This window comes from Paenibacillus thermotolerans (genome assembly GCF_028745515.1).
In the GTDB taxonomy this organism is placed as follows: Bacteria; Bacillota; Bacilli; order Paenibacillales; family YIM-B00363; genus Paenibacillus_AE; species Paenibacillus_AE thermotolerans.
Genome location: NZ_JAQZSG010000036.1, coordinates 1 through 43,188 on the forward strand (window position 1 = coordinate 1; position 43,188 = coordinate 43,188).

At 53.2% G+C, this 43,188-nt stretch carries 40 protein-coding genes, 2 pseudogenes, 1 riboswitch and 1 other annotated feature; of the genes and pseudogenes, 32 read left to right on the forward strand and 10 right to left on the reverse strand.

Annotation, left to right across the window (positions count from 1 at the left end; all coding sequences use genetic code 11):
- A partial coding sequence (locus PT964_RS21990) for a sigma-70 family RNA polymerase sigma factor (protein WP_274365510.1) occupies positions 1–279 on the forward strand: 279 nt, incomplete at its 5' end.
- Positions 280–349: 70 nt separating this feature from the next.
- Here the strand turns inward: PT964_RS21990 and PT964_RS21995 are convergent.
- The 7 genes from PT964_RS21995 to PT964_RS22025 all read right to left on the reverse strand — a co-directional run bounded on the left by PT964_RS21995 (position 350) and on the right by PT964_RS22025 (position 7,049).
- Positions 350–2,116 carry a copper amine oxidase N-terminal domain-containing protein gene (locus PT964_RS21995; RefSeq protein ID WP_274365511.1) on the reverse strand — a complete coding sequence of 589 codons (1,767 nt, stop codon included), beginning with the start codon at positions 2,114–2,116 and terminating at the stop codon, positions 350–352.
- Positions 2,117–2,172: 56 nt separating this feature from the next.
- Positions 2,173–2,517 (reverse strand): EamA family transporter, encoded by a 345-nt coding sequence (locus tag PT964_RS22000; protein ID WP_274365512.1) that lies wholly within the window; start codon positions 2,515–2,517, stop codon positions 2,173–2,175.
- On the reverse strand, positions 2,417–2,887 hold the full coding sequence (locus tag PT964_RS22005; RefSeq protein WP_274365513.1) for a DUF2304 domain-containing protein: 471 nt from the start codon (positions 2,885–2,887) through the stop codon (positions 2,417–2,419). The genes PT964_RS22000 and PT964_RS22005 overlap by 101 nt, the downstream gene beginning before the upstream one ends.
- Entirely contained in the window at positions 2,877–3,629 is a 753-nt protein-coding gene (locus PT964_RS22010) for a glycosyltransferase family 2 protein (RefSeq protein ID WP_274365514.1), read from the reverse strand. The genes PT964_RS22005 and PT964_RS22010 overlap by 11 nt, the downstream gene beginning before the upstream one ends.
- Positions 3,604–4,884 carry an ArnT family glycosyltransferase gene (locus tag PT964_RS22015; RefSeq protein WP_274365515.1) on the reverse strand — a complete coding sequence of 427 codons (1,281 nt, stop codon included), beginning with the start codon at positions 4,882–4,884 and terminating at the stop codon, positions 3,604–3,606. The genes PT964_RS22010 and PT964_RS22015 overlap by 26 nt, the downstream gene beginning before the upstream one ends.
- 225 nt (positions 4,885–5,109) lie before the next feature.
- Entirely contained in the window at positions 5,110–6,336 is a 1,227-nt protein-coding gene (locus PT964_RS22020; RefSeq protein WP_274365516.1) for a sensor histidine kinase, read from the reverse strand.
- Positions 6,333–7,049, reverse strand: a complete 717-nt coding sequence (locus PT964_RS22025; RefSeq protein WP_274365517.1) for a response regulator transcription factor — start codon at positions 7,047–7,049, stop codon at positions 6,333–6,335. The genes PT964_RS22020 and PT964_RS22025 overlap by 4 nt, the downstream gene beginning before the upstream one ends.
- 197 nt (positions 7,050–7,246) lie before the next feature.
- On the opposite strand from PT964_RS22025, the gene PT964_RS22030 reads away from it, so the two are divergent.
- From PT964_RS22030 to leuS, 19 genes are all read left to right on the forward strand, one after another.
- Complete coding sequence (locus PT964_RS22030; protein ID WP_274365518.1) at positions 7,247–8,332, forward strand: GerAB/ArcD/ProY family transporter; 1,086 nt, start codon at positions 7,247–7,249, stop codon at positions 8,330–8,332.
- Positions 8,329–9,750 carry a spore germination protein gene (locus tag PT964_RS22035; RefSeq protein ID WP_274365519.1) on the forward strand — a complete coding sequence of 474 codons (1,422 nt, stop codon included), beginning with the start codon at positions 8,329–8,331 and terminating at the stop codon, positions 9,748–9,750. The genes PT964_RS22030 and PT964_RS22035 overlap by 4 nt, the downstream gene beginning before the upstream one ends.
- A 34-nt stretch (positions 9,751–9,784) precedes the next feature.
- A complete protein-coding gene (locus PT964_RS22040; protein ID WP_274365520.1) occupies positions 9,785–10,684 on the forward strand; it encodes a Ger(x)C family spore germination protein in 900 nt (299 codons plus the stop codon).
- A 62-nt stretch (positions 10,685–10,746) separates the two neighbouring features.
- Complete coding sequence (locus PT964_RS22045) at positions 10,747–10,950, forward strand: hypothetical protein (protein ID WP_274365521.1); 204 nt, start codon at positions 10,747–10,749, stop codon at positions 10,948–10,950.
- Between the two features lie 93 nt (positions 10,951–11,043).
- On the forward strand, positions 11,044–11,526 hold the full coding sequence (gene spoVAC / locus PT964_RS22050; protein ID WP_274365522.1) for a stage V sporulation protein AC: 483 nt from the start codon (positions 11,044–11,046) through the stop codon (positions 11,524–11,526).
- Positions 11,523–12,539 (forward strand): stage V sporulation protein AD, encoded by a 1,017-nt coding sequence (gene spoVAD / locus PT964_RS22055; protein ID WP_274365523.1) that lies wholly within the window; start codon positions 11,523–11,525, stop codon positions 12,537–12,539. The genes spoVAC and spoVAD overlap by 4 nt, the downstream gene beginning before the upstream one ends.
- Positions 12,539–12,901 (forward strand): stage V sporulation protein AE, encoded by a 363-nt coding sequence (spoVAE, locus tag PT964_RS22060; protein ID WP_274365524.1) that lies wholly within the window; start codon positions 12,539–12,541, stop codon positions 12,899–12,901. Before spoVAD ends, spoVAE begins: the two co-directional genes overlap by 1 nt.
- A gap of 143 nt (positions 12,902–13,044) precedes the next feature.
- Positions 13,045–14,004, forward strand: coding sequence for an AAA family ATPase (locus tag PT964_RS22065; RefSeq protein ID WP_274365525.1), 960 nt, complete (start codon positions 13,045–13,047; stop codon positions 14,002–14,004).
- A gap of 3 nt (positions 14,005–14,007) precedes the next feature.
- Entirely contained in the window at positions 14,008–15,243 is a 1,236-nt protein-coding gene (locus PT964_RS22070) for a DUF58 domain-containing protein (protein ID WP_274365526.1), read from the forward strand.
- On the forward strand, positions 15,240–17,462 hold the full coding sequence (locus PT964_RS22075; RefSeq protein WP_274365527.1) for a transglutaminase TgpA family protein: 2,223 nt from the start codon (positions 15,240–15,242) through the stop codon (positions 17,460–17,462). Before PT964_RS22070 ends, PT964_RS22075 begins: the two co-directional genes overlap by 4 nt.
- A gap of 92 nt (positions 17,463–17,554) precedes the next feature.
- On the forward strand, positions 17,555–18,067 hold the full coding sequence (locus PT964_RS22080; protein ID WP_274365528.1) for a YqeG family HAD IIIA-type phosphatase: 513 nt from the start codon (positions 17,555–17,557) through the stop codon (positions 18,065–18,067).
- A 13-nt stretch (positions 18,068–18,080) separates the two neighbouring features.
- On the forward strand, positions 18,081–19,190 hold the full coding sequence (gene yqeH / locus PT964_RS22085) for a ribosome biogenesis GTPase YqeH (RefSeq protein ID WP_274365549.1): 1,110 nt from the start codon (positions 18,081–18,083) through the stop codon (positions 19,188–19,190).
- 26 nt (positions 19,191–19,216) lie between these two features.
- Entirely contained in the window at positions 19,217–20,119 is a 903-nt protein-coding gene (aroE, locus tag PT964_RS22090; RefSeq protein ID WP_274365529.1) for a shikimate dehydrogenase, read from the forward strand.
- On the forward strand, positions 20,116–20,709 hold the full coding sequence (locus PT964_RS22095) for a nicotinate-nucleotide adenylyltransferase (protein WP_274365530.1): 594 nt from the start codon (positions 20,116–20,118) through the stop codon (positions 20,707–20,709). The genes aroE and PT964_RS22095 overlap by 4 nt, the downstream gene beginning before the upstream one ends.
- Positions 20,699–21,283, forward strand: coding sequence for a bis(5'-nucleosyl)-tetraphosphatase (symmetrical) YqeK (gene yqeK, locus PT964_RS22100; protein ID WP_274365531.1), 585 nt, complete (start codon positions 20,699–20,701; stop codon positions 21,281–21,283). The genes PT964_RS22095 and yqeK overlap by 11 nt, the downstream gene beginning before the upstream one ends.
- Positions 21,284–21,287: 4 nt before the next feature.
- Positions 21,288–21,635, forward strand: coding sequence for a ribosome silencing factor (gene rsfS, locus PT964_RS22105; protein ID WP_274365532.1), 348 nt, complete (start codon positions 21,288–21,290; stop codon positions 21,633–21,635).
- Positions 21,632–22,579 (forward strand): CvfB family protein, encoded by a 948-nt coding sequence (locus PT964_RS22110; protein WP_274365533.1) that lies wholly within the window; start codon positions 21,632–21,634, stop codon positions 22,577–22,579. Before rsfS ends, PT964_RS22110 begins: the two co-directional genes overlap by 4 nt.
- Complete coding sequence (locus PT964_RS22115) at positions 22,576–23,352, forward strand: class I SAM-dependent DNA methyltransferase (protein ID WP_274365534.1); 777 nt, start codon at positions 22,576–22,578, stop codon at positions 23,350–23,352. The genes PT964_RS22110 and PT964_RS22115 overlap by 4 nt, the downstream gene beginning before the upstream one ends.
- A gap of 156 nt (positions 23,353–23,508) precedes the next feature.
- Positions 23,509–23,748: a binding site (T-box leader), on the forward strand.
- A 55-nt stretch (positions 23,749–23,803) separates the two neighbouring features.
- Positions 23,804–26,251: a leucine--tRNA ligase gene (gene leuS / locus PT964_RS22120; protein ID WP_274365535.1), complete on the forward strand. Its 2,448-nt coding sequence runs from the start codon at positions 23,804–23,806 to the stop codon at positions 26,249–26,251.
- Here the strand turns inward: leuS and comER are convergent, their stop codons facing one another.
- Complete coding sequence (gene comER / locus PT964_RS22125; protein WP_274365536.1) at positions 26,252–27,082, reverse strand: late competence protein ComER; 831 nt, start codon at positions 27,080–27,082, stop codon at positions 26,252–26,254.
- Positions 27,083–27,229: 147 nt separating this feature from the next.
- On the opposite strand from comER, the gene PT964_RS22130 reads away from it, so the two are divergent.
- The 9 genes from PT964_RS22130 to PT964_RS22170 all read left to right on the forward strand — a co-directional run bounded on the left by PT964_RS22130 (position 27,230) and on the right by PT964_RS22170 (position 38,049).
- Positions 27,230–27,760 carry a ComEA family DNA-binding protein gene (locus PT964_RS22130; protein WP_274365537.1) on the forward strand — a complete coding sequence of 177 codons (531 nt, stop codon included), beginning with the start codon at positions 27,230–27,232 and terminating at the stop codon, positions 27,758–27,760.
- A gap of 73 nt (positions 27,761–27,833) precedes the next feature.
- Positions 27,834–29,126, forward strand: a complete 1,293-nt coding sequence (locus PT964_RS22135; RefSeq protein WP_274365538.1) for a homocysteine synthase — start codon at positions 27,834–27,836, stop codon at positions 29,124–29,126.
- 27 nt (positions 29,127–29,153) lie between these two features.
- Positions 29,154–29,663 (forward strand): deoxycytidylate deaminase, encoded by a 510-nt coding sequence (locus PT964_RS22140; RefSeq protein WP_274365539.1) that lies wholly within the window; start codon positions 29,154–29,156, stop codon positions 29,661–29,663.
- An 83-nt stretch (positions 29,664–29,746) separates the two neighbouring features.
- Positions 29,747–32,254 carry a DNA internalization-related competence protein ComEC/Rec2 gene (locus tag PT964_RS22145; protein WP_274365540.1) on the forward strand — a complete coding sequence of 836 codons (2,508 nt, stop codon included), beginning with the start codon at positions 29,747–29,749 and terminating at the stop codon, positions 32,252–32,254.
- A gap of 211 nt (positions 32,255–32,465) precedes the next feature.
- Positions 32,466–32,912 carry a MarR family winged helix-turn-helix transcriptional regulator gene (locus PT964_RS22150; RefSeq protein ID WP_274365541.1) on the forward strand — a complete coding sequence of 149 codons (447 nt, stop codon included), beginning with the start codon at positions 32,466–32,468 and terminating at the stop codon, positions 32,910–32,912.
- A gap of 320 nt (positions 32,913–33,232) precedes the next feature.
- Positions 33,233–33,703, forward strand: a complete 471-nt coding sequence (locus PT964_RS22155) for an ArsI/CadI family heavy metal resistance metalloenzyme (protein ID WP_274365542.1) — start codon at positions 33,233–33,235, stop codon at positions 33,701–33,703.
- A gap of 141 nt (positions 33,704–33,844) precedes the next feature.
- Positions 33,845–33,954: riboswitch (purine riboswitch) on the forward strand.
- 122 nt (positions 33,955–34,076) lie between these two features.
- Positions 34,077–35,030: an EamA family transporter gene (locus PT964_RS22160; protein WP_274365543.1), complete on the forward strand. Its 954-nt coding sequence runs from the start codon at positions 34,077–34,079 to the stop codon at positions 35,028–35,030.
- Between the two features lie 164 nt (positions 35,031–35,194).
- Positions 35,195–37,468, forward strand: coding sequence for a glycoside hydrolase family 3 N-terminal domain-containing protein (locus PT964_RS22165; RefSeq protein ID WP_274365544.1), 2,274 nt, complete (start codon positions 35,195–35,197; stop codon positions 37,466–37,468).
- A gap of 68 nt (positions 37,469–37,536) precedes the next feature.
- Entirely contained in the window at positions 37,537–38,049 is a 513-nt protein-coding gene (locus PT964_RS22170) for a hypothetical protein (protein WP_274365545.1), read from the forward strand.
- Positions 38,050–38,061: 12 nt separating this feature from the next.
- On the opposite strand, the gene PT964_RS22175 is transcribed toward PT964_RS22170, so the two are convergent.
- Positions 38,062–38,853 (reverse strand): AraC family transcriptional regulator, encoded by a 792-nt coding sequence (locus PT964_RS22175; protein ID WP_274365546.1) that lies wholly within the window; start codon positions 38,851–38,853, stop codon positions 38,062–38,064.
- Positions 38,854–38,965: 112 nt separating this feature from the next.
- Here PT964_RS22175 and pyk point away from each other — a divergent pair.
- Both pyk and PT964_RS22185 read left to right on the forward strand, forming a co-directional pair.
- A pseudogene (gene pyk, locus PT964_RS22180) lies at positions 38,966–40,386 on the forward strand (pyruvate kinase).
- A 90-nt stretch (positions 40,387–40,476) separates the two neighbouring features.
- Positions 40,477–40,962, forward strand: coding sequence for a metal-dependent hydrolase (locus tag PT964_RS22185; protein ID WP_274365547.1), 486 nt, complete (start codon positions 40,477–40,479; stop codon positions 40,960–40,962).
- Positions 40,963–40,978: 16 nt separating this feature from the next.
- Here the strand turns inward: PT964_RS22185 and PT964_RS22190 are convergent, their stop codons facing one another.
- Positions 40,979–41,815: a DUF92 domain-containing protein gene (locus PT964_RS22190; protein WP_274365548.1), complete on the reverse strand. Its 837-nt coding sequence runs from the start codon at positions 41,813–41,815 to the stop codon at positions 40,979–40,981.
- A 201-nt stretch (positions 41,816–42,016) separates the two neighbouring features.
- Here PT964_RS22190 and PT964_RS22195 point away from each other — a divergent pair.
- Positions 42,017–42,913, forward strand: a pseudogene (locus PT964_RS22195) (aldo/keto reductase).
- Positions 42,914–43,188 lie beyond the last annotated feature (275 nt).

The window sequence follows — 43,188 nt, forward strand, 5'->3', positions numbered from 1 at the left end:
GAAATTACGTTGATCGATATTCTCGGCACCGAGTCGGATGAGGTGCTTGAGAAGGTACAGTTCAAAATTGAGAAAAGTAAAATTTACCAAAACCTAGATATTTTGGACGAAAGAGAGCAAGAGGTCATTAAAGGACGGTTCGGGCTCGATCAGGGCGGCGAGGAGCGTACGCAGCGCGAAATCGCCAAGGAGCTCGGCATCAGCCGCTCCTACGTGTCGCGCATCGAGAAGCGGGCGCTCATGAAGCTGTACCATGAGTTTTATAAGGCGAAGCGGTGAAACATAAATTCATCTAATGCAGGCATACTGGTGATGCCCGTCAAAGCGAAACCGCTTTGACGGGCTCTTTCTATTCCTCTGAGATGGGCAGAAAAAGCAGGGTAAACGGCAAATTGCTGCCGGAGGCGGGGGATAACCAAATTTCGACTTTCTCCTCCTGATCTTTGGTCCGGTACAAAACCGTGGCACTTTGCTGGGATCCGCTAGACTTAATATCGACGACTTGCCGGTTGACCCTTGCCGAACCAAAGTATCTTCCCCCTCGAGGGTTAAAGGCGATCAGCGTACCTGGCGAGACGCGATTCAAGGTGATTTTGTACAGCACGCCATAATTGCCGGAGTTTATAGCGACGCTGTTAAGTATCCCGTCCATCCCCTCCTGAAAAGGATCACTAGTGTTATCGGTGAGCGGCAGGCGTTCCGGTTTTTGTCCAACGATACCGTCATATGTGAACACACGGGTTGAATCTGCAAACGTTCCGCGGACGATCGACTCGAATGGGTTCAAGTCAGGCAGGAAGGGCAGAGCCGCGATCGGGTCTTGATCAGCCCGGACCATCAACATGGTGTATTCGATCGGCCCGTCACTGGTCAGATCGGCGTTCAGCGATACGACATCTCCGGGAGCAGCAACGGCGGCATTCAGTTGAGGGAAGAGAGCAACGCTCTCGCCAGGCGCAATTTGCCCGCTCGGCAGCTCATTCCCGGTTAAGGTAGACTGCAAATACCTTGCTCCAGCCATCCGTCCGGTCAACTCGGGAAATGGAGACGGTCCGGCGAAACCTGCATTTTCATACTGAATCGAAACGGCCGTGTCATTCCGATTGGTCGCAATCAAGTAAAATCGAGCCTTGGTATTGAGGCTGTTTTTGTGATGAATCATCAGGCGGGTTGGCCCGGAAATGGTGTCCCGATACAAAATTCCTTCCTCATTGACTGATTCAGGTCCGCTGGTGCGGAATAAAACATATGGCTCGGTCGCGTAAGTATACGGCAGTGACGCATAGGATAAAACCATGTCATTGATATCGATAGAGCTTCCCGGCGGAGCGATGCGCATGCCATATTCTTCCTTGCTGTACATCACGTCGGATGTAATCTCGATTTGCTTGCTGTAAGTCGAGGTTAGCCCGTGCTTGTCTTTCACCGTAAGCTTGATTTCGACCAAACCGGCTTCGAAAAAGACGGGTTCGTTGTTCCCCCACTCCCGGCCGGTGATCGCATTTTCGTCATCGGTACTCTCGTCATAGATCGTCACCGTTTCACCGATCCGGTATTGATCCTTATCCGTTCTAAAATAAGCTTTTGGAGGTTCATTCTGCGGCTCTTCCGTAACGGTTCCGGAACCCAAGCCACCGGGGGACAGCGTGATTCGATCTCCATCGAGCGTATAAGGGATCCGAAAGGCGGCCGTCAGCGAGGTGATCGGGACCATAAGGACGCCTTTGTCTACGTAGGCTTCGCCTCTCATCATTTGTTGGCTTTCGTTGACTTCGTACGTCTTCGTATGTACCCGGTACCGGGCCACAGTATTGTTTGAGGCTGCGCTGATTTCTTTGGCAACCGCATCGTAGGTAACCGTATAACCCAGGAAGCCGGCGAGGGAACGGAGACTGACATAGGTAACTCCTTGCCTCACCACCGTGGTGCCGCTTAAGGTATGGGCGGCTCCGTTACTCTGGATCCGGTTGCTGTTTAAATAGAGGATCGTTTTTGCGGAGCTTTGGTCTGTCTGTGAACCGGACTCTATCTGTGAGGTTTCTGCGAATGCAGAAGGTACTTCATAAGAGGCCAACAGAATCGAGGCGATGAGCAGAATTGCTTTTTGCATTTTCATGTAAGTGTCTAACTCCTTAATGGATTGTAATAATGGATTGTTATACGGCGCTTAGGTCATTTTGCGGCAATGATGGCCGCGCCCAGAACGATGACGGCGGCCCCGATCCAGCGGTTCAGCGGGACGCTCTCGCCGAAGACATACCATGCGGCAAAAATTCCGACCGCATAAGCCAGGCTTTGTAAAGGGTAGGCAAGACTCAAAGGCAATCGGGAGAGCACGATGAACCACAGTCCGGTGGCCAGGGCATATAGCGCAATCCCGAGCAGGATCAATGGCGAGAACAGGACCGGAAAGAGATTACCGATGCGAATGCCCCCTTGCTGCTGCAGACCGATTTTCCAAGAGATCTGCCCGGCAACAAGGAGAATGATATTGAGCAGAAGCATCAAGTACGCCATGACAGCGAATCACCTCCGTAATCTGGGCGTCGAGCTCTTTCATGCGCTGTTCCTGGAGGCCCAGTGTTTGGGTCAAAATAATGACCCGGTGCGTGAGAGATGAGACGGCCATCGTCAGATGGAGCAGAATGAACAACACGGCAACCACGCTTAGAAAATAAAGCAGGGATGGAGGATAATAAATATGAATCCACCGTGCGACTTCGTCGAGAAAAGACGGAAACAGGGACAGCGCCATCATGACCGAGCTCAACAGGAGCCAGAGAAGCGCATATTGCTCCCGCAGTTTGCGCTTACGGATCAAAACCAAGATCGTGCAGGCGAACGCTAGGCTGATGCAAAAACTGATGAGGTAAATATTAAGATTCATAGCGATTTTCCCACGCTTTTCTTTTCATCGTTTTCATTAGCAGGACGGATAGGATGACTTTGGACATGTAGTACACAGACTTTAGCGCCGATATGCTCGACACGCCGCCCTGACGCTCATTCATGACGACCGGGATTTCGGTAAAAGACAACTCCCGGTTGTAGAGCAGCATCAGTGCCTCTACTTCGGGATAATCGGCCGGGTACTCCCGGGCAAACAGGGAGATGGCTCGTCTTCCGCACAAACGGTAGCCAGAAGTAGGGTCGGTAACAGTCCTTCCGGTCAATCGGCTCAGGAGGGCCGACAGCAGACCGATACCCATTTTACGGGCAAAGGTGGACTGAAAGCCTTGCTTGGTGATAAACCGGGAGCCGATCACCATGTCGGCTTTGGTATCGAACATGGCGAACAGAAGCCGGCCCAGATCGGACGGATTATGCTGTCCGTCGCCGTCAATTTGCACGGCATAATCGTAATGATGCTCCGCCGCATAGCGGTAACCGGTCTGAACGGCACCGCCGATACCCAAATTGCAGGTGAGGTCGATGACGTTGACCCCGGCTGCCCTCGCAATTGGGCCGGTCGCGTCATTGGACCCGTCGTTGATGACAAGAACGTCTGCGTAAGGCGTTTCCCGGCGGAGCCGGTGAATGACCTGCGCAATACCCTCGGCTTCGTTATAGGCAGGCACGATGACGAGAACCTTGAAGGGTTGTTTACGGATTTCCGCTCGGCTCGGCATGAGAAACGTCTCCTTTCTGTGAACGGGATGACGGTTTGGTTAATTTAATCCATACCCAACGGAGGATAGCCACACTAGTCACCGCATCCATCATAATGATCAGCGGCATGGCGGTGTAGTTATAGCGGTACTCGGGCACGAAAGCCAGGCGGGTGACCGTCATGACTGCCACGATCAGCGCAAGCAGCGCCAGAGGCTGCTTCCACCTCCGAAACGTTGCGATTAAGGCTATCGGGCAGAACCATACAAGCGCCATATGCAGCAGGCTGCCCAGCGGACTCGGAAGCACCCGGTATAGCGGGCCGTGGCCGGCGCCGAAAAACATATTCGTATAAATGTACTTGAGCTTTCCGACGGTGTACCATTTGATGAATACCCAGGTATGCTGCGTAAAGCCGATTTTCAGCCGCTCTTTGGCGACTTCCATCTGGGTTTTGCCATGCCGGTCCACCAGGCCGTCTTCGTAGTTTTTGTCCGGGTAGGTGCCCGCCGCAAACGGATTAACCTGGGTCGAAGCGACAACCACCTCATGCAGAGAAACGATATTACGGATCACCCACGGCGAGAGGACAATGCCCGTTCCGATGCAGGCGAGCAGCAGCAGCTTTAGCGTAAGGCGAAGTTCCTTTATCCGGAGAAGATGGAATACGTACACCGGCACGATCAAAATCAGAAACTCCGGCCGGGTCAGAATTAACAGGCCCATGACGCTTCCGCTTAGCAAAGCGACAGTCCGCGTCTTGTTCTCAAAGGCAGCCAATTGCAAACGAATATAGAGAATCAGGAAGAAGCAGGCCAGAGTTTCCGTGAGAACGGCTCCGTTGCTCCAAATAAAAGGCGGATATACGCTGCTGATCAGCAAAACAACCATGGCTGCCTTCGTTCCGCCCAGCTTCCGTGCGATCGTGTACATCAGCCATAGAGTGACCAGACTAAGACCGAACTGGATATAGCGAATGTACGGGAACGGGTCATGGTTCCGGTAATCTGCCAGCTTGTACACAGCCGCCATAAACAGAGGGTATCCCGGGGTAACCTGAGCGTTCGGCTGAGTGTCCTTGTAGGCGTAAATGCCTTTTTCCAGCAGCTGTCGGACCATAACATCGTAATGTAAGGTGTCGTGCGGGGTATGGTGTTTCACCGAGACTAGGAAATCGAGCCGCAAATAAGTTGCAAGTGTGAAGATCAGAAAGATCAACATGATGAGCATCGGCTTCTTATAAGCGGGTGAAACTTTGGAAATGATCGCGTTCATTCGAGATTCGTACTCCTTCCTCTATCTATAGACATGCAAAGTCTCGGACGATACGACCGATGACAGATGTCCTTATGTTGAATCCAAGAGTACCGGAGACTTCTTAACGGAGGACTACTCAAATGCTTAACAAATGCTTAAGTATTTTAGCGGATATTGGTGATTTTTACCGAATGAATGGCGGAATGTGAGCGCAAAAAAGCTCCCGCCTAGCGGCGGGAGCTGTCATGACGGAACCGCGGCGGGAAGCCGGGTTTCAAATACCGTCCGTTCGGTAGAACTCTCTACGGAGATTTGTCCTCCGTGTACCTCGATGATGCTCTTTGTGATCGCCAGTCCGAGCCCGGTGCCGCCGGTAGCTTTGGAACGAGATTTTTCGACGCGGTAGAAGCGTTCGAATATATACGGAAGGTCCTGCTTCGGAATCGGTTCTCCGTAATTGCAAATGCGCACGCGGGCATGCCCTTCCTCCCGAGCAATATAGATGTCGATATACTTGCCGCTGCTTCCGTATTTGATCGCATTGGAAATCAGATTTTCATACGCGCGCACCAGATGATCCCCGTCGGCACGTATCGTCACCGGCCGTTCCGGGGCGTGAATTTGAAGTGCCATGCTTGCCTTCTCCAGGCTGGGAACGAATTCTTCGGCCAGCTGCTGAAAGAACCCGCCCACATCCAGCTCTTGCAAATGAAGGGGCATGCCGTTGTTAATCCGGGTGTACTCGAAGAGATCTTCGACGAGCTTTTTGAGGGCGAGTGATTTTTCGTAGGCGATATTCATGTAATAGCGGAGCTCCACCTCATCGGTATAACGATCCTTATCGATGATTTCCAGGAAACCGAGAATGGTGGTCAGCGGGGTCCGCAGGTCGTGGGAAACGCCTGTAATCAATTCGTTCTTCGTTCTCTCGGCGTTTCGCTCTTCCTGAATGGAACGGTTTAGTTGTTCGCTCATCGCGTTGATGCTGTCTGCAATCCGGCCGAGCTCGTGGTTCTCCCTCACCGGGATTTGGTAATCAAAATGTCCCTTGGCAATTTCGGTCAACCCATGATGGATTTCTTCAAGATAAGAGTGTATCTGTTCGGATAAGCCGTTGATGTTCCCTGCGATGGTACCAAGCTCATCGGCGGTTTTTACATCAGCGGAAACGTGAAGCCTGCCGCTCGCCATATCCTCCAGAACAGCGGCAAGTTCCTTGGCATTCCGAACGAACGGCCGGGTGGCGGATATGTAGAGAAACACAAAAAAGCCTGCTCCCAATACTACGGCGGTAGGCTGGGAACCGATATGGTTGATCACCCATCTGAGGGGCGCGTTATAAGGCTGATACACGATCAAATAGGAGGCCAGCAGCCAACCGAGCAGAACGAACAACAGCGTTAGCCCGATACAACCGACGAATACCGCAAGGAACTTCCACCGTATGCCGATGTATACCTTGCTCTTCATGGCTGCTGCACCTCCTTCGTCGATTTCATTTTGTAACCGATGCCCCAGACGGTTTTAATGAAAGCGGGGTTCTGGGCGTCTTTCTCGATTTTTTCGCGGAGTTTGCGAATATGGACCATGACCGTGTTTTTCGATTCCATGAATGGCTCGTTCCATACTTCCTCGTAAATTTTGTCCATACTGAGCACGATTCCTTGGTTGAATGCAAGCAGTTTCAAAATTTCAAACTCACGGGGCGTCAGCTTCACCTCTTGGTCGTCAACCGTCACGGTATGCGTTGCGGTGTTTATCACCAAGTCGTCGATTACGATCTCATTTTCGGCGGGAACGCTGCGGTAGTTTAACAGCTTGTACCGCCGGATCTGAGATTTGACCCGGGCGACCAGTTCCAGAGGATTGAACGGCTTAGTGACATAGTCGTCGGCACCGATACTGAGGCCTGAAATTTTATCGATATCCTGGCTTTTCGCCGACAGCATAATAATCGGGGTATTGTTCTCCTCGCGGATTTTCATGCATGCTTGGATCCCGTCCATTTCGGGCATCATGACATCGAGAATGATCAGATCCACCGGATGGCTGCGCAGGATGTCCAAGGCTTCCAGGCCGTTAGCGGCTTTATACAGAACGTATCCTTCATTCTTAAGATAAATTTCGATCAGCTTAATGATTTCTTTCTCATCATCAACGAGAAGAACGGCTTCTCTGGACATGCGGGATTTGCACCTCTTTGAGTAATATAAAACTAAGAGCAAGTCATTAAATAAGATCATACACCAAAACTCTTAACATAAAGGTCATGAATTTCTTAACATTCGCTTAAGATCCTGATTTTTTCGGGGTTACATATTTAACCAAGCGGCGGACAAAATACCTTGTACATTACTTGCGGTCACGAAAGGTAAGAAACATGAACAACTCGTCCATCTCGTTCGTGCAATTGGTTATGATCATGATGTTGAGCACCGGATTGATGAACCATGTCATCATAATTCCCATTCTGGTGGATACGGCCAAGCGCGATGCATGGATTTCCGTTTTAGCGGCCGGGGGATTGGCGTTTGTTTGGATCGGACTTTTGTATCTGGCGATAGCCAAAATGGTTAAGCAGCATGTTTTTCAGTGGATAACGCGTACGTATCACCCGGTCGCCGGACATATATTGGCGATTATCGCTTGCATTTACATGCTTGTCTTATGCGGGATCACGACGAGAGATACCGTAACGTGGATTCGCCTTACGTTCTCGCCGCAAACCCCGAATGTAATTATTGCGATCATACTCGTCATCGTATGTGCGGCCAACGCCTATATGGGGCTCCGATCGCTTGCCAATACGGCCGGAATATTGCTGCCGTTTGTCGTCCTACTCGGTTTTTTCGTTATGCTGGCTAACGTTCCTCATAAAAATTACACGCTGCTAAGGCCGTTCCTGGAGCACGGCATGCAGCCGGTTTGGGACGGAGCGGTTTATGCGGGCGCCGGATTTGTAGAAGTTATCATGATTCTCTTTGTATATCATAGGATTCGTTCCAAAATTTCGTTCGCTTCGTTAATGCTGCTTATGTTTATTCTGATCGGTCTGACGCTCGGGCCGTTAATGGGAGCCATCATCGAGTTCGGCCCCGACCAAGCAGCCAAGCTCAGGTATCCCGCTTATGAAGAGTGGAGGCTCGTCATTATCGGCCAATACATAGAGCATGTAGATTTTTTCAGTATATATCAATGGTTTTGCGGCGCGTTTTTAAGAATTTCTCTGACGATGTATTTGATACTCGAGATCTTTAGATGGAACGGCAAATTCAAAGTTTGGGCGCTTGCGTTCATCACCTCCGCCATGGTTTACCTTTCGGTAATGCCCGTCAGCGACCCGTTATTTTTAGATGCGTTAGCCCATTATGTGCTGCCGTGGATCGTTTGGACGATGATCGGATATTCGCTCGTTATTGTGATACTCATATATGTTCCGCACTTGAGGAGAGACGCCAAATCATGATCATGACCGATAGCGCGCAGCGCTTCCCGATCAGCGAAGAAGACGTCCGGCGATTGTTTCAGAATAGCTCCGATATCGAAATGATAAAAATCGTCTTGCCGCAGGGGGATGCGGAATTAAGCGTGCTGCTTGTATATTGCGCGGGACTTTGCGATACCTCCGGGTTGTACAAGCAATTTGTGCCGATCCTGAAAAAAGCGGCCGAGCGCTTTTCTTTATCCGATCCTGACGAATTGGAGAAACATGTGCCGTATCTTATGGCCCCTCTCTCAACGGAAAATTTGAAATCCGAATTGACGAACAAAGTATTGGAGGGCGATTTGATCTTACTATTCGAGACGTCCGACCAAGTATACGCGGTTAAAATGGGGGATCCGCCGAAGCGGAATCCTGACGAACCGAATACCGAAGTATCGACGAGAGGGCCGAAAGACGGATTTACGGAAGAAACGATGACGAATATCGGATTGATCAGAAAGAGACTGAAGACAAATCAGCTCGCGGTTGAAGAGCATATCATCGGCAGCCAAACGTCAACGAAAGTGAGTCTTTTATATTTACAGCACGTCATTGATCAAGCGGTACTGCGGGAAATACAGACTAAAATCAAGAGCATCCGGGCGGACGGAATAATCAGCAGCACACAATTGGAAGAATTATTGACGGGCTTTTCGTTGTTTCCGAAGTATTCCTATACCGGAAGACCGGATTTTGCCGTGAACTCGCTCATGAACGGAAGATTCGTACTTTTTGCGGAAGGATCCCCGACCGCGATCATAGCGCCTGTCAATTTCAGCTTCCTGCTCAATACTTCCGAAGATGCGCACATGGTTAACAGCTTTGTCATGTTTATCAGACTGTTAAGAATCCTCGGGATAATCATATCGCTGTTTTTGCCCGGTTTTTTCATAGCGCTGCTTACATTTCACCAGGACCAGCTGCCCTTCACCTTATTGGCTACCTTGGTTACGGCAAGGCAGGGGGTTCCGTTTCCTGTCCCCTTGGAAGCTCTTATCATGCTGATCCTGTTTGAAATATTTCGGGAAGCGGGAATGCGCCTTCCGTCGGCGTTCGGCCAAACGCTGTCCGTAGTCGGCGGCCTCATTATCGGACAAGCCGCCATAAGCGCCGGCATTGCCGCACCGGGAACAACCGTAGTCATTGCCATTTCCGTGCTTTCCACCTTCTCGCTGGTCAATCAGTCGCTGGTGGGGGTTGTGAGCCTCATACGCATTTTTGTATTGATCGTCGGCGGCATTTTCGGCTTGTTCGGCGTACTGGTTTGTCTCATGGCCGTAGTTCTGTACATGGTCAACCTGCGTTCCTTCGGCACGTATTATTTGTCCCCCATATCGCCGCCGTCGGCGCGCGATCTTTACAAAGTCATCGCGAGGATGCCGTGGGGGAAGAAAAACTGATTTCTTTCGTATCGGCGAGAGGAGTGTAACGAAAATGAAGCAACTCCGAAACGCGTTACTATTTCCGCTGTTAGCTTTTATGCTTTCCGGCTGCTGGGGAGCTAAAGAAATCGAGCACATGATCTATGCCAATTCGATCGGATTCGATTACGAAGGCGGTAAAGTCGTTCTTTACATACAAATGATCAGTTTCAGCGGGATTGCAAAAAGGGAGCAGGGATCGGAGTCGGAGGAACAAAAAATTTACATCGGCAAAGCGCAAGGAGATACGGTCGACGGCGCATTTTTCAACTTGTACGCCTCGAGCCAGCAAAGAATCGCATGGAGCCACGTCAGGTCTCTCGTGTTCAGCGAGGCTGCTTTAAAAAAAGGGATCGTAAACGAAGCGCTTGATGTGTTCGATCGTTATTACGAGTTCAGATATACCGTATGGACATGGGCTGCCAAAGATCCGATCGAAGAAATATTTGCGACCCCGTCGAACGTGCAGCTGTCCGTGCTTTATTCGAAACTGAACAATCCGAGCAACGCTTATGAGCAAAGCTCCGTCGCCGCCCCTTTGTATTTGTACAAATTTATTTGGCAATGGAAAGAAAAAGCGGATACGACTTTATTGCCCTATCTCCAGATTGTACATGACAACTGGATGGATAACAAAGAACGTTCCCCCAAATTGCGTACGGGCGGAGTATGCTTCTTGCAAAGCAAGGAACTGAAGGGATGCTTGCCGCGCCGGCATATATTAGGGCTGCGATGGCTTAACGAGAAGACGGTCCGGGCCCATGTGAGCCTAAAGAACGGCGACTCTAAAGGCGGTTCGTTGGTGGCGATGTTTACAATGGAAGAAGTTAAGCCCGAAATTATACCCGAGCTCGAGGGCGGGAGAGTTCGATTTAAAATAAAAGTGTCTGCAAGCGGAAGCCTGCCCAGTTAAGCCAATCCGTATCCGATCGAAAGCTCGAGAGAATGGCGGCTGCGCAAATCAAGAAGGAGATTATGTCGACATATCTCAAAGGGCTGGAAATCGGCGCGGATGTGTACCGCCTCTCCGACGAGCTGTACAGATCGGATGCCGCCGGATGGAAAAAATTCGAGCGGAGCGGTCATGTTCCTCTGGACAAGGACAGTATTTCGATTGATGTGAAAGTGAAGCTCGAAAGCGGGGGAATCTCCAAAGTAAGAAGCACAAAACGGGACTGAGTTACATGAATTTACAAAACATACAAGTCCGAGCCGCAGGTCATAATGAATGTAGCGGTATGTTATGACAACGGTTCAAGGAGGCTTGTAAGCATGGCAACAGCGGCAAAGAAAAAATTCGGCTTAACCCCCAAAGAATACCAATCGATCGCAAAAAAGAACGAGCCTGCCCGCCCTCTGTTAAAAAATATAACCCGCGCCTTCGTGGCGGGGGGAATCATCTGCGTCATCGGACAAGTTATTTCTACGTTGTTCGTAAAGTATGCGGATATGACGAAGGAGCAAGCGGGGCTTCCTACGGTCGTCATCTTGATATTGCTTTCGGTCATTGCAACCAGCTTTGGGGTTTACGATAAGCTCGGGCAATGGGCCGGCGCCGGATCGGCCGTTCCCGTCACCGGCTTTGCGAACTCGATGTGCTCCGCGGCCATCGAACATCGAAGCGAAGGCATCGTGCTCGGCGTATCGACCAAAATGTTTAAGCTTGCAGGCTCGGTCGTCGTGTTCGGGACCGTCGCCGCATTCGTAGTGGCCGTTATTCATTGGATGATCGGCACGGGGGGGCAGCAGGGATGAAGCTCGGCGAACAAACCTGGTTGTTCGAGAACGCCCCGATCATTCAAACGAGCGCTTCCGTCGTCGGTCCGGACGAAGGAGCCGGACCGCTGGCGAACGATTTCGACATTGTTCATAGCGATTTGTATATCGGCGAAAAATCATGGGAATGCGCGGAACGGAAGCTGCTGGAGCAAGCCGCCATGCTGACGGTCCAAAAGGCGGGCCTTGCGATTGATGACGTAGACTTTTTTGTCGGCGGAGATTTAATGAACCAGATCGTGAGCGCTACGTTCTCCGCGCGTTCGTTCGGCATTCCGTACTTAGGCGTATTCGGTGCATGCTCGACGTCGATGGAAAGCTTGGCCATCGCGTCGCTGCTCGTCAACACGGGCAACGCGGACCGGGTTATCGCGGGGACGACCAGCCACAACTGCTCCGTCGAAAGACAGTTCCGCTATCCGACCGAATACGGCGGGCAGAAGGTGGAGACGGCGCAAAATACGGTTACGGCCGCAGGCGCGGCGCTTGTGTCGAAAACCGGGAACGGACCGAAAATCACCGCCGCGACCATCGGGAAGGTGGTCGATATGGGTCTGAAGGATCCGAACAATATGGGCGCCGCCATGGCTCCTGCCGCCGTAGACACGATTATGGCCCATTTGAGGGACCGGGGCGTATCGCCCGGATATTACGATTTGATCGTAACCGGAGATTTGGCGGCGTACGGCTCTCAAATCGCCCGGGAATTGTTCCAAAAATTCGGGGTTCCGATCGAAGAAACCGTGTATGACGACTGCGGACTCATGATATACGACCGGGAAAAGCAGCAAATGTTTGCCGGGGCGAGCGGGTGCGGCTGCTCCGCGGCCGTTACGTACGGGCATCTGCTGAAGCGCATGGAGCGCGGGGAGTTGAAACGGATGCTCGTCGTCGCCACCGGCTCTCTCCATTCTCCGGTAACGTATCAGCAGAAGGAAAGCATTCCTTGCATCGCTCATGCGGTAGCCTTTGAAAGCGGGGAGGTGCAATGATGAACGCGGTTCTTCCTTTTGTATGGGCGTTTCTTGTCGGAGGGGCCATATGCGTCGTGGGGCAGCTCATGTTCGATGTGCTGAAACTGACGCCGGCGCACACGATGGTAACCCTTGTCGTCATCGGAGCCATATTGGACGGCGTAGGCTTGTACGATCCGCTGATCGAATTCGCCGGAGCGGGCGCTACCGTGCCGATCACCTCGTTCGGCAATCAGCTCACTCACGGTGCCTTGACGGAGCTTGGGCAGACGGGCTGGGCCGGGTTGTTCGGAGGGGTGTACCACTATACTAGCGCCGGAATTACGGCCGCAATCGTATTTTCCTTCTTCGCCGCCCTGCTGGCAAGGCCGAAGGGCTAACGCAAGCTGCAAAACCTCGCGATGCTTCGCGAGGTTTTTTTGCACTTGCAGGAAAAAATGTAGCGCATATGGGTATACGGCGACCTTTTCCTTCTAGTAATATGGACATGAGGACGTTTTATTTACAGGGGAGGCAACCGGAAATGGAAGCGCTTTTTCAAGAGGATGTTCTAATGTTGAATGAACTGAAACGCAATTTGGAATCGTGCATATACGGCAAAAGCGCGGAAATCGAGCTTCTTGTAACGGCGCTCATCGCAGGCGGGCACGTGCTGCTGGAGGACGTGCCGGGCACCGGAAAGACCGTACTGATCAAAGCGCTCGCCAAATCCGTCAATACGGAGTTTCGCCGCATTCAATGCAACCCTGACTTACTGCCTACCGACATTACGGGTGTGGCCATATATCATCCGAAGAATGAACGGTTCGAATACCGGCCCGGTCCGATTATGACGAACATTTTATTAATCGACGAAATCAATCGCGCGACGACTAAGACGCAATCCGCGCTGCTGGAGGCGATGGAGGAGCATCACGTCACGGTCGACGGCGAGCCGCACCCGCTGCCGCAGCCGTTCCTGCTGCTCGCAACCCAAAATCCGATCGATTTCGAAGGGACGTATGTGCTGCCGGAAGCGCAGATGGACCGGTTTATGTTCAAGTTTTCGCTCGGCTATCCCGATGAGGGCACCGAACGCCGTATGGCCCAAGTGCAATCCAAGGCGCGTCCGCTCGACGCGCTGGAGCCCGTGACGGATACGCAGCGGCTGCTTCAAGTGCAGCAGCGCGTCCGGGACATCCATGTCGACGAGAACGTGACCCATTATGCGGTGAACATCGTCAGGAGCACGAGAGAAAACCGGCACCTGCTGCTTGGCGCAAGCCCGCGGGCGACGCTTGCGCTGATTACGGCCGCCAAAGCCTGCGCCTTGATTCAGGGCCGGGATTACGTCATTCCGGACGATATCAAAAAGCTGGTGCCTTACGTGCTTGGACACAGGCTGGTGCTGGAAACCGAAGCGAGAATGGAAGGAGTTACCGTCTCCTCCGTATTGGACGCCGTATTGCGCGAATCCAGAGCGCCTGTCAGGCTGGAGCGTTAACGCATGCTTCGCGCCGCAAAGACGCCGCGATGGCCGCTGAAGGCATGGGTGCTCCTGCTGTGTCTTGTTTCTTCGATCTTTTTTGTCTTGTTCCAAGGCGGCAAGCTGTCGCTGATGCTCCTCATCATTGTTTCCACATTAACGGTTTATTTATCGCTCGGCCGCTGGAGCGGGATCGCTTCAACGCGCGGCAAGCGCGATATTTACGGCGTGACGGGCGGAGCGGCGCTTCAGTCCGGCACGGCGCTGAAGGTAGCGATTCGAGTGGCGATTCCCGGGATCTGGCCGATTCCTTACGTCACCGTTAAGGATCGTTTGATTCGCAGAGACGGCAATATTCAATTGTTCGAGGGCACCTTCGTTCCCGACTGGCGAAGAAACGGAATGCTCGAATACGTGACGCCGCCGCTTGCGAGAGGGTTTTACCGGTTTGAAGAGGTGGAGTGCGTCACCGCCGATATTTTCGGCTTGTTCGAGCATAAAGGCATGGTTCCCATGCCGCTGGCCTTCAGCGTGCTGCCACGCACGATCGCCATTCCGGAATGGCGGCATCTGCATCAGCTGTTCAAAGGCAGCCACCAGCAGTCCGCTTCGGGAGGAAGCCAAAGAGAGACTACGCAAATCAACGGCGTCCGGGAATACATTTATGGAGACCGTCTTGCCAAAATACACTGGAATGCGACGGCCCGAACGGGAACGTGGAAATCGAAGGAGTTCGAGCGGGAATCGCTGCCTAAGCTGATGATCGTTCTCGACCGGAATCCTTCCGGATACCGTTCGAAGGACGGGTTTGAGCTCGCCGTGTCGACAGCTGCGTCTTTAGCCGATTTTGCGATTTCGCGCGGCATGTCCGTCGGATTGTTGTCGGCCGGCGGAGGGAAGACGTTCTGGGAGCCGCCCGGCGGGTATGAGGCTAAGAAGCGAATCGAGCAGCACTTGATTGAAGTGCAGCCCGACGCCAGCCAAGACGTCATGAAGCTGATCTCGGACCGGACGAAGCTTCCTTCGGGCGGCTGCGTCGTCGCGGTCGTTTCGCCGCTGCGCAACGATTCGATGCTGCGGACGTTTCAATGGCTTCACGCATACGGCACCGGAGCGGCGCACATGTGGGTGAACGCCGAGCAGGCCGTGAAGGTTCGCGAGGACTGGACGCGCTTGCTGCGGGGAATCGGAACGCCTGCATACAGTATTCAAAGGCTGGAGGATTTGCCTTCGGCGCTGAGGGGGCGGGAAGCATGAGCCAAGGCGAACTGAGCATCCGCCGCTTGTTGTTTACGAACTGGCATGAGAAAGGAATCAATCTGTTTCTCGGCATTTTTCTATATCAGCTTATCATTTGGTTTGACGCGTATTGGGTCAATGAAACGAAGCCGGTGGTCGTCGGGGCGTTGACCGTTTCTTATGTTGTCGAATGCTTCACGAAACGGCCGGCATGGCTTCGAAGGCTCGCGGGAATCGCCGCGGTGATTGCGGTGACCGGCTATGTCGTACGGCCCGAACCGGCGGCGGGGGAGCTTGAAGGCGTACCCCTCGGTTTCCTGTTGAGCGTCTTGGAGTATGTTTTGAGGCTCCATCCGTTCATTTGGTTTGCTGCCGGGACATGGGCGCTTTTCATCATGCTTTCGGGATATTTAACGTCGAGATGGCGGATTTTTGCGTTGATGGTGTTCGGCATCGTGCTGCTCAGCGTCGTCGATTCGTTCAGCTCCTTCGTGTTTTGGGATCAAGTGGCCATAATGATCGGCTGCGGATTAACGATGCTCGTCATACACCATCTGCAGCAGCTTCGCCTTAGAGATCCTGAAGGGTACGATAATTTGATGAGCTACCCCGTTCCGATCTTCGTCATGGTCGTTACGATCATAACCGCTTCCTTGGCGCTCGGTATGCTGGCGCCGAACATTCGCCCGGTCATTATGGATCCGTACACCGCTTGGAAGACGTATCAGGGCGAGGCGGTTCCGGCTTTCGGCAAAAGCGGGGGCTGGTTCGGGGAATCGACGACGCGCAACGCATCCTCGGGCTACAGCCGGAACGATACGCATCTCGGCGCCGCCTTCGATTTCGACTATTCGCCGGTATTTTCCGTCGATACGTCGCGGCGGAGCTATTGGCGGGGGGAGACGAGATCGTACTACAACGGAAACGGCTGGGAGCCGACCTCCAGGGAAATGAATCACCGCTTGCTGCCGGTAGGTTCGTCCGCCGAAGCGCCGAAGAGGGATTATGAAACGAATATGCTTGAGACGGTGGAAATTACGCAGACGTTCCGCATGGCGGACGGGAGGTCCTACCCGGTGCTCTTCGCGGCGCCGTACGCCCAAACCGTTGAGGCGGGTCCCGAAGTTTCGGAAGAAGCCAAGATGCGAATGTATTGGCAAGGGGAGCAGAACGGCATTCTTTGGTTCGAATCAAGCGGAATCGACTATCCTTCCGTTTATACGGTAACGTCGCAAATGCCGGTCATCGATGAGGAAAAGCTGCGTCAGTCGGCGCCCGTAACGGACACCGAGCTGCTTCAAGATTATTTGCAGCTTCCGAACATTCCGGACCGCGTCCGGCTGCTGGCGCAGAAGGTGACGGAGGAGGCAGACAACCCGTACGACAAGGCGAAAGCGCTCAAAACGTATTTAAGCACAAGCTTTCCTTATACGAACACGCCGGACGTTTCCAAAGGGACGAGCGCGGATTTCGTGGACCGGTTCCTGTTTGAAATTCAAGAAGGCTATTGCGATTACTACTCTACGGCGATGGTTGTTATGGCCCGTTCCATCGGGCTGCCTGCACGCTGGGTGAAGGGCTATATTCCCGGACAATCGGATATGGAGTTTATTTATCGGCAATATTTGCCGGGAGAAGAGCGGGATTACGACGGTCCGGGGACATATACCGTCCGAAATTCGGACGCCCACTCCTGGGTAGAGGTGTTCTTCGAAGGCTTCGGCTGGATTCCGTTCGAGCCGACGGCCGGCTTCTCGCTGCCGATCGTTCAGACGGAAAATGAGACCGAGGTTGCTCTTCCGGCGGATTTGGGAGAGACGACGGAGGCGCTTGTGGCCGAAAAGGGAACAAGCGGTACGAACCATCAGGTTTGGATTGCGGCTTTGAGTGCGGTTGTGGCGATTGCAGGCATCGTTTGGATGTCGGTTCGTTTTCAATGGATTGCGCTGCTGCGCACCCGCGGTTTCCGCAAATCGCCCAATTACAACTTGAAGTTTCTTGGAGAAATGGAGCGGCTTCTTTACAGGATGCGGCGCAAAGGGCTTCATTGGACCGATAACGAGACGGTTCGCGAAATGATGCAGCGCTGGATGAAGGAGCACGCCTTCCTCCAAAATGATTTAAACTCGCTTATGCTTACGTTCGAAAAGGCGAAATACAGCAAAAACGGCTTGAGCGAGCAGGAGTATTGGAATGCGGAAACATTGATGCGAAAGCTACGGGAAAGCTTGAGATAATCGTGCTCTTCCCGTCGCTCGTTGCGGCTGTTTTTCATCCGGTGCGAAAATATGGTATCATTTTGCCATGACTTCTGCGCGGGGTGAACGGTTTGCTGCAATTGATGGTCCCCAAAGTAAGAGTAAGCACGATTTACGATATCGACTTGACCGACTTGAAGCGGCAAGGCATCCGGGGCATAATTACCGATTTGGACAATACGCTTGTCGGCGCGAAGGTGCCATATGCGACTCCGGAGCTTGCGGATTGGCTCGAGCTTGTTCGCAGCCGCGGGTTTCAGGTCGTCATCGTATCCAACAACGGAAGAGACCGCGTCAGCGCGTTCGCCGAGCCGCTGGCGCTGCCTTATGTATATCGAGCACGGAAGCCGCTGCATGCGGCTTTTGTGCGTGCGCTGGAAATGATGTCCTTGCGCGCCTCGGAGGCCGCGGTCGTCGGAGATCAAATGATGACGGACATTCTCGGCGGAAACCGCATCGGGCTGTACACCATCTTGGTGGATCCGATCGCGGCGCATGACGAAAGCTGGTATACGCGCCTTATCAACCGTAACCTGGAGCGTGCGTTCGTCTCCAAATTGAAACAGAAAGGGCTGCTTCCTTAACGTGAATTCCAATATGGGAACGGGGGCCGGCTGCTCCGGCTGCGGCGTCCGTTTGCAATCCGAACATAAAGAAGCATTAGGCTTTATACCGCGCTCGGCCGCGGAGCGCACCCCGCTTTTATGCCAGCGCTGCTTCCGGATCAAACATTACAATGAGGCTTCCTCCGTTACGCCGGACCAAGGCGAGTTTCTTCGCTTGCTGGGCGGCATCGCCGACACGGACAGCCTCGTTGTCCATATTATCGACCTGTTTGATTTTGAAGGAAGTATTATTAGCGGCTTACAGCGGTTCATCGGCGCGAACCCGGTGCTGCTTGTCGTGAACAAGATCGATTTGATTCCTGCGGACATTAATCCGAACCGGATTCGGAACTGGGTCCAGCGCCGCGCCAAGGAAGAAGGCCTTAAGGTTGCCGATGTCGTACTCGTAAGCGCGAAGCGGAACATCGGCTTTGACCGGCTGGTTGAGACGATGGAAAGCCTGCGGAGGGGAAGAGACATCTATGTGGTCGGCGCGACGAATGTCGGGAAGTCTTCCTTCGTGAACCGTCTGATTTCCGACTATAGTCCGCTCGACGCGGAGCTTACCGTTTCCGCATATCCCGGCACGACGCTCGACCTTGTACATATTCCGCTGGATGACGAAAAGCATATAATCGATACGCCGGGAATCGTGTACGATTGGCGGCTGACCGAGCGCGTACCGAAGTCCGATTTAGGCAAGCTCGTGCCGGATAAACCGCTTAAACCGGTAACGTATCAATTAAATCCGGAGCAAACGCTGTTTTTCGGCGCTTTGGCGAGAGTGGATTTCGTACAAGGAAGCCGGCGGTCGTTCACCTGCTATGTAAGCAGAGGGATCGAGGTTCACCGGACGAAGCTGGAGAGGGCCGATGCATTGTACGCCGAGCACAAAGGGACGCTCCTTACACCGCCGGACAAGGCGCATGTCGACGACCTGGGCCCGTTAACGCGGCACCGGTTTACGATCCGTCCGGGAACGGAGCAGGATGTATTTATTTCCGGGCTCGGCTGGATTCGGATTCACGGGGAGGACGGAGCCGTCATCGACGCTCACGTTCCGAAAGGAATTAAAGTGCTGGCGAGAGACAGCTTGATATAGAAACACGGAGAAGGAGAGAGAGAGCGATGGGAGAAACCGCAGTTGGCCGTCCGTCCGCCTCGTTCGCCGTAAATAGCGAGACGGTATTTTACGGCGTGTTCGGCGATCCGGTGCGCCATTCGAAGTCGCCCGTCATGCTGGGCGAAGCGTTTCGTGCGGCGGGCATGAACGCCGTGTACGGGGCGTTTCATGTAACGCCGGACGCTTTGGGCAGCGCTGTCGAAGGCGTTCGCGCGCTAGGCTTTCGGGGCGTGAACGTGACGATCCCGCATAAGGTCCGCGTAATGGAATACTTGGATGAAATCGACGCAACGGCGAGGAAGGCCGGGGCGGTCAATACGATTGTGAATGAAGGCGGAAGGCTGATCGGATACAATACCGACGGCATCGGGTACGTAAGGTCGTTGAAGGAGGAAACCGGAGCGAGCATCGAGGGTTCGAGCATTCTGATGCTTGGCGCGGGCGGGGCGGCAAGAGGAGTGGCGCATGCGCTGGCCGCGGAGAAGCCTTCGCGGATGTGGATCGCAAACCGGTCGGCCGGGAAAGCGGAAGCGCTCGTTTCGGAGCTTGCGGGCTCATCGGATTGCATAGGTATCGGCTGGGATGGAATCGACCATATTATAGGGAAAGTCGATATTATCGTGAATACGACCCCGATCGGCATGCATCCGAACACCGAGGAAATGCCGGTCGACCCGGCGCTGCTTCGGGAAGGAACGATCGTCAGCGATTTGATTTACAATCCGCTGTCGACGAAGCTGCTTATGCATGCCGAACAAGCAGGCGCCAAGGTACACGGAGGGCTAGGCATGTTCGTGTATCAGGGAGCTTACGCATTCGAATATTGGACCGGCGCGCCGGCGCCGGTGGAGGCGATGCGCGCAGCGGTGCTGCGGGCGATGGAGCCGCCGGGAGGGGGAGAGAGATGACACGCCGAATCGGAATATTAGGCGGCACCTTCAACCCTGTTCATACCGGCCATCTCATTCTCGCGGAGCGGGTTCGGGAGCACGGAAGGTTCGACGAGATTTGGTTTATTCCCGCGTATCAGCCGCCGCACAAGCCGCCGCTGCAAGGAGCGGACCCGGCTCAGCGGGCGGCCATGGTGGAAGCGGCTATTCGGGACAATCCGGGCTTTCGGATGCAGACGATCGAGATCGATCGCGGCGGCGTATCGTACACGATCGACACCGTTTTGGAGCTAAAACGATTGTATCCGGACGACACGCTCGTATGGATCATCGGCGCGGACATGGTGAAGTATTTGAATTATTGGCACCGCATCGACGAAATCGTGCAGCATATCGAATTTTTGGGCGTCGCCAGACCGGGCTATGTGGTGGAGCCGGGGGACATACCTCCCGCTGCGGCGGGGAGATTAACGTTCGCGGAGCTGCCGGAGATCGATATTTCGTCGTCGGAAATTCGAGGCCGGGTGCGGGATCGATTGTCCGTCCGGTATCTAGTTCCGGAACCGGTGCATGCTTTTATTACGGAGAACAAGCTGTATGAAGCATAGGGATTTGATTGATCGGCTGATGTCGGAAGTATCGAAGCAAATGCCGGAGCGGCGTTGGAAGCACACGTTAGGCGTCGTGTCCAGCGCGATGAAGCTCGCGGAGCGGTACGGCGACGACCCGGAAAAAGCGGAACTGGCCGCCGTTCTCCATGATGTCGCCAAGTTTTGGCCGGTGGACAAACAGCGGGATACAATTATGGAGGAAGGGCTCCATCTCGACGTGCTGGATTACGACAAAGAGCTGTGGCACGCCCACGCTGGCGCTTATGTCGCTCGGCGCGATTACGGAGTCGCCGATGCGGAGGTGCTGAACGCAATCCGTTACCATACGTCAGGCAGGGTCGGCATGTCCCGGCTGGAAAAAATTATTTGCCTGGCGGATTATATCGAGCCCGGACGGGAGTTTCCGGGCGTCGACAACTTGCGCCGGCTTTCGGAGGAAAGCTTGGAGGAGGCGCTGCTTGCCGGCTTTGACGGAACGATTTCATTTTTGATGGAGAAAAGGAAGCGAATTTATCCTTTAACCGTCCTTACTCGAAACGATCTTATTCTTTCTCTTACACAGGAGGCTTGAACGCATGACCATAACCCCTGAAGCGTTGCTTCAATTGGCGGTGGATGCCGCAGAAGATAAAAAAGCGCTCAACGTCGTAGCGCTTAATTTGCAAGGAATATCGCTGGTCGCCGATTATTATGTCATCTGCCACGGCAACTCGGACACGCAGGTTCAGTCCATTGCGAACGAAATCCGAAAGAAGGCGGAGGAGAGCGGTTACCGCGTCAGAGGCGTAGAAGGCTTCGACACCGCACGTTGGGTGCTCGTCGATCTCGGCGACGTCGTCGTTCACGTGTTCCATCGGGACGAGCGGGAGTATTACAACATCGAACGGCTATGGTCCGACGCGAAGGCGGTAGAATTCGCATGAGTTTAAACGGAGGTGCGGCGATGCAAGGCTTGGAAGCCGGCACAGTCCGGCAGCTGCAGGTCGTGCAGGAAAATCCGCACGGCTTTGCGCTGACCGACGGAGTGCAGCGGGTGTTGCTCCCGTTTCCGGAGGCGCTCGGAAAGCAGCTGAAGGCGGGGGACACGGTAGAAGCGTTTCTTTATCATGACAGCGAGGACCGTTTGACGGCCACGCTTCGCGAACCGCTGATCAAATACGGGGATCTCGCGAGGCTTAAGGTAGCCGACGTTCATCCGAAGCTCGGCTGCTTCCTTGAAATCGGCCTGGCGCGCCATGTGCTGCTGCCGGCCGGCGAGCTGCCGCTTGAGCCCCGTTATCGTCCGGTGGAAGGCGATGAGGTATACGTCGTCCTTGACCGCGACAAGTCGGGCCGCCTGCTGGCGCGAGCGGCCAAAGAGGAAGCGATCGCAGAGCGCGTCGTTCGTGCGCCTTCGGCTTGGCGAAACCGCTGGATGGACGGCTGGGTATACCATACGCTCCGTACCGGCACGTTCGTCGTCGTCGACGCCGGCGTTCTCGGCTTCGGGGCAATCGGATACATACCGGAGCATGAGCGGACCCATTCGCTGCGCGTCGGCGAGAAGGTGCATGCCAGAGTCACCTTCGTCAGGGAGGACGGACGCGTCAACCTGTCGATGAGACAGCGCAAGGAAGTCGGCCGGGTGGAGGATTCCGACAAGCTGCTTGCTTTCTTGAAGGAGCGTCCGAACGGGTCGATGCCGTACTCGGACGAAACGCAGGCCGACATTATCCAGCAGCGGTTCGGCATCAGCAAATCCGCGTTCAAGCGCGCGCTCGGTAAGCTGATGAAGGACGGCTTAGTCGAGCAGCAAGGCACCTGGACTCACTTGACGGAGCGCGGAAAAGCGTCTGTCGGCTCTTCGGAAGCGGGAGACGCTCCATGATCTCTGTTCAGAATCCGTACGGCGGCTTCGCCGGCGTATACGATTATTTAATGTCGGACATGCCCTACGGCGATTGGCTCGGCTGGCTCGACGCGTATTGGGAGCTGAACGGGCGTCCGTCCCGGGTCGTCGATCTCGGCTGCGGCACGGGGACGATTTCGATTCCGCTCGCCGCCTCGGGGCTTCGTGTGGTAGGGATCGACATTTCGGAAACGATGCTTTCCGTCGCGCAGCATAAAGAAGCCGCCGCTCGCAGCGAAACCCCCATGGCGGGGAACGTGCAGTGGTCGCGCCAGGACATGCGAGAGTGGTCTTGGCCCGAGCCGGCGGATTCGGCCATATCGCTGTGCGACTGCATGAGCTATTTGCTGACCGAAGACGACGTGCGGCGGACGATCGAGCGGGTTTGGGAAGGGCTTGCTCCCGGCGGAACGTTTATTTTCGACATGCACCATCGGAATCAAATGGAGGAATATGCGTTTAATGAACCGTTCATACTGGATGAAGAAGACGTTTCCTACATATGGACTTGCGAATTGGATGACCGGACCGTAACTGTAACGCATCGTTTGTCGTTTTTTATTCGCGAGGGAGACCGGTACGTGAAGGTGGCCGAGACGCATCGGCAGCGCGCCTACCCGGCGGAGACGATCGTAACGCTTCTGGAGGAAGCGGGATTTACGGATGTACAAAGTTATTCCGATTTCTCATTCGAGCCGATTGACGACGATTCTACGCTTCGTATGTTTTTCGCGGCGCGCAAGCCTGCGTGATCGGTTGCGGGCGGGTGCGGCGGAATGAGCGAAAAGCCACCGCGGAGGTGCTGGAACGGAACTTTATTCCGTAACCTAAGACGAGCCCGCGGGTTCCGCGACAAAACTTGACTTTTTTGGTTTCCCGCAGTTATAATTTGAAACAATTATGAATATTCCGAAGCAACGACAAGGAGCAGTAACCGTTCTTGGCGCGCACAATCAGAGAGTCGGCGGCTGGTGGAAGCCGACGCGTGCGGCGGCGAACTCGCCTTGGAGCTCTGTGATCGAACAGCCATTGATTGGCTCGCTAGATTGCAGCGTACCCTCGCGTTACGAGGAAGAGTGGACGGCAGGCAAAGCATGCCTATCGTCAACTAGGGTGGTACCACGGGAGATACGCCTCTCGTCCCTAGCGAGGTCGCTAGAGACGGGAGGCTTTTTTAGTTGAAAAGGAAGGGGCGCGAGTTTCATGACTGAAGCGAACAAGCAACAGCAAGGCGGCTATAATCCGCAATCGATTGAGCCCAAGTGGCAGAAGTATTGGGATGAACATAAGACGTTCAAGGTGCTGGAGGACGATTCGAAGCCGAAGTTTTACGCTTTGGATATGTTCCCGTATCCGTCGGGAGACGGCCTTCACGTCGGACATCCGGAAGGGTATACCGCTACGGATATCGTATCCCGTTTCAAACGGGCCCGCGGCTTCGACGTGCTCCATCCGATGGGCTGGGACGCGTTCGGACTGCCGGCGGAGCAGCATGCTTTGAATACCGGCAAGCATCCTCGCGACATTACGAAGAAAAATATCGACAACTTCCGCAGGCAGATCAAATCGCTCGGCTTCAGCTACGACTGGGACCGGGAGATCAGCACGACGGATCCGGACTACTATAAGTGGACGCAGTGGATTTTCTTGCAGCTGTACAAGAAGGGTCTGGCTTATGTAGCGGAGATGCCGGTGAACTGGTGCCCCGCTCTCGGAACGGTGCTTGCCAATGAAGAGGTCATCAACGGTCTGAGCGAACGAGGCAACCATCCGGTCATTCGGATGCCGATGCGCCAGTGGGTGCTCCGCATTACCGCGTACGCCGAGCGGCTCTTGGAAGATTTGGAGGAGCTCGATTGGCCGGAAAGCATTAAAGATATGCAGCGCAACTGGATCGGCAAATCGGTCGGCGCCGAAGTGACATTCGAAATCGACGGCCGCGCCGGCGAGACGCTGGTCGTATTTACGACACGGCCGGATACGCTGTTCGGGGCGACGTATTGCGTGCTCGCTCCGGAGCATGAGCTGGTGGAGAGCATTACCACCGAAGCTCAGCGGCAGGCTGTGACCGAATATCAAGAAGCGGCTGCGCGCAAGAGCGATCTGGAGCGTACCGACCTTGCGAAGGAGAAGACCGGCGTATTTACCGGAGCGTATGCGATTAATCCGGTGAACGGCGCGAAGCTGCCGGTCTGGATCGCCGACTACGTGCTCGGAGGATACGGCACCGGCGCGATTATGGCCGTTCCGGGACACGATGAGCGCGATTACGAGTTCGCGAAGACGTTCGACCTTCCGATCGTTGAAGTCGTGAAGGGCGGCGATATTTCCAAAGAAGCGTATACAGGCGACGGCGAGCACGTGAACTCCGATTTCTTGAACGGCTTGAATACGCAAGAAGCGATCGACAAGATGATTCAGCATTTGGAATCGATCGGCAAGGGCAGCAAGAAAGTCACCTATCGCCTTCGCGACTGGCTGTTCTCAAGGCAGCGCTACTGGGGCGAGCCGATTCCGGTGCTGCACTTGGAAGACGGCACGTCGAAGCCGGTGCCGGAAAGCGAACTGCCGCTGCTGCTGCCGGACGTGGATGAAATTAAACCGTCCGGAACCGGCGAGTCGCCGCTTGCCAACGTGACCGAGTGGGTGAACGTGACGGACCCGGAGACGGGCATGAAGGCGAAGCGCGAGACGAATACGATGCCGCAATGGGCCGGAAGCTGCTGGTACTATTTGCGCTATATCGATCCGCATAACGATAAGGAAATTTGCTCGAAGGAGAAGCAGGAACGATGGCTTCCGGTCGATCTTTATATCGGCGGCGCCGAGCACGCGGTGCTTCACCTGCTCTACGCCCGCTTCTGGCACAAAGTGCTTTACGACATCGGAGTCGTTTCCACGAAGGAGCCGTTCTGGAAGCTCGTCAACCAAGGGATGATCTTGGGCGACAACAACGAGAAGATGAGCAAATCGCGCGGGAACGTCATTAACCCTGACGAGATCGTGAACGAATACGGCGCGGATACGCTGCGCATGTACGAGATGTTCATGGGGCCGCTGGAAGCGACGAAGCCGTGGAACACGAACGGTGTGGAAGGGGTATACCGTTTCTTGAACCGGGTTTGGCGTTTGTTCGTAACCGAAGACGGTCAGCTCAATCCGAAAATTCGCCCGGACGGCGGCAACGACTCCTTTAAGCGGACGCTGCACCGAACGATTAAGAAGATTACCGAGGATTACGAGGCGCTGCGCTTCAACACGGCCATCTCGCAAATGATGATTTTCGTGAACGAGGCATACAAAATGGAGACGCTGCCTCTGGACGGGATGAACCGTTTCGTGCAGCTGATGGCTCCAATCGCTCCGCACATTGCCGAAGAGCTTTGGGAGAAGCTCGGCCATTCCGGATCGATCACTTACGTTCCATGGCCGGAGTACGACGAGAAGTGGACGGTGGACGACGAAGTCGAAATCGTCGTACAGGTGAACGGAAAAATCGTCGGACGCGCCAACGTAGCGGCGGATGCGGACGAAGAGGCGCTGCGAGAGCTTGCGCTCGGCCTCGATAACGTAAAAGCGGCGATGACCGGAAAACAAATCCGCAAAGTCATCGCCGTTAAGGGCAAGCTTGTTAATATTGTTGTCGGTTGATCATTGGGTGGGGTTGTAAAACAGCCCCTCCACCTTTTCCACCTCATCTTGATACTTGTTGTGCGTCGAACGAATTAACCGTTCGAACGTTCCGTCAAGGTCTAATGAAAGCATCCGCAGCCCCTCCGCGGTGATGCCCTCGGGAACCGTCACCCGCTCGCGAAGAGCCTCCGGCGTAAAGCCGCCCTTCGTCAGCAGCAAACCGGTCCCCAGCAGCATCTCGGAGGCTACGCGGGTTGCCTCTTCACTTGAAATACCGGTCCGCTCGACCGCCGCCTGAACGAACTGCTCGATAAAGTAAGACAGAAAGGCAGGCCCGCAGCTGGACAAATCCGAAGTAACCCGAGTATACTCCTCAGACACCTTTAACGGTTTTGAAATACAACGAAGCAACGCTTCCAAGCGATCTTCATCTTCCGTTTCCACACGATTTCCGTACATAACAAGAGTTGCGCCGCTGCATACGTAATTCGTGATGCTCGGAATGACCTTGGCGACCTTACACCGCAAATGATGCTCCAAGTGGCGAATCAGTACGGGGCTTGTGATCGAAACGATCAACTGCTCAGGAAGCACGACCCTCTTAATCTCGTCAATCACCTTTTTGAATTGTGCAGGCCTTATACATAAGAAAACAATGTCCGAATCAAGGACGACCTCAATATTGGACTTTGCGGCGCGTAAACCCGGATAAGCCGCAGCCAGTTGTTCTACTTTCTCGAACGTGCGGTTGGCCGCAACGATCTGTTTCGGCTCGAGCGCATTCGATCGGATGAAAGATTGTATGAGAATGCTGCCCATGCTGCCGGTTCCGATAAATCCTACATTCATGTCCGTCTCCTCCTTCTGCTGCGTTGTTTGTCTAGTTGTCCGATTTATTTTCGAAAGAGATAGCTTCCGTTTTTTCCAATTATATGAATTATAAATCTTGTCTTATGTCGTAAAAAGAAGCGAATACCTTATTTTTGGAGGGATATGATGTCCGAACGAATTTCGCCCTTGGCTTTCATTCCTGCCGCGGGCTTGCTGATCGGGGCCGTCTTGTTCTTCACGGCGCCGTGGTCCGAGCCGGCCGAAGCGGAGTGGACGGTGCTTAACGAAGCCGTAGCGCAGCTGATCTCGCCGGATGCAAAAGACGACAAAGAGGCAACCGGGCCGAACGTCGTCGATGCTCCCGAAAACGTCGACGCTGCTAAAACCGTCAATACCGCCGTAAACGTCGATGTCGGTGCGGCGGAGAGCACGGAAATTGCGCCAGAGGCTGTGAATGTCAAAGCGATAACGGTGAACGAAAGCTTAATCAATATCAATACGGCTTCCGCCGCGGAACTTGACACGCTGCAGGGAATCGGGCCGAGCAAAGCCGCCGCGATCATTGCCTATCGCGAGGAGAACGGTCCTTTCGACTCTATCGAAGCTGTCATGAACGTGAAGGGAATCGGTGAAAAAATGTTCGCAAAAATAAAGGATCGGATTACAACGGGAAGCCCGGCCCCGGACAAAAAATAACTCTTTTCAACCGTGGTAAGGTATGCGAGAATAATTAAAATATTATGACTTTTCACTTCAGGAGGTTTTTATATTGTCAAACGAGCCCAAATGGTCCCTTGAGACGCTTGCGGTACATGCAGGACAAGAACTGGACCCGACGACCCTCTCTCGCGCAGTGCCTTTATATCAAACTACTTCTTACGGGTTCCGGGATGCCGAGCATGCGGCCAATTTGTTTTCCTTGAAGGAATTCGGAAATATTTATACGCGGATTATGAACCCGACGACCGATGTGTTCGAGAAGCGGGTCGCCGCGCTGGAGGGCGGGCAGGCCGCGCTTGCCGTCGCATCCGGTCAGTCCGCCATTACATATTCCATTCTGAATATTGCCGGCGCAGGGGATGAAATCGTTTCCGGCGCGAGCCTCTACGGGGGAACGTATAATTTATTTGCCGTGACGCTTCCGAAGATCGGCATTAAAGTGAATTTTGTAGATGCGAACGATCCGGAACAGTTTCGCTCGGCGATCACAGAACGCACGAAAGCGCTCTACGTTGAGGCGGTCGGCAATCCGAGAGGGGACGTAGCGGATATTCGCGCCATCGCCGACATTGCGCATGAGCATGGCATTCCGCTCATCGTCGATAACACGTTTCCCAGCCCGTATTTGCTTCGTCCGATCGAGCACGGAGCCGACATTGTCGTTCACTCCGCTACGAAGTTTATCGGCGGTCACGGCACGTCGATCGGCGGCGTCGTCGTGGACGGCGGCACGTTCGATTGGAAGGGGAGCGGCAAATTCCCGGGGCTGACGGAGCCGGATCCGAGCTATAACGGTGTCGTCTATACGGATGCCGTAGGACCGATCGCTTATATTATTAAGATGAGAGTCCAGCTGCTCCGGGATATGGGCGCGTCTTTGTCTCCGTTTAACGCATTTATGCTCCTTCAAGGCTTGGAAACGCTGCACCTGCGAATGGAGCGTCACAGCAGCAACGCGCTGGCGGTGGCCAAATATTTGGAAAGCCATCCGGCCGTATCGAACGTGAGCTACTCCGGACTTGAAAGCCATCCTTCTTATTCGCTGGCTCAGCGTTACTTGCCTAAAGGACAAGGAGCTATTTTGACGTTCGAGGTAAACGGCGGAGTCGAAGCGGGCAAAAAGCTGATCGGCGCCGTTAAGCTGTTTTCTCATCTTGCCAATGTCGGGGACAGCAAATCGTTGATCATCCATCCGGCGAGCACGACACATGCGCAGCTGGAAGGCGAGAAGCTTGCTTCCACCGGAGTGACACCGGGTATGATTCGATTGTCCGTCGGCACGGAATCGATCGACGATATCATCGCCGATTTGGAGCAGGCACTGAAGGCCAGTCAGCAGTAATTACAATCGAGAGGAGCAACCTGCAGCATGCGCAAAGATTGGGACACTTACTTTCTAGATATCGCATATATGGCTTCAACCCGATCCCAATGCTCGCGGCGCAAAGTCGGTGCTGTGCTGGTGAAGGGCAAGAAGCTTCTCGGCACCGCGTATAACGGGGCGCCTATGGGGGTGCCGGATTGCTCCGAGGCCGGTTGTATGGTCGTTGAAGAGTACGAGGCGGCCGTGGTGGACGGCGAAGAGCGGCTGATCAAAAAGCAGCGTTGTGTCCGAACCATACATGCGGAGCAGAACCTTCTGCTGTTTACCGACCGGACCGACCGCGAAGGGGCGATCGTATACGTCACGGACCAGCCGTGCTGGACGTGCGCCAATATGCTCGCCAACAGCGGTGTCACTGAGATTGTCTACCACCGGGAATATTTGAAGGATGCCGAGAAGGTTCAATCGCTGATGAATCAGATGGGCATTCGCTTCCGGCGCCTTGAGTCGTACGAACCGCCCGCAGGCATCGCTCCCGATAAAGTAACTACGTAAAGCAGCATATCGATGTTGGACGTGAAGCACACGCCGCCCTTAATGCAAGGGCGGCTTTTTGCGTTTATGAAGGAGGGTACGGAGTGAAACGTCCGATTGTAGGAGCGGCGATCCATCTAGTTTTGGGCATGGCGGCCGCAGGTTCCGGAGATGAAATAGGAACCTGCATCGCTGTCGCGGCAATCGCCTGTTTTTGGACCGCAATGGCAATGATTCGGGTCGATTCGGATAAAAAGGAGCGATTCCAAAGCGTTGCGTTATATACCGTTATTTTCGTCTTTGGAGCATTGTGGTACATGCAGACGGACCAACGGAACGTTTCGGCCGTTTCGCTGAAGGAAGGTACCTTGGAGGAAGCGGAAGCGGTTGTGCGGGGAACGATCGTCGGCAATATTGAGACCGACGGCGACCGGGTGTCGACGATACTGGAAACGGAGCGGGTTGCCTTGGCCGGCGGAGATTCCGTTCGTTTGAAGGAACGGGTGATGCTATACGTTCGCCTCGATTCTCAGGAGGAGAAGCTTGAGACGCATGCCTGGAAACGCGGATTCATGCTAGAGGCCAGAGGCGTATTGAAAGCGCCGATGCGCTCATCCAACTTCGGCGCATTCGATTACGCCGATTATTTGCGAAGACAGCATGTTCATTGGACGGTGCATGTGAAGGGCTTGTCGAATGTAACGCTAGGTGAGGCAAACATGAGGAGCGTTTCTTCAATGCTTGCTTACGTGGACGAATTTCGGCACATGCTGTCGCAACGGTTGGACAGGCTGTATCCGGCACCGTATGCGGGATTCATGCAGGGACTGATCATCGGCGTAAGGGATGGACTGGATCCGGACCAGCTTCAGCAGTTTTCGCAAATCGGCATGACGCATATATTGGCGATTTCCGGCTTGCATGTTGCGATTTTTGTCGGAGCGGCGCTGTGGCTGCTCGGTCGTACGCCGCTGACACGGGAAACCCGCCTGACGATCGCCATGCTGGCAGTGCCCCTATATGTTATCGTGACAGGCGCCTCGCCTTCGGTTGTGCGGGCCGGGATCATGGGGGTATTGGGGCTGTATGCGGCAAGGAGACACCTGCTTAAGGACGGTCTGCATATTTTGTGCTTTGCGGCAATCGCGATGCTCCTGTGGAACCCGTACTACTTGCATGACGTGAGTTTCCAGCTGTCTTTCGCAGTAACGGCCGGTCTGATCATCGGAGTGCCCCGTTTGAACGCCGTGCTGCCGTTCCGTCATCAAGGCTTGAAATCGGCTGTCTCGGTAACGGTTGTTGCCCAGGCTGTTTCTTTCCCCTTGACGCTATACTATTTCAATGGCTTCTCTCTCTTTTCGCTGCCTGCCAATTTTGCCATGGTGCCGCTTTTTAGCATCATCGTTCTTCCGGTCGGCACGATTTCTCTGCTCCTGTCGTTTGTTTCACTGAAGGCGGCCCTTGCAGCAGCATGGCTCGCAGAGCGCGTGACGGAAGGAAGCTTTTGGGCGGTCGAGCGCTTGAATGCGTTGGACTGGGGTTATACGATCTGGGCGAGTCCTCCGATTTGGTGGATCGCGCTGTATTACGCAGCGGTTTATTGGCTGCTTGCCGTCGCCTCGGGGGAAGCGTTTGCGTTAGATCTACGGATACGCATTCATCCATCGATTGCCGCAGGCGCCGCAGCTACACTGCTTGTTCTTGCACTCGTCTATGCATACGTACCGGATGCGCTCGATCGAAGCGGAACGGTATCGTTTATCGATGTAGGACAAGGAGATTCGATATTTATTCGAACCCCGTATGGGAAACACATATTGATTGACGGAGGAGGCACGCTGACGTTCGGCAAAACGCGCGATGCGTGGAGGGAGAGGAGGCATCCGTACGAGGTAGGCGAAAAGCTGCTCGTCCCGCTGCTGAAACGGCGCGGAGTGCACCGAATCGACGAGCTTTTCATCTCACACGGGGATGTCGACCATATCGGGGGCTTACAGGCGGTGCTTCGTCATATTCCGGTTAATCGAATCCGGTTCAACGGCACGCTGGCTGACTCATCCGCATTCAAAGCGTTAATGGAAAGCGCATTGGCTAAAAGCATCCCGATTTCCCCCATCTATGGAGGGGACGTGATCCGAGCGGACCGTGCCGCAACGATACGGGTGCTGCACCCGGAGGAGCCGCAAAATAGAGAGAATGTAGTATTCCTTGATAAGCAGAACGATGCGTCGCTGGTGCTTCAGCTGGAAATGTACAAGCGGACGTTCCTGCTCCCCGGCGACATTGAAGCTGGGTCAGAGAAGTTTATCGCTTCGAAGCTGAAATCGAATCAGCAACTTACAGCAGTCATTAAAGCGGATGTGCTGAAGCTGGCACACCACGGCAGTAAAACCTCATCCACCGAGGAGTGGCTTCGACTATGGAAGCCGTCTGTTGCCGTCATATCGGCGGGGCGCAATAATGTGTACCGGCATCCTCACCCATCGGTAACAGATCGCCTCCGCGTGCTCGGCATCCCCGCATTGCGAACGGATCTTCACGGAGAAATTCAGTTTATCGCAACCGGCAGCAAGCTCATGGTCAGGACGAAGTGGCCCGTGTTCGGATACTAATGGGTTGTTAGGGCACGAAAAAGCAATCACTGCATGGATTTATGTTCAGTTACGAGGAGAACGGCGAAAGGTATTGTATAGGCGTTACTTTTAGGAGCCGTAAGGCTCCTTTGTTTTTGGTTACTGCTTAAACAATTGCTAAAGAAAATTTTTAAGATAATACTTGCAAAATGCAAATATATGGTGTATAACAATATCAGAGGTGAAACAAATGGAAGACCTTAGAAAGTTGTTTCAAGTGATGACCCGACGTTTCGGGCTTCTCAATAAAAACTGCTGCAGTACGGGCGGTACCGAATTGTCGCTCATTCAGAGCCACATCCTGTATGAAATAGACACGCAGCATCAACCAAGCATGCAGCAAATTGCGGAAACTTTAGCGGTCGACATTACGACGTTCAGCCGTCAGGTTCAGACGTTGGTGAACATGGAGCTGGTCAAGAAAACGCCGCACCCTGACGATCGGCGCGTGAGTATCTTATCACTCACGCCGCAAGGTAAATACGTGACCACCGTCATAGACCAGCAGATGAAAGAATACTTAAGCGACATCTTTTCCCGCATGACGGAATTTGAGCAGGATATGGTGATCCGCTCGATCAAATTGTTAAACGAAAGCATGGCAAAATCGAAAATGTGCTGTACTCCCTTGGGATGAAATCATCCCAATTCATTTCTCATATACTTGCAATTTACAAGTAAATGGAGGTGGAAACAATGTACTGTTGCTACGATTGCTGCTCTGATTCCAAACGAAAATAACCAATGGAGGTGAATGAGATGAATGATTACGTTATGGAAATGCTTGCACGTCAACAACAAAGCCAGATTGAACATAAAGCCAGACATTCGTGGAAATTTAAAACGAATAACCACTCGAAAGAGGCAATAAAGCAAGAGAATCCCGCTCAAGACTGCTGCACTTCGAAAGTTTGCTGCGCGATTTAACACTCAAAAACACAAAGGAGAGTTTTTAAAATGAAAATGCATGTAGCCATCAATGTGAGAAATTTGGGAACGTCCCTGGAGTTTTACAAAAAGCTGTTCAACGCGGAGCCGACAAAGGTGAAAGACAATTACGCAAAATTCGAACTTGATGATCCAGCATTGCATTTTTCCCTTAACGTACGGGAATTTGACAACAAAGGCGTCTTAAACCACTTTGGTTTCCAAGTAAAAAACACCAATGAGGTGCTCGCTGCCAAAGAACGTCTGCAGCAGGCAGGGTTAGTTTCGTTTGACGAAATGAACACCACGTGCTGCTATGCGGTGCAAGACAAGATTTGGGTCACCGATCCTGAGGGTAACCCGTGGGAAGTGTTCTTTACGCGTGCGGACAGCGAATTCGAACCGGCGGAGGACCGCGCGGTGCCGTCCGTTTGCTGCGCGCCTGCACCGGAGCAAGTCACCATTCCTCTTGCCGAGATAAAGAGTAATCAATGCTGCTGACTCGTGGATGTCCCGGTGATTTCCTTTTGAGAGAACACATCGTTGTCATTAACAGGCGGTTTTTCGACAAAGGTGTTGACAGCATCTTACCTGCCATGTAGTATATGATCCGTTGTCATAAGAGCATTTCGCTAAGGAAAAGCACGAATTTCATATTCCATTCGTATAACCTCGCAGGCCGATGAATACGCAGGGCGAGGGTTTCTACAGGGAGCCTTAACTTCCTAACTACGAAGCCATTAACGAGTTTTTCGCTCGTTTCTGGCGACGGGGTTAGGATTTTTTGCGTCCGAGCCGTCATGTGACCCGGGGCATGAACGACATGCATGACATGCCAACGCATTTTCTGGACAGCAGGGGGTTATTTGAAGCAATGAAATATTATGTAGCCGTTCTCGCGGGAGCGATGAGTTACGGCATATTATCGACGATTGTGGTTCTGGCTTACGGGCAGGGCTATCAACTGGGCGAGGTGGTCGGAAGCCAGCTGCTGACGGGATTTATTCTGTCGTGGATGCTCGCTCTATACACCAAATTCAAACGGAGAAGGAGGGCACGCGAAGCAGGCCAACACCCAGGCGGAGCTGCCCAGACCCATGTCTTACAGCGGCTGACGTGGAAACACCGTCTGCTGCTGATGGCAGCGGGTACGCCAACCGTCATCACCGGACTCGTATATTATCAATCGCTGCGGTACATTCCGGCATCGCTGGCCATCATCCTGTTGTTCCAGTTCACCTGGATCAGCGTGCTGATTCAGGCGGTGGTCAAGCGCCAGCGGCCCGATAAAGTAACGCTGCTGGCGCTGCTGGTCCTGTTCGGCGGCACGCCGCTTGCTGCGGGTTTCTTGGAGCAGGGTCTTGGCGAATTCAATGTTTTGGGCATGGCGTTCGGCCTGATGGCGGCGGTAAGCTACTCGCTGTTCGTCCTGTTTAGCGGCAAGGCCGTGCCGGCTGCGCATCCGGCATACCGGAGTGCTTGGATGGTAACGGGCGGCATGATCTTGCTCTTCATCTTGTTCCCGCCAATATTTCTCTTCAACGGATTGATCTGGAGCCAACTTCTAGTGTTTGGCTTGGTGCTCGGCTTCTTCGGGGCATTCATTCCGCCCGTACTGTTCGCGATCGGCGTACCTCATATTGGCGGGGATATGGCAGGTATCATCGGCGCAGCTGAACTTCCGGTGGCGGTGCTTATGTCCTCCATCGTGCTCCGCGAGCATGTAAGCGGACTGCAGTGGATCGGCGTGATCATCGTGCTCATCGGAGTGGCGCTGCCCGAACTGCAAAAATACCGGCTTTCGCGGTCAAAAACGATTTATTCTTGAGATTATCCGGGGACGCCAGGAATGCGGCGCGTTCCGTAGGTGCAAACGCTATTCGCGTTTGGGCCTTCGGACTATAAAGTGTCATGCAGTTTTTTTAGCTGCATGGCTTTTTTTATGTGATATGCTTACATAAGCCAAGCATACAACAAGAGAGGGGAACCATCATGAATAATTGGCAGAAGTTTCTTGCGAAGCTGTGTTTTGCGGGCATGGTTGTGTTTCTAGCAATTGTAAACGTTCCGGGAGCTGAGGCGGCTCAGCGTTTCACAGATTTGCAAAATGTAAGCTGGGCAGCGGACGACATTCATTATTTAGCCGACCGGGGAACAGTCGCCGGTTACGGCAGCGGCAGCTTTAAGCCATTGACTTCGATCACAAGGGCGCAAGCCGTTACTTATTTAGTGCGTGAGCTGTATCCGGAAGCGACTCCATCTGCGGAGAGGCGTTATCCGGATGTTCCAGGCACCCACATGTTTCATCGGGAGATTATCATTGCCTCCGATATGGGCTTGGCAGGCGGTCTGCCGGACGGCTCGTTCAAGCCGGACGCTCCGATTAGCCGCGCAGAAACCGTGGCGTTGCTATCCCGCGCTTATGATCTGTCTGCCGGAAACCGACAGGCAAAATTGCGGGACATTGAGGGTCACTGGGCTGAAGCGTCTATTAGGCTGCTTGCTTCCAACGGATTGGTCGGCGGATATTCGGACGGCTCTTTTCGGCCGAACCGTGCCGTGAATCGGGCGGAATATGCCGTATTTCTATCCCGTGTCATTCAGTTCAAAAGGGAGCAGGCGATTGAGGCCCAGGATTGGGATCAACTCCTGTCGCTGATGACACTGGAGGAAAAAGCGGGACAAATGCTAATGCCGGATATCCGTATGTGGCAAAACAAACCGACGATTACTGCAAATGCGGGTATTGCATCGACGGTTCGGGACCACCGGTTGGGAGGCCTGATTTTATTTGAAAAAAATATAACAGACATGAAGCAGATGACGACCCTAAATCATAATCTGCAAGAGCTTGCGGGCGATATCCCTTTATTCCTGGGCATTGATCAGGAGGGAGGCGTGATCAAACGTATTCCGGGGGGAACCAATCTTCCCGGCGCAATGGCACTTGGAGCCACGAGAAATTCGGCATTGTCGTTTGAAGCAGGTAAAGTAACGGGAGCCGAGCTTAAAGCGCTTGGGGTGAATTTGGATTTTGCGCCGGTGCTTGATGTGAATGTCAATCCGGACAACCCGATCATTGGTATCCGTTCCTTCGGATCCGATCCGGGGCTTGTCTCCAAGTTAGGCGTAGCGTTCTTGAAAGGATTGAAGCAGGAAAGTGTTATTTCGGCGGTTAAGCATTTTCCCGGTCATGGAGATACGATTGAAGATTCGCATCTGGGATTGCCTGTCGTTGCGCATGACCGCGGGCGGTTGGAGCAGGTGGAGCTGCGTCCGTTTCGGGAAGCGATCGAGCAGGGCGCGGATATGATAATGACTGCTCATGTCGCGTTTCCGGCTATTGAAGACGGCACGGTTCGCTCGAAGAAGGACGGTTCGAGCATCTCCTTGCCTGCCACTTTATCAAGAAAAGTGGTCACTGGACTGTTAAGGGATGAATTGGGCTTTCAAGGAGTAGTGATATCCGATGCGTTCACGATGAACGGGATTGCGCAACACTTTGGCGAAGAAGAAGCGGTTGTGCGCGCTATATCTGCAGGCGTAGACATCGTTCTGATGCCGCGGAATATTACGGACGCTTTCGACGCGATTGTACGGGCGGTGAAAACAGGTGAGCTCCAAGAGCAGCAGCTGGATGCGTCCGTAAAACGTATTTTGCGACTGAAGCACAAATATGGATTGTTTGCGAAGCCGTTGCCGTTGCCGTTGCAATCCAAACTTCAAAATGTGCAGCTTGTTGTGGGTTCGGCGTCGCACCGCGCAATTGAACGAAGGATTGCAGAGGCTGCCGTCACCGCATTGAACGATGGCGGCGGACGGCTTGCGTATCAAATTAGCGATGGGGATGTCGTTGCTGTCGTAGCGCCAAATGCGTCACAGGCACAGTTGATCGAGAGCCTTCTGAAGGGACTCGGTTTGCCTCGGCGATTCAGCGTGGACACAGTGATCCAAGGTGAAGCAAGCCAGGAAGAGACGGCGAGGGCGATTACCAGGGCCGATTTCGTAATCGCGGCATCCTACCAGTTCCGAAGTCCCCTAAACAAGCATAATTGGCCGGACTACCAAGCGTTAATTCATGATTTGAACACACATTCCAAACCTTATGTGCTGCTTTCCTTAGGCAATCCGTATGAGCTGATTTTTCTGCGGGACGTCAGCACTGCACTTGCCGTTTACGGGGCAGAGGAGCCAAACATCTCTGCAGGCCTGAGAGTGATTTTTGGGCAATCCGAAGCGCCCGGTACGCTGCCGGTTGGCTTATAGCTTGTAACCGGGCTAACTTTATATGGTAAAATCATGAAAAGCGGGCGAGGTGCAAGGGGGAGTGGGGAGTGAAGATAACATGTTTAATCGCAACTTTTTTTTCTGTAATTTTACTTATGACAAGCGGATGTTCGAAGAATGAACCGTTAATTACAGAGAAACTTCAATCCGCTTTTCCCGACGATGTTCAAACGGATGAAATTTATCATGCGGAAATTTTCAAAAATGGCGTGCTTGTCTTTTTTGGAAGTAACGATGGTTTAGGCGCGGCATTTTTCAAACAAAAATCGGAACGGTGGGAATGGGCAGCAGGAACAGGATACCCATCCCTCCATCCGCATAAGGGCTTGTCGGCCATGCATTCCAATCGCGAGGAAATATCTTTATATATTTCTTATGGCGTTATTACGGACCCTGAAATTGTTGAAGTTCGGGCGGGGGAAACCAAAGCTAAAATGATTCAAACCGCTGACGGAACCAGAATATGGTTTATCACTTATGAAAATCCACTCGGACAAGATGGCTCGCTTCCCCCAATAAGCGGTAAAGATCATCAGGGGCATGAGATCATTACGATGTAATGCAATTCCGGTTCAACGACGGAGTGAGGATCTTTCGCTCAAATAATGAGAGGGCGGAACTCCTGTCAACCGGCGAAACGTTTTATTGAAAAAAGAAACATCGCTGTATCCCAGATACTCGGAAATCTCCGAGACCGTTAACTGGGACTCCCTTAACATATAAATAGCCGTCTTTATTCGCAAGGAGTGAACGTATTCGCTTATCGTTTGCCCGGTCGTCTTGCTGAAAAGCGTTGCAGCGTAGTTCGGGCTTTTTCTGATAGCATCCCCAAGGACGTTCTTCGTAATTTTGCCGCGATAATTTTCCTGTATGTATTTTTTCATTAAATCAACGGATCCGTACTTTTCGGAATGGATTGCGCCCCGATCCAGCTCTTGATTCCAACGAGTCAGTACTTCGAGCAACAGAGCCGAAGCAAAAACATCATAATACGGCGTTTTCTCAATCCATTGGTGAGAAAGCTGTTTCATCCGTTCGTGAATGAGTTCATAACTTCCGATCTTTTTTGAATGGATGTGTTCCTTACAATTCAAAACAGGCAAAATAGGTGAATCCGATGTAAGAATGAAGGTTGCAACCGTTTTGGTATGGAATACGGTCGGTATGCTTTTTCCGTAGAAATAAGCTCCTTTTGGGAATAATAAAAGATCCCCTTTTTCAGCTACTACTTTTTTATCGTCTATCCAATATACACATTTGCCATAGGTGACAATGCAAAAATAATAATCCGCTCGATTCCCGTCAGTTTTCTCCTCATACCAATCCATTACACTGTCCTGCCGCAAAGTTTGAACTCGGATCATCGCCATCATCCTATTATGCAGACTATATTACACCCATCATACTATATTACATTTCAAAGAAAAGGCGATATCGATAATATGGTGAAAACGACAGAAACGGCAGGTATTTAACATGCTAAAAACAAAAATTGTTTGTACTATGGGGCCTTCATGCGATTCTACCGACGTTATAGGCCGGATGATTCAGGCTGGAATGAACATTGCCAGACTCAATATGGCACATGGCGAATTGGAGGAGCATAACGATCGGATCCGAAACATACGACGAGCTGCTCTTGACCAACGAAAATATGTGCCGATTTTGCTGGACATTAAAGGACCTGAAATACGAATCGGGAAATTGAAGGACCCGTACGTAGAGCTCGTTAAAGGAAAGGAAAGGAAATCATTCTTACAACGGATCAAGTGCTCGGGGATTCCGATCGAATTTCCGTTAATTATGCAGATCTTCCGAAGGTTATTGAAGAAAACGCCAAAATTCTCCTTGATGACGGTCTCATAGAGCTACGTGCGGTCTCCTCGGATGAACGCAATATTCATTGCAATATCGTAACGGGCGGGATTCTCAAACCGAGGAAGGGCGTTAATCTGCCCGGCGTAAGAACGACTTTGCCCGGTATTACGGAGCAGGATATTCGTCATATCCATTTCGGACTGGAAACCGGAATCGACATCATAGCCGTATCGTTCGTCCGGAAAGCCGGCGACATTCTAGAAGTAAGGAATATATTGGCTGAAAACAATGCGGCACACATTCAAATCATTTCGAAAATTGAGAATGAGGAAGGCGTTTCGAATATAGATGAAATTGTTGCAGTTTCTGATGGAATTATGATCGCGCGCGGAGATTTAGGGGTCGAAATTCCGGTTGAAGATGTCCCTCTGCTGCAAAAAATAATGATTGAAAAATGTAACGATGCCGCTAAACCCGTCATTGTAGCAACTCATATGCTCGAATCGATGCAGGTAAATCCGCGGCCTACTCGAGCGGAGGTCACCGACGTTTCTACAGCCGTACAACAAGGGGCGGATGCTTTAATGCTATCAGGCGAAACCGCAGCGGGGAAGTATCCGATCGAATCGGTACAAACAATGGCGACCATTGCGGCAAAAACAGAACATATTCTAGACTCCGACCGGCAACGTTCCGCAAAAAGAACAAGGCAAACTTCAAACGTTACCGAAACAATCAGTCATGCAGCCGTAAGTTCATCCCTGGAAATAAACGCAAAGGCGATCATTACGCCGACGGAAAGCGGGTTCACTGCCCGAATGGTTTCTAAATATCGTCCCAAAGCGCCCATTTTGGCAATAACTCCACACCCGCACGTCATTCCTAAATTGTGCCTGCTATGGGGTGTAATTCCGATGATTGGAGAAAGTGTCGGGACAACCGATGAAATGTTTCAAACCGCGATAATCCATTGCGCCAAACTCGGATTTATTGAAAAAGACGATTTTGTCGTTATCTCTGCCGGAGTACCGATTGGCGAAACGGGAAAAACGAATTTGATTAAGATACACCAAATGTAAGTCTATTATTGCAGCAGAGCGACGGACTATTATCCGGACAACGCCCGAATACTATAAGGTTGACACAATCTGTCGAATAGGGGCGTTAAAATGCTGCAAAAAACCCATAGCGTTGCCGGCTTCGTAGCCGCCGAGCTCGTTCTCGTTTATCGCGACATACCGTTTATATCGTGGGAGGCGGCCGGCGCTTTATTGCTAGGTTGTTTATCCGGAACATTGGCCGACGTCGATAAACAAGGATCCACGATGGCAAAGGTGCTTTTTCCTTTATCGGCTCTATTGAAGGTTCTAAAGGTGCGTCATCGTTCACTGACTCATTCCATTCTTTTCTTGCTCGCACTGATGTTCGCGGCGTCTCCTTTGCCTGCGCTGTTTTTTTGGACGTTTATCGTTGCTTACGCCTCGCACCCGATCATTGATCTCCTTAATGAGCGAGGCGTAGAATTGCTGTGGCCGTTGAAGCGGCATTTTCGCCTGCTCCCCAAGTTTATGGCGATTGATACCGGCTCGGCCGGTGAAACGGCGTTTCGCTGGGTTTTGCTTGCCGCAAGCTTGTGGATTCCGCTTATGAAATGATAAGCTTCAGAAATTGTCAAAGTAAGCCCAGTGCAAGGGCCAGTAAGGCGGCGGATGCGCCGCCTGCAAGCGAGCAGGCGACGTTGACGGCATCGTTGTTCCAGCCGGCCCGGCCGCGAATCCGCACGGCCGGCATGCCGCAGTGGCGGGCTTGCTCGATTTCGCGACCGCAAGTACCGCAGCGGTACATTTGCTGCCATGTGGCGCCGATCCACGAATCGGCAAGCGACCCAATGAGGCCGGCCAGTCCGGCAATTCCAATCCAGGCAACCGGTCTTAGCGGAGCGGCGACCGCATCCGGCGCGGCTTGGCCGGGAACCGCCAGGAGCAGCGTCCACGCCGCGGCTCCGATAAACAGGCCGCCGGCCAGCGAAGCGCCAAAGCCGAGCCCGGAGACGCCTCCGGACGTTCCGGGCGGAACGCGCCGGCCCGTCTTGATCGATCTCGGCGGCGTCCGGCTCAAACCGCCGATTTCCGTAGCCCATGTGTCGGCCGTAACCGCCGCTATCACGCCGAGGAAGGAGTACCACCAAAGCGGATGCGGCCACGCCCAATTAGCCGTGCACAGCAGCACCCCCAGCCCTCCGTTTGCGAGCACCTGACCGGCATCGCGTCTCCCGGTTTTCTCATAACCGCTTTCGGCCTTTTCTTTTGCTCGCTTTTTCCACCGGGACCATAATGTCGACGAAACGAAAAAAGCGATGAGAGATCCGAACCAGACTGCGCTTCCGAGCGAGTACATCACCGTACCTAGCACCACCGCAGCAAGGAAGCCGGAGCCGGACAGCGACCGTTTCGCGTATGCCGCCCCCGCAATCCCTGCACTACCTGCCAGACCTATTAACCATTCCACTGCTTTCCAACCCCCTATGCTTATATTTAGTATATCCCGGCACAAGCGGTCAACTGGAAATAAGGCTGCCGCTTCCGGCTCGGTCGATCAATCGGCGTATGCTTGTGTCGTCAGGGATACTTTAGGACGGTCGCATCTGCTTGGGAAATGGTGTAAACTAGTGCCAGTAGTTATCATCAATCGCAAGGGAGTGCAATCGAGATGGAGCGCAGAAAGTACGGAAACACGGACATGGAAGTCAGCGTGCTCGGATTCGGCGGGGCGGAGATCGGCTTCCAAGGCGCGGATTCGGCGCAAGTGGAGCGGTTGCTCGGCAGCGCGATCGACGCGGGCCTCAACATCATCGATACTGCGGAATGTTACAAGACGAGCGAGGAGCTGATCGGCCAAACCGTGGCGCATCGCCGCGGCGAATATTTCTTGTTCACGAAATGCGGACATGCTGCCGGATTATAGGGACAAGATTGGAATCCGAAGACGCTGGCGGACAGCATCGATAGAAGTTTGAAACGTTTACGCACCGACTATGTAGACGTCATTCACCTGCACAGCTGCAGCGAAGACGTGCTGCGTCAAGGAGACGTCATCGACGTGCTGCGCCGGGCCAAAGAGCAAGGCAAGACGCGTTACATCGGTTACAGCGGCGATCATAAGGCGGCGCTCTACGCAGTGACGTGCGGCGCGTTCGACTCGTTGGAAACGTCGCTGAACGTCGCCGATCAAGAGGCGATCGATCTTACGCTGCCGGAAGCGGCGAAACGCGGAATGGGCGTGACGATCAAGCGCCCGATCGCGAATGCGTCATGGCAATATGCGACGAGACCCGATAATACGTACATTCAAGCATATTGGGATCGGCTGCAGAAGCTTGCTTACCCGGAGCTCACCGGTGACATGCAAGAAGCAGTCGGGAACGCGCTTCGGTTCACATTGAGCGTGCCCGGCGTACATACGGCAATTGTCGGAACGGCGAAGCCGAGCCGCTGGATCGAGAACGCAAGGATCGTTGCGCAAGGCGCTTTGCCCAAGGAGACTTACGAATCGATTCGACGCCGGTGGAAGGAAGTCGCCGACGAAAGCTGGATCGGCCTTGAATAGTCCATAGAAAGAAGCCGGAGCGAGGGCATAACCTCGTGCCGGGCTTCTTGTTTTTTTTATGGGAATATGGTTCGGATAGCCATAAACGGTTGAATCTTCAAAATAACGGACACCACAGACGCTATATCGCCATTTTGCCCACCGCCAAATCGCTAACGGACACCACAGACGCTAAATGCCGCTTTTTGCCGCTTATCATCGCTTTTTCGAGGCAATAACTGCACTGGTGTCCGTTAAAACTGAAAACTCCGTTCAAAACGCCGAATAACTGCATC

Excerpts from the sequence above, each read along its gene's own strand:
- comER (WP_274365536.1), bottom strand. The coding sequence starts at position 27,082 with ATGAATGTAGGATTTATCGGAACCGGCAGCATGGGCAGCATTCTCATA.
- PT964_RS22075 (WP_274365527.1), top strand. The coding sequence starts at position 15,240 with ATGAGCCAAGGCGAACTGAGCATCCGCCGCTTGTTGTTTACGAACTGG.
- PT964_RS22160 (WP_274365543.1), top strand. The coding sequence starts at position 34,077 with ATGAAATATTATGTAGCCGTTCTCGCGGGAGCGATGAGTTACGGCATA.
- PT964_RS22030 (WP_274365518.1), top strand. The coding sequence starts at position 7,247 with ATGAACAACTCGTCCATCTCGTTCGTGCAATTGGTTATGATCATGATG.
- PT964_RS22185 (WP_274365547.1), top strand. The coding sequence starts at position 40,477 with ATGCTGCAAAAAACCCATAGCGTTGCCGGCTTCGTAGCCGCCGAGCTC.
- PT964_RS21995 (WP_274365511.1), bottom strand. The coding sequence starts at position 2,116 with ATGAAAATGCAAAAAGCAATTCTGCTCATCGCCTCGATTCTGTTGGCC.
- spoVAC (WP_274365522.1), top strand. The coding sequence starts at position 11,044 with ATGGCAACAGCGGCAAAGAAAAAATTCGGCTTAACCCCCAAAGAATAC.
- yqeH (WP_274365549.1), top strand. The coding sequence starts at position 18,081 with ATGGGAACGGGGGCCGGCTGCTCCGGCTGCGGCGTCCGTTTGCAATCC.
- PT964_RS22000 (WP_274365512.1), bottom strand. The coding sequence starts at position 2,517 with ATGGCGTACTTGATGCTTCTGCTCAATATCATTCTCCTTGTTGCCGGG.
- rsfS (WP_274365532.1), top strand. The coding sequence starts at position 21,288 with ATGACCATAACCCCTGAAGCGTTGCTTCAATTGGCGGTGGATGCCGCA.
- PT964_RS22110 (WP_274365533.1), top strand. The coding sequence starts at position 21,632 with ATGAGTTTAAACGGAGGTGCGGCGATGCAAGGCTTGGAAGCCGGCACA.
- PT964_RS22005 (WP_274365513.1), bottom strand. The coding sequence starts at position 2,887 with ATGAATCTTAATATTTACCTCATCAGTTTTTGCATCAGCCTAGCGTTC.
- PT964_RS22070 (WP_274365526.1), top strand. The coding sequence starts at position 14,008 with ATGCTTCGCGCCGCAAAGACGCCGCGATGGCCGCTGAAGGCATGGGTG.
- PT964_RS22010 (WP_274365514.1), bottom strand. The coding sequence starts at position 3,629 with ATGCCGAGCCGAGCGGAAATCCGTAAACAACCCTTCAAGGTTCTCGTC.
- yqeK (WP_274365531.1), top strand. The coding sequence starts at position 20,699 with ATGAAGCATAGGGATTTGATTGATCGGCTGATGTCGGAAGTATCGAAG.
- spoVAD (WP_274365523.1), top strand. The coding sequence starts at position 11,523 with ATGAAGCTCGGCGAACAAACCTGGTTGTTCGAGAACGCCCCGATCATT.
- PT964_RS22175 (WP_274365546.1), bottom strand. The coding sequence starts at position 38,853 with ATGATCCGAGTTCAAACTTTGCGGCAGGACAGTGTAATGGATTGGTAT.
- PT964_RS22020 (WP_274365516.1), bottom strand. The coding sequence starts at position 6,336 with ATGAAGAGCAAGGTATACATCGGCATACGGTGGAAGTTCCTTGCGGTA.
- PT964_RS22035 (WP_274365519.1), top strand. The coding sequence starts at position 8,329 with ATGATCATGACCGATAGCGCGCAGCGCTTCCCGATCAGCGAAGAAGAC.
- PT964_RS22140 (WP_274365539.1), top strand. The coding sequence starts at position 29,154 with ATGCGCAAAGATTGGGACACTTACTTTCTAGATATCGCATATATGGCT.
- PT964_RS22045 (WP_274365521.1), top strand. The coding sequence starts at position 10,747 with ATGTCGACATATCTCAAAGGGCTGGAAATCGGCGCGGATGTGTACCGC.
- PT964_RS22025 (WP_274365517.1), bottom strand. The coding sequence starts at position 7,049 with ATGTCCAGAGAAGCCGTTCTTCTCGTTGATGATGAGAAAGAAATCATT.
- PT964_RS22065 (WP_274365525.1), top strand. The coding sequence starts at position 13,045 with ATGGAAGCGCTTTTTCAAGAGGATGTTCTAATGTTGAATGAACTGAAA.
- PT964_RS22015 (WP_274365515.1), bottom strand. The coding sequence starts at position 4,884 with ATGAACGCGATCATTTCCAAAGTTTCACCCGCTTATAAGAAGCCGATG.
- spoVAE (WP_274365524.1), top strand. The coding sequence starts at position 12,539 with ATGAACGCGGTTCTTCCTTTTGTATGGGCGTTTCTTGTCGGAGGGGCC.
- leuS (WP_274365535.1), top strand. The coding sequence starts at position 23,804 with ATGACTGAAGCGAACAAGCAACAGCAAGGCGGCTATAATCCGCAATCG.
- aroE (WP_274365529.1), top strand. The coding sequence starts at position 19,217 with ATGGGAGAAACCGCAGTTGGCCGTCCGTCCGCCTCGTTCGCCGTAAAT.
- PT964_RS22155 (WP_274365542.1), top strand. The coding sequence starts at position 33,233 with ATGAAAATGCATGTAGCCATCAATGTGAGAAATTTGGGAACGTCCCTG.
- PT964_RS22165 (WP_274365544.1), top strand. The coding sequence starts at position 35,195 with ATGAATAATTGGCAGAAGTTTCTTGCGAAGCTGTGTTTTGCGGGCATG.
- PT964_RS22150 (WP_274365541.1), top strand. The coding sequence starts at position 32,466 with ATGGAAGACCTTAGAAAGTTGTTTCAAGTGATGACCCGACGTTTCGGG.
- PT964_RS22040 (WP_274365520.1), top strand. The coding sequence starts at position 9,785 with ATGAAGCAACTCCGAAACGCGTTACTATTTCCGCTGTTAGCTTTTATG.
- PT964_RS22115 (WP_274365534.1), top strand. The coding sequence starts at position 22,576 with ATGATCTCTGTTCAGAATCCGTACGGCGGCTTCGCCGGCGTATACGAT.
- PT964_RS22095 (WP_274365530.1), top strand. The coding sequence starts at position 20,116 with ATGACACGCCGAATCGGAATATTAGGCGGCACCTTCAACCCTGTTCAT.
- PT964_RS22130 (WP_274365537.1), top strand. The coding sequence starts at position 27,230 with ATGTCCGAACGAATTTCGCCCTTGGCTTTCATTCCTGCCGCGGGCTTG.